This is a genomic window from Deinococcus apachensis DSM 19763, from assembly GCF_000381345.1.
Lineage (GTDB): Bacteria > Deinococcota > Deinococci > Deinococcales > Deinococcaceae > Deinococcus > Deinococcus apachensis.
Genome location: NZ_KB906418.1, coordinates 1 through 49,342, shown reverse-complemented (window position 1 = coordinate 49,342; position 49,342 = coordinate 1). Strand labels below are relative to the sequence as shown.

At 66.2% G+C, this 49,342-nt stretch carries 53 protein-coding genes and 2 pseudogenes; 28 read left to right on the top strand and 27 right to left on the bottom strand.

What is annotated here, in order from left to right; translation table 11 throughout:
* On the bottom strand, positions 1-732 hold a 732-nt coding region (locus F784_RS0119720), incomplete at its 3' end, for a WecB/TagA/CpsF family glycosyltransferase (RefSeq protein WP_019588446.1).
* A gap of 319 nt (positions 733-1,051) precedes the next feature.
* On the opposite strand from F784_RS0119720, the gene F784_RS0119710 reads away from it, so the two are divergent.
* The 6 genes from F784_RS0119710 (at position 1,052) to F784_RS24920 (ending at position 7,963) form a co-directional block, all read left to right on the top strand.
* Entirely contained in the window at positions 1,052-2,452 is a 1,401-nt protein-coding gene (locus tag F784_RS0119710) for a UDP-glucose dehydrogenase family protein (RefSeq protein ID WP_019588444.1), read from the top strand.
* The gene (locus F784_RS0119705; RefSeq protein ID WP_019588443.1) at positions 2,449-3,387 is read left to right on the top strand and encodes a UDP-glucuronic acid decarboxylase family protein; all 939 of its coding nucleotides are present in this window, start codon (positions 2,449-2,451) and stop codon (positions 3,385-3,387) included. Before F784_RS0119710 ends, F784_RS0119705 begins: the two co-directional genes overlap by 4 nt.
* Positions 3,384-4,631 carry an oligosaccharide flippase family protein gene (locus F784_RS25605; RefSeq protein ID WP_211211919.1) on the top strand — a complete coding sequence of 416 codons (1,248 nt, stop codon included), beginning with the start codon at positions 3,384-3,386 and terminating at the stop codon, positions 4,629-4,631. The genes F784_RS0119705 and F784_RS25605 overlap by 4 nt, the downstream gene beginning before the upstream one ends.
* Positions 4,632-4,970: 339 nt before the next feature.
* Positions 4,971-5,750, top strand: coding sequence for a WecB/TagA/CpsF family glycosyltransferase (locus F784_RS0119700; protein ID WP_026332603.1), 780 nt, complete (start codon positions 4,971-4,973; stop codon positions 5,748-5,750).
* Positions 5,747-7,189: an exopolysaccharide biosynthesis polyprenyl glycosylphosphotransferase gene (locus F784_RS0119695; RefSeq protein ID WP_051087008.1), complete on the top strand. Its 1,443-nt coding sequence runs from the start codon at positions 5,747-5,749 to the stop codon at positions 7,187-7,189. Before F784_RS0119700 ends, F784_RS0119695 begins: the two co-directional genes overlap by 4 nt.
* Positions 7,190-7,204: 15 nt before the next feature.
* Positions 7,205-7,963, top strand: coding sequence for a phosphatase PAP2 family protein (locus F784_RS24920; RefSeq protein WP_157465393.1), 759 nt, complete (start codon positions 7,205-7,207; stop codon positions 7,961-7,963).
* 131 nt (positions 7,964-8,094) lie between these two features.
* Here F784_RS24920 and F784_RS0119685 read toward each other — a convergent pair whose 3' ends face one another.
* The gene (locus tag F784_RS0119685; protein ID WP_019588439.1) at positions 8,095-9,216 is read right to left on the bottom strand and encodes an RNA-guided endonuclease InsQ/TnpB family protein; all 1,122 of its coding nucleotides are present in this window, start codon (positions 9,214-9,216) and stop codon (positions 8,095-8,097) included.
* Positions 9,217-9,582 (bottom strand): IS200/IS605 family transposase, encoded by a 366-nt coding sequence (gene tnpA, locus F784_RS0119680; protein WP_019588438.1) that lies wholly within the window; start codon positions 9,580-9,582, stop codon positions 9,217-9,219. It abuts the gene before it with no gap.
* A 205-nt stretch (positions 9,583-9,787) separates the two neighbouring features.
* On the opposite strand from tnpA, the gene F784_RS0119675 reads away from it, so the two are divergent.
* Both F784_RS0119675 and F784_RS0119670 read left to right on the top strand, forming a co-directional pair.
* Entirely contained in the window at positions 9,788-9,970 is a 183-nt protein-coding gene (locus F784_RS0119675) for a hypothetical protein (protein ID WP_019588437.1), read from the top strand.
* A gap of 195 nt (positions 9,971-10,165) precedes the next feature.
* Entirely contained in the window at positions 10,166-10,357 is a 192-nt protein-coding gene (locus tag F784_RS0119670; protein WP_019588436.1) for a hypothetical protein, read from the top strand.
* A 99-nt stretch (positions 10,358-10,456) separates the two neighbouring features.
* Here the strand turns inward: F784_RS0119670 and F784_RS0119665 are convergent, their stop codons facing one another.
* Both F784_RS0119665 and F784_RS0119660 read right to left on the bottom strand, forming a co-directional pair.
* Positions 10,457-11,770, bottom strand: coding sequence for an O-antigen ligase family protein (locus F784_RS0119665; RefSeq protein WP_019588435.1), 1,314 nt, complete (start codon positions 11,768-11,770; stop codon positions 10,457-10,459).
* Positions 11,767-12,330 carry a tetratricopeptide repeat protein gene (locus tag F784_RS0119660; protein WP_083939297.1) on the bottom strand — a complete coding sequence of 188 codons (564 nt, stop codon included), beginning with the start codon at positions 12,328-12,330 and terminating at the stop codon, positions 11,767-11,769. The genes F784_RS0119665 and F784_RS0119660 overlap by 4 nt, the downstream gene beginning before the upstream one ends.
* 275 nt (positions 12,331-12,605) lie before the next feature.
* Here F784_RS0119660 and F784_RS0119655 point away from each other — a divergent pair, with 275 nt between their 5' ends.
* Positions 12,606-13,262, top strand: coding sequence for a hypothetical protein (locus F784_RS0119655; protein WP_019588433.1), 657 nt, complete (start codon positions 12,606-12,608; stop codon positions 13,260-13,262).
* A gap of 64 nt (positions 13,263-13,326) precedes the next feature.
* Here the strand turns inward: F784_RS0119655 and F784_RS0119650 are convergent, their stop codons facing one another.
* From F784_RS0119650 to F784_RS0119600, 10 genes are all read right to left on the bottom strand, one after another.
* Positions 13,327-13,932 carry a hypothetical protein gene (locus F784_RS0119650; RefSeq protein WP_157465392.1) on the bottom strand — a complete coding sequence of 202 codons (606 nt, stop codon included), beginning with the start codon at positions 13,930-13,932 and terminating at the stop codon, positions 13,327-13,329.
* Between the two features lie 407 nt (positions 13,933-14,339).
* Positions 14,340-14,582, bottom strand: a complete 243-nt coding sequence (locus F784_RS0119640) for a hypothetical protein (protein WP_019588430.1) — start codon at positions 14,580-14,582, stop codon at positions 14,340-14,342.
* On the bottom strand, positions 14,579-15,121 hold the full coding sequence (locus F784_RS0119635) for a hypothetical protein (protein WP_019588429.1): 543 nt from the start codon (positions 15,119-15,121) through the stop codon (positions 14,579-14,581). The genes F784_RS0119640 and F784_RS0119635 overlap by 4 nt, the downstream gene beginning before the upstream one ends.
* A gap of 106 nt (positions 15,122-15,227) precedes the next feature.
* Positions 15,228-15,410 (bottom strand): hypothetical protein, encoded by a 183-nt coding sequence (locus F784_RS0119630; RefSeq protein ID WP_019588428.1) that lies wholly within the window; start codon positions 15,408-15,410, stop codon positions 15,228-15,230.
* Between the two features lie 205 nt (positions 15,411-15,615).
* Positions 15,616-16,170 carry a hypothetical protein gene (locus tag F784_RS0119625; protein WP_019588427.1) on the bottom strand — a complete coding sequence of 185 codons (555 nt, stop codon included), beginning with the start codon at positions 16,168-16,170 and terminating at the stop codon, positions 15,616-15,618.
* Between the two features lie 157 nt (positions 16,171-16,327).
* Positions 16,328-16,564: a hypothetical protein gene (locus F784_RS26435; RefSeq protein ID WP_157465391.1), complete on the bottom strand. Its 237-nt coding sequence runs from the start codon at positions 16,562-16,564 to the stop codon at positions 16,328-16,330.
* Complete coding sequence (locus F784_RS26430; RefSeq protein ID WP_019588425.1) at positions 16,546-16,797, bottom strand: hypothetical protein; 252 nt, start codon at positions 16,795-16,797, stop codon at positions 16,546-16,548. The genes F784_RS26435 and F784_RS26430 overlap by 19 nt, the downstream gene beginning before the upstream one ends.
* Positions 16,794-17,054 (bottom strand): hypothetical protein, encoded by a 261-nt coding sequence (locus tag F784_RS26425; protein WP_019588424.1) that lies wholly within the window; start codon positions 17,052-17,054, stop codon positions 16,794-16,796. The genes F784_RS26430 and F784_RS26425 overlap by 4 nt, the downstream gene beginning before the upstream one ends.
* The gene (locus tag F784_RS0119605) at positions 17,051-17,362 is read right to left on the bottom strand and encodes a hypothetical protein (protein WP_019588423.1); all 312 of its coding nucleotides are present in this window, start codon (positions 17,360-17,362) and stop codon (positions 17,051-17,053) included. The genes F784_RS26425 and F784_RS0119605 overlap by 4 nt, the downstream gene beginning before the upstream one ends.
* Complete coding sequence (locus tag F784_RS0119600) at positions 17,359-18,423, bottom strand: hypothetical protein (protein ID WP_019588422.1); 1,065 nt, start codon at positions 18,421-18,423, stop codon at positions 17,359-17,361. The genes F784_RS0119605 and F784_RS0119600 overlap by 4 nt, the downstream gene beginning before the upstream one ends.
* Before the next feature lie 118 nt (positions 18,424-18,541).
* Between F784_RS0119600 and F784_RS25595 the strand changes: the two genes are divergently transcribed.
* Complete coding sequence (locus tag F784_RS25595) at positions 18,542-18,775, top strand: helix-turn-helix domain-containing protein (RefSeq protein WP_245557960.1); 234 nt, start codon at positions 18,542-18,544, stop codon at positions 18,773-18,775.
* A 30-nt stretch (positions 18,776-18,805) separates the two neighbouring features.
* Here F784_RS25595 and F784_RS26900 read toward each other — a convergent pair whose 3' ends face one another.
* Positions 18,806-19,309, bottom strand: coding sequence for an Lrp/AsnC ligand binding domain-containing protein (locus F784_RS26900; protein WP_019588421.1), 504 nt, complete (start codon positions 19,307-19,309; stop codon positions 18,806-18,808).
* A 1,010-nt stretch (positions 19,310-20,319) separates the two neighbouring features.
* Here F784_RS26900 and F784_RS26420 point away from each other — a divergent pair.
* Entirely contained in the window at positions 20,320-20,817 is a 498-nt protein-coding gene (locus tag F784_RS26420) for a hypothetical protein (RefSeq protein ID WP_157465390.1), read from the top strand.
* A 150-nt stretch (positions 20,818-20,967) separates the two neighbouring features.
* On the opposite strand, the gene F784_RS0119590 is transcribed toward F784_RS26420, so the two are convergent.
* Positions 20,968-21,243: a hypothetical protein gene (locus tag F784_RS0119590; RefSeq protein WP_019588420.1), complete on the bottom strand. Its 276-nt coding sequence runs from the start codon at positions 21,241-21,243 to the stop codon at positions 20,968-20,970.
* A 330-nt stretch (positions 21,244-21,573) separates the two neighbouring features.
* Here F784_RS0119590 and F784_RS23935 point away from each other — a divergent pair, with 330 nt between their 5' ends.
* Positions 21,574-22,449, top strand: a complete 876-nt coding sequence (locus F784_RS23935) for a S1 family peptidase (protein WP_083939294.1) — start codon at positions 21,574-21,576, stop codon at positions 22,447-22,449.
* A 114-nt stretch (positions 22,450-22,563) separates the two neighbouring features.
* Here F784_RS23935 and F784_RS0119580 read toward each other — a convergent pair whose 3' ends face one another.
* The 5 genes from F784_RS0119580 to F784_RS0119550 form a co-directional block, all read right to left on the bottom strand.
* Positions 22,564-22,794, bottom strand: coding sequence for a sugar phosphate nucleotidyltransferase (locus tag F784_RS0119580; protein WP_019588418.1), 231 nt, complete (start codon positions 22,792-22,794; stop codon positions 22,564-22,566).
* The gene (gene rfbB / locus F784_RS0119575; protein ID WP_019588417.1) at positions 22,791-23,825 is read right to left on the bottom strand and encodes a dTDP-glucose 4,6-dehydratase; all 1,035 of its coding nucleotides are present in this window, start codon (positions 23,823-23,825) and stop codon (positions 22,791-22,793) included. The genes F784_RS0119580 and rfbB overlap by 4 nt, the downstream gene beginning before the upstream one ends.
* Positions 23,822-24,052 (bottom strand): hypothetical protein, encoded by a 231-nt coding sequence (locus F784_RS26695; RefSeq protein WP_019588416.1) that lies wholly within the window; start codon positions 24,050-24,052, stop codon positions 23,822-23,824. The genes rfbB and F784_RS26695 overlap by 4 nt, the downstream gene beginning before the upstream one ends.
* A gap of 622 nt (positions 24,053-24,674) precedes the next feature.
* The gene (locus tag F784_RS27665; RefSeq protein ID WP_019588413.1) at positions 24,675-24,800 is read right to left on the bottom strand and encodes a hypothetical protein; all 126 of its coding nucleotides are present in this window, start codon (positions 24,798-24,800) and stop codon (positions 24,675-24,677) included.
* A gap of 20 nt (positions 24,801-24,820) precedes the next feature.
* Complete coding sequence (locus F784_RS0119550; protein WP_019588412.1) at positions 24,821-25,174, bottom strand: hypothetical protein; 354 nt, start codon at positions 25,172-25,174, stop codon at positions 24,821-24,823.
* 80 nt (positions 25,175-25,254) lie between these two features.
* On the opposite strand from F784_RS0119550, the gene F784_RS27660 reads away from it, so the two are divergent.
* Together F784_RS27660 and F784_RS27655 are read left to right on the top strand one after the other, a co-directional pair.
* Positions 25,255-25,377, top strand: coding sequence for a hypothetical protein (locus F784_RS27660; RefSeq protein ID WP_019588411.1), 123 nt, complete (start codon positions 25,255-25,257; stop codon positions 25,375-25,377).
* Positions 25,378-26,029: 652 nt separating this feature from the next.
* Entirely contained in the window at positions 26,030-26,158 is a 129-nt protein-coding gene (locus F784_RS27655; RefSeq protein WP_019588409.1) for a hypothetical protein, read from the top strand.
* A 14-nt stretch (positions 26,159-26,172) separates the two neighbouring features.
* Here the strand turns inward: F784_RS27655 and F784_RS26415 are convergent, their stop codons facing one another.
* On the bottom strand, positions 26,173-26,370 hold the full coding sequence (locus F784_RS26415) for a hypothetical protein (protein WP_157465389.1): 198 nt from the start codon (positions 26,368-26,370) through the stop codon (positions 26,173-26,175).
* 484 nt (positions 26,371-26,854) lie between these two features.
* Positions 26,855-28,081, bottom strand: a complete 1,227-nt coding sequence (locus F784_RS0119530) for an MFS transporter (protein ID WP_019588408.1) — start codon at positions 28,079-28,081, stop codon at positions 26,855-26,857.
* 239 nt (positions 28,082-28,320) lie between these two features.
* Between F784_RS0119530 and F784_RS0119525 the strand changes: the two genes are divergently transcribed.
* The gene (locus tag F784_RS0119525; protein WP_026332602.1) at positions 28,321-29,451 is read left to right on the top strand and encodes an IS630 family transposase; all 1,131 of its coding nucleotides are present in this window, start codon (positions 28,321-28,323) and stop codon (positions 29,449-29,451) included.
* A gap of 155 nt (positions 29,452-29,606) precedes the next feature.
* Here the strand turns inward: F784_RS0119525 and F784_RS23930 are convergent.
* Both F784_RS23930 and F784_RS24915 read right to left on the bottom strand, forming a co-directional pair.
* A pseudogene (locus F784_RS23930) lies at positions 29,607-30,280 on the bottom strand (IS6 family transposase); the annotation flags it as partial.
* Between the two features lie 118 nt (positions 30,281-30,398).
* A complete protein-coding gene (locus tag F784_RS24915) occupies positions 30,399-30,821 on the bottom strand; it encodes a hypothetical protein (protein WP_019588405.1) in 423 nt (140 codons plus the stop codon).
* A 614-nt stretch (positions 30,822-31,435) separates the two neighbouring features.
* On the opposite strand from F784_RS24915, the gene F784_RS0119505 reads away from it, so the two are divergent.
* Positions 31,436-34,570, top strand: coding sequence for a tetratricopeptide repeat protein (locus F784_RS0119505; RefSeq protein WP_019588404.1), 3,135 nt, complete (start codon positions 31,436-31,438; stop codon positions 34,568-34,570).
* Positions 34,571-34,580: 10 nt separating this feature from the next.
* Here F784_RS0119505 and F784_RS0119500 read toward each other — a convergent pair whose 3' ends face one another.
* Positions 34,581-34,829 (bottom strand): hypothetical protein, encoded by a 249-nt coding sequence (locus tag F784_RS0119500; RefSeq protein ID WP_019588403.1) that lies wholly within the window; start codon positions 34,827-34,829, stop codon positions 34,581-34,583.
* 471 nt (positions 34,830-35,300) lie between these two features.
* On the opposite strand from F784_RS0119500, the gene F784_RS0119495 reads away from it, so the two are divergent.
* From F784_RS0119495 to F784_RS23915, 12 genes and pseudogenes are all read left to right on the top strand, one after another.
* Positions 35,301-35,795: an RICIN domain-containing protein gene (locus F784_RS0119495; RefSeq protein ID WP_019588402.1), complete on the top strand. Its 495-nt coding sequence runs from the start codon at positions 35,301-35,303 to the stop codon at positions 35,793-35,795.
* 70 nt (positions 35,796-35,865) lie between these two features.
* Entirely contained in the window at positions 35,866-36,096 is a 231-nt protein-coding gene (locus F784_RS0119490) for a double zinc ribbon domain-containing protein (protein ID WP_019588401.1), read from the top strand.
* 20 nt (positions 36,097-36,116) lie between these two features.
* On the top strand, positions 36,117-37,757 hold the full coding sequence (locus tag F784_RS23920) for a C1 family peptidase (RefSeq protein WP_019588400.1): 1,641 nt from the start codon (positions 36,117-36,119) through the stop codon (positions 37,755-37,757).
* A 57-nt stretch (positions 37,758-37,814) separates the two neighbouring features.
* Positions 37,815-38,267: a hypothetical protein gene (locus F784_RS0119480; protein WP_157465388.1), complete on the top strand. Its 453-nt coding sequence runs from the start codon at positions 37,815-37,817 to the stop codon at positions 38,265-38,267.
* Between the two features lie 40 nt (positions 38,268-38,307).
* On the top strand, positions 38,308-41,178 hold the full coding sequence (locus tag F784_RS0119475) for a S8/S53 family peptidase (protein ID WP_019588398.1): 2,871 nt from the start codon (positions 38,308-38,310) through the stop codon (positions 41,176-41,178).
* Between the two features lie 122 nt (positions 41,179-41,300).
* Complete coding sequence (locus F784_RS0119470) at positions 41,301-42,005, top strand: hypothetical protein (RefSeq protein WP_019588397.1); 705 nt, start codon at positions 41,301-41,303, stop codon at positions 42,003-42,005.
* 258 nt (positions 42,006-42,263) lie between these two features.
* Positions 42,264-45,464 (top strand): ATP-binding protein, encoded by a 3,201-nt coding sequence (locus F784_RS0119465; RefSeq protein ID WP_019588396.1) that lies wholly within the window; start codon positions 42,264-42,266, stop codon positions 45,462-45,464.
* 177 nt (positions 45,465-45,641) lie between these two features.
* Complete coding sequence (locus F784_RS0119460; RefSeq protein WP_019588395.1) at positions 45,642-46,100, top strand: cupin domain-containing protein; 459 nt, start codon at positions 45,642-45,644, stop codon at positions 46,098-46,100.
* Positions 46,101-46,137: 37 nt separating this feature from the next.
* The gene (locus F784_RS0119455) at positions 46,138-47,532 is read left to right on the top strand and encodes an FAD-binding oxidoreductase (RefSeq protein WP_019588394.1); all 1,395 of its coding nucleotides are present in this window, start codon (positions 46,138-46,140) and stop codon (positions 47,530-47,532) included.
* A 172-nt stretch (positions 47,533-47,704) separates the two neighbouring features.
* Positions 47,705-47,791 (top strand): annotated as a pseudogene (locus F784_RS27915) (IS6 family transposase); the annotation flags it as partial.
* A 389-nt stretch (positions 47,792-48,180) separates the two neighbouring features.
* Positions 48,181-48,450, top strand: a complete 270-nt coding sequence (locus F784_RS0119450) for a transposase (RefSeq protein ID WP_019588393.1) — start codon at positions 48,181-48,183, stop codon at positions 48,448-48,450.
* A 23-nt stretch (positions 48,451-48,473) separates the two neighbouring features.
* On the top strand, positions 48,474-49,298 hold the full coding sequence (locus tag F784_RS23915; RefSeq protein WP_169405718.1) for an IS3 family transposase: 825 nt from the start codon (positions 48,474-48,476) through the stop codon (positions 49,296-49,298).
* Positions 49,299-49,342: the final 44 nt, after the last annotated feature.

The following is a 49,342-nucleotide window of genomic DNA, read 5'->3' as shown; positions in this document are numbered from 1 at the left end:
GGGCTCCATCGCCAGCCGGAAGAGCCACTCCAGCCCCAGGCGCTGCATCGCCCCGGGTGCCTGCCGGACCCGCCCCGAGTGGAAGTCGAAGGCCGCGCCCACCCCCAGCATGGTGAGGGGCAGCCGGTCGCGGTGACGGTACATCCACCACTCCTGCTTCGGGCAGCCGATCCCCACGAAAAGGATGCGGGCCCCGGAGGCGAGGATCTGCCGGACGTCCTCGGCGTCCTCCTCGGGCGTCAGCGGGCGGAAGGGCGGGGCAATCGTGCAGGCCACCTGGATGCCGGGGAACTGGCGCTCCAGGAAAGCCCGGAAGTCCCCCAGGCTCTCGGGCGTGCCGCCGTACAACCCGATGGGCACCCCCGCTTTGGCTGCCGCCTCGCAGACATGCAGGGTCAGGGTGGGGCCGTAGACCCGCTCGGCGTCCCGGACCCCCAGCAGCTTCAACCCCCAGACGAGCGGCATCCCGTCGGGCGTGACCAAGTCGGCGGAGTTGGTGACGGCCTGGAAGTTGGGGTCGTCCACTCCCTCCATGACCATGTGGACGTTGGCGGCGTGGACCCGGCGGGGGCCCCCGGCCTGCGCCCAGGTGATCACGTCTGCTGCCGCTTGGGCGTAGCTGGTCGCGTCGATGCGGGTGCCCAGGAGTGGGCGGGAAACGGGCCTCTGGGCGTGATCCGGCAGGGAGGTCGGTGGGGTCTGCGCGGTTACCCCGCCAGAGAAGGTCGGCATGCTTCAGCCTGTTCCAGGGGCCGCTTCAAAAAAGCTAAATCGGCCAACACGCCCCCACCTCTCCCCTTCCCACGCTCGCCCCGCTTCGCGGGAATGTAAGCAAGGCTCAATGCGAACTTTTCGTGAGCCCAGCGTGAAGAGTAACGCTACCTTCTCTGAAGGAACGTTTGGGTTTCTCATGAGCCCCGAGGAGAAGCAATACGATGTTCTACCCCATCATTCTCACCCAGCGCATCCCCCATCGGGGGAACTTGCCCGAACAGCGCAGCCAGCAGGCCAGGCAGCACTCCGGGCACACGCCGGAACAGGAGCGTTTTGCATGAATGAGTGGAAGCCTCAGCAGGTCGCGGTGATCGGCACAGGGTACGTCGGGCTGGGCACGGCGGGGCTGCTCGCCCACCTCGGCCACCAGGTCACCGGCATTGACATCGACCCCAACAAGATTGCCCAGCTTCAGCGGGGCGAGGTCCCCATCTACGAGCCGGGCCTCGACCAGCTCCTGGCGGACGCGGGGCACAACCTGCGCTGGACGACGGACTACGAGAATGTCATTCCGCACGCGGACGTGATCTTCATCTGCGTGGGTACGCCGCCCCTGCCGGATGGCCGCCCCAACCTGACCTACCTGGAGGCCGCCGCACGCAGCATCGCGCAGAACCTCAACGGCAAGGTGCAGGTCATCGTCAACAAGAGCACCGTGCCCATCGGGACGGGGGACTGGGTCACCCGGATCCTAGAGGAGCACGCCGTCGACTACCACATGAACAGGTACTTTGTGGTGTCCAACCCCGAGTTCCTGCGCGAGGGCACGGCGCTGGGAGACAGCCTGTACCCGGACCGCATCGTCCTGGGTGGACATGCGCTTGCCGTGGAGCGGATGCGCGACCTGTACGCGCCCCTGATTCACCAGACCTTCGAGCCGCTCGCGTACGTCGCGCGCCCGCGCGAGTACACCGTGCCCGCCGTGGTGGAGACGACCCTGCCCAGCGCGGAGATGATCAAGTACGCGGCCAACGCCTTCCTCGCCCTCAAGATCAGCTTTGCCAACGAGGTCGCGGGCCTGTGCGAGCGTGTGGGCGCCAACATCGACGAGGTCGCCACCGGGATCGGCTTCGACCAGCGCATCGGGCACCGCTTCCTGGCGGCGGGAGCCGGGTGGGGCGGCAGTTGCTTCGGCAAGGACACCAGCGCCCTGATCAGCACTGGCAGCGAGTACGGCTACGACATGCCCATCCTGCGCGCCGCGATCAACGTCAACCAGCGCCAGCGCGGCGTAGTCCTGGAGAAGCTCCAGAAGCACGCCAGGCTGCTCAAGGGCAAGCGGGTGGCGGTGCTGGGCATGGCCTTCAAGCCGAACACCGACGACCTGCGTGACGCCCCGGCCCACGACTTCATCGCCCGGCTGAACCAGCTCGGCGCGACCGTTGTTGCCCACGACCCCATCGCCATGGACCGGGCTCGCCGGGAGTGGGGCCACCTGCGGTACATCGAGGCGCCCACCGCCCTGGACGCGCTGAAGGGTGCGGACGCCCTCATCATCGCCACCGAGTGGGCCGAGTACCGCAGTCTGGACTGGAATACAGCGGTGCAGACCATGCGGCGGCCCTTGGTGATTGACGCGCGCAATGTGATCAGCGAACCCCTGGACGTCCCTGCCACCATCGAACAGATCGGCAAGGAACTGCCGGAGAAGACGCCCGCCCTGGAGGGCACTGCGTGAACATCCTTATTACCGGGAGCGCCGGTTTCATCGGCAGCCATCTCGTCGAGCGCTTTCTGAACGAGGGCCACACCGTCGTCGGCGTGGACAACTACATCAGCGGGCAGAAGCGCAACACCGAGATGTTCCTTGGGCACCCGAACTTCCGCTTCATCCGCGCGGATGTCAGCTCCGGCATCCCATACGAAGGCCAGCCCCTCGACTGGGTGCTGCACTTCGCCAGTCCCGCCAGCCCACCGCACTACCAGCAGTTCCCCATCGAGACCCTAATGGTCGGCGCGCAGGGCACCCACCACGCGCTGGAACTCGCGCACCGGCACGGCGCCCGCTTCATGCTGGCGAGCACCAGCGAGGTCTACGGGGACCCGCTGGTGCACCCCCAGCCCGAGAGCTACTGGGGGCACGTGAACCCCAACGGCCCGCGCTCCTGCTACGACGAGGCGAAGCGCTACGCCGAAGCCCTGACGATGACGTACCACCGCCACAAGGGCGTGGACACCCGCATCATCCGCATCTTCAACACGTACGGTCCCCGGATGCGCGCCGACGATGGCCGGGTGGTGACGAATTTCGTCAACCAGGCGCTGGAGGGCAAGCCCCTCACCGTGTACGGCGGGCAGCAGACGCGCTCGTTCCAGTACGTGGACGATCTGGTCGAAGGCATCGTGCGACTGATGGGAGTGACGTATCACCAGCCAGTGAACCTGGGGAACCCGGACGAGTACACCATTCTGGACTTCGCCAGGATTATCCGTGACAGGACCAACCCCGCCTTGGAGATTACGTTCCAATCTATGCCCCAGGATGACCCACAACAAAGAAGGCCGGACATTACCGTTGCCCGTAATCTGTTGAGTTGGACACCTGCCGTTCCCTTGCAAGAAGGATTGCAGCGCATGGTGGCCGCCAGCCTACATCCCACTCCCCCATTGTGAAACAACGTTCTCTCCTGCAAAACGCCTTTTGGATGCTCGGCGGTCTTGGGGCGCGGTCGCTCGTGCAATTTGTGTATTTTATCCTAATTGCGCGAGCTTTAGGCAGTCACGGGTACGGTGCGTTCATTGCCGCGAGTGCCCTCATCAACGTTGCCGCTCCATTTTCAACCTGGGGAAGCGGTAATATTCTTGTAAAATATGTAGCTCGCAATCGAGACCAATTCTCGACCTACTGGGGATCAGCAATTGCTACCACCCTTCTCAGTGCAGGCGTGTTGATTGTTCTTGTGACGGCCGCGTCCCATCTCGCGCTGCCACCCACGACGCCCATCCTGCTCGTGCTGCTCGTTGCCGTATCAGACCTTCTGTTCGCGCGCTTTCTTGATCTCGCCGGGCAGGCGTTCCAAGCGGTCGAACGCTTGGAGCGTACAGCAGCCATGCAGCTTTTGCTCAGCCTCTCGCGATTGGGTGGGGCAGCACTCCTATTTACTATACCCTTCCCAAAAACGGCCCTGACTTGGGCAGGCCTGTATCTGGCAAGCACAGCTATTAGCGCTCTCATCGCGCTTGCATGGGTTTGGCGTGACGTTGGCTGGGGACCTCTTGACCCACGCCCTACGCTACGCGAGTACCGCGAGGGAGGCGCCTTTGCTGTCAGTCTTAGCGCGCAGACAATATACAATGACATTGACAAGACTATGCTCGCCCGCTTGGTAAGTTCTGATGCCGCAGGCATTTACGCCGCCGCATACCGAATAATCGATGTGGCGTTCACACCTGTCCGGTCCTTGCTATACGCTGCCTACGCGAAGTTTTTCCAAACAGGCGAAGGCGGTATACGTGACAGCGCAGCGTTTGCAATCAAACTTATACCCTGGGGTGTTGTCTACGGATTGGTGGCAGCCACTGTCTTATACGCCGTAGCACCTCTACTCCCCTTGCTGTTCGGCTCCAACTTTACGGAGACAGTAGACGTGGTGCGCTGGCTGTCCCCACTCGTGCTACTTAAAACACTGTATTACTTCGCCGCAGATACCTTAACAGGAGCAGGGCGGCAAAGTGTGCGCGCCGCCGTACAAGTTGGAGTGGCAGTTCTAAACATTCTTCTAAACTTATGGCTTCTACCTTCGTATGGGTATGTGGGCGCCATATGGTCCAGCCTCGCAAGCGATTTTATATTAATGTTAACGCTTTGGGCCATAGTGGTAAAGAGCAACAGGAAATTGAAGCATGTCACTGTTTAATAGCAATTTTAATGTATTGAGTAATCTTCCCATCGCGTAAGTAAGATACATCTCAAACATCACTACCTCCTGGGCCCCACAATCACATTGTGGCGACAAGGCGAAATAATCTTCGCAATAGATGGCGTGAAACGTTTTACAGGCATTGGCATATCCATCTACGTGTTAGATTTAGATGATACCAAGTACATGTATATGTCTTCGCAATAGTTTACTTTTTGTGTGAGCGGCGGCCGTAGATAAGATGCAATGCCTGTCAACATGTTTCCACCAAACACAGGTGGAGAACAAAGATGCAGACAATCAGACACACAGTTGGACAAGTATCGGAGGTACGCAATGCAACAAATTAAAGTTCTTGGTGTATCCGTAAACACGATGCGCATATCGGATTTGCATAGCGTGATTACAAAGACCGTGTTAAATAACAGCAATACCATCATTGCTAATCATAACTTGCATAGTATCGCCCTTTTTCATCGAGACGAGGAATTGAGGAGATTCTACGCCTCCGTTGAATACATACACATTGACGGTATGTCCCTCGTCAAGTGGGGACAGTTACTCGGAGGTTCACTGCGCGAGGATCATCGCGTGACATACGTGGACTGGATTCACCCTCTTATGCGCTTCGCGGCGGAGAACGGCTGGCGAGTGTATTGCGTGGGCGGAAAACCAGGCGTGGGTGAGAAGGCCGCAGAGGTGCTGAGGGAGGAAATTCCCGAGCTCCAAATCTGGACACACCACGGGTACTTCGACACGACGACAGACAGCGTCGAGAACAAGCAAGTGGTGGAGGAAATCAATACGGTCGCGCCGCACATCCTGCTTGTCGGTATGGGCATGCCGCGCCAGGAGAAGTGGATCAAGGCGAACCGTGCCGCCCTCAAGGTTCATGTCGTGCTGCCTGCGGGCGCCTGCATGGATTACGTAGCAGGCGCTGTCCCCACCCCGCCCCGCTGGATGGGCCGCATGGGGCTGGAGTGGCTTTACCGTCTGTACAGCGAGCCCAAGCGCCTGGCGGGCCGCTACCTCGTAGAACCCTGGACGCTCGTGCCACTCATGGCCCGTGACTTGTGGCAGGCGAAGGTTGTTCGCCGGAATGGTGTGGCGCCGTGAGCGCAGTAGCTCCTGCTCGCCCGTTCCAGGCGGTTGATGCCGAATCATCCTCCTGGTACTGGCGCCGCCGCTTCCTGAACGGCCTTGTCATGCTGCTGGGTGATCTGGGGGCGCTCGCTCTGGCGATGGCCTTCGCGTCCTGGGCGCGCGGTAGCGTGCTGCACCTGCCGCTGCACCCTCACTGGGATGCCTTCGTGCTGCTCCTGTGGCCGCTGGGAGCGCTCGCTCGGGGCCTGCTGCCCAGTTGGGGCCTGGGAATGCCCGAGGAGATGCGCCTTACGACGAACCTGCTGGGCACGCTGTTCATCGCCCGCGCGCTCGCCGTGGCCCTCGTGGAGGAACGCTCATGGCAGGACGTGGCGGTCACCGCGCTGGAATTCGGGGTGGCGGCGGTGCTGGTGCTGCTCGCGCGTTCCCTGGCGAAGTGGGCGTTGCTGCGGGTGCGTCTGTGGGGCCTGCCGACGGTGGTGTACGGCGGAGCGAGCATGGGCCGTCCTGTGGTGGAGGCGCTCGTCGAGAACCCGGGGTTCGGCTACCTGCCGGTGGGCGTGTTCGACGATGACGCGGCGTTTGCGGGGACAGAGGTGTGTGGCGTGCCCGTGTTGGGGGGAACACACAGCACCTCGCGGGGGGCTCCCCTGGCGGTCGTGGCGCTCCCGGACCTGCCGCGCGCCGACCTCCTGGCGCTCCACGAGCAACTGCTGCGGTCCCACCGCCGCGTGCTGCTCGTGCCCGACCTGTTCGGTGTGCAGTCCCTGTGGGCCCAGACGCGGGACCTGGGGGGCGTGCTGGGCCTGGAACTCACGCGCAACCTGCACAACTCCGTGGCACGGTTCACCAAACGCGCGGTCGACCTGATCGCCGTGGTGTTGTCCGGCCTGGTCTGGGTCCCCGCCTGCCTGCTGCTGGGCCTCCTGATCTGGCTGGAGGACCGCGCCCATCCCCTCTTCCTTCAGGAACGGGTGGGGGAAAACGGGCGGATGTTCCGCACCTGGAAGTTCCGCACCATGCTTCCCAACGCCGAGGAGGTCCTGAAGCGCAGGCTCGCGGAGGACCCAGCCCTGCGGGCAGAGTGGGAGGCGAACTTCAAGCTGAAGAAAGACCCCCGCATCACGCGCGTGGGGGCATTCCTGCGCAAGACGAGTCTGGACGAGCTGCCGCAGCTCGTGAACGTGCTGCGCGGCGAGATGAGCCTGGTGGGGCCGCGCCCGCTGCCGCGTTACCACGAGCAGCAGTTGCCGGAGAGTGTGCGGGCCCTGCGGCTGGAAGCGCGCCCGGGCATGACCGGCCTGTGGCAGGTCTCGGGCCGCTCGGACGCCGGGAACGCGGGCATGGAGCGCTGGGACGCGTACTACGTGCGCAACTGGAGCATCTGGCTGGACTTCGTGATCCTGGTCCGCACAGTCCGTGTGGTGCTGCTGGGTTCGGGCGCGTACTGAGGGGTTGAGACGGACTTGCCTTCTCGGTGGCCCGAGGCGGCCGTGATTCGCGCCGCGCTCGGAATCGTCCTGCCCTTGCTGGTGTTCCTGGGCCTGGTGCTCTGGATCGGCACCCCCGGCGGCGTGGCGTGGGACCGGACCATGCTGATGCGTGTTCAGGCTCACCAGACGCCAGTGCTGAATGTCGTCATGGCCGTGCTGACCAATTTAGGCAGCGCTCCTGTCGTGACCGGCACTGGCCTCCTGCTGGGGGGCGAACTACTCCGCTTCCGGCAGGTCGGCGAGGGGATGCTGGTCTTGGGAGGCGTGGGGGGTGCCGGGGTGATGGGCGTGCTGCTCAAACACGTGTTTCAACGGCCCGAGGTGAATCTGGGCGGGCTCTCCGCGGGGCAGCTCCCTCCCCTGGTCGAGTCGCCCGCCCTGCCCTCCCTGCGGCTGCTCTTCCGGGTGGTATACACCTTTCCCAGCAACCACACGGTGGGCATCACCGCCCTCTGGCTGGTGGCCGTCCTGCTGACCTGGTCCTCGCCCTGGCGCTGGCCGGTCGCGGGGCTGGCCCTGCTGCTCGTATCCCTGGTGGGCGTGTCGCGTGTCTACCTCGGGGCGCACTACCCCACGGATGTGCTGGCGGGCTGGGCGCTCGGGACTGCCTGGGTCGTGGCCTTCGCCCAAGCCATGCGCTCTTCTGCAGTTCAGCGCCTCTACCGGAAGATCAAGGGGCTGATCTTCCGGCGTGAAGGAGGGCCGCAGGCGAAAGATCGCCGCTGGGGCTAGGGGCCCGGAACACTGGCTGGGCCGTCCACTTCTCCTTTAACAAGGCAGCTGAAGCGGTGGCTCGCACTACGACAGCTCAAAGAGCGCGTTGTGGAAAATGTGACCTACCAACGGATAAATCCGTTAGCTTCTCAGGCAACGCTTGCGTTCACTACCGCTACGTTGATGCCTGAAGGGGCGGCCCGCCCCAGGATGTTCCGCGCTGCGTTCAGGTCAGCATTGTCCACATGACCGCAGGCGACACATCGAAAGCGTGACTGACTCACCCGGTTCTCCCGGCAGGTGTGCCCGCAGGCGTTGCACCGCTGAGAGGTATGCCGGGGGGCTACGCGCATCACTTTCCGTGCGGCCCATTCTGCCTTCTGGGAAAGGAGAGAGAAGAATTGACCCCAGCCCACATCGTGAATGCTGCGGGCCAAGTTGCCCCGCCCCATCCCGCCGACGTTGAGGTCCTCGTGAGCAATCAAGTCGTTCTCTCGGACGAGCTTGAGAGCGGTCTTGTGGTGGAAGTCCAACCGCTGACGGCTGATCTTGCGGTGCAGCTTGGCGGCCCTGGAGACGGCCTTCCGCCTGCGGTTGCTGCGCTTGTTCCGCCTGCGGGCCACCGCACGCTGAGCGACCCGCAGCTGTTTCATGGCGGTCTGGAAATGCCGGGGGTTCTCCACGAACTCCCCATCGGAAGTGATGCAGAAGTAGGTGGTCCCCACGTCCACCCCCACCGAGCTTCCCGTTGCGGGAAGCGGCTGAGCTTCCACCTCACACACGTAGGACACGTACCACTCGCTGCAGTCCCGCGTGATGGTGGCCGTCTTGACTTTGCCCTCCATCGGGCGGTGCAGCCGGATTCGGACGTTGCCGATTTTCGAGAAGTAGGCGGACTTCTCCGAGACGCTGAACCCCGACTGCGGGTAGGTGATGGAGTCGTACCTGTCGCATCCCTTGAAGCGCGGGTAGCCGGGCGCCTGCCCTGCCCTTAAGCGCCGGAAGAAGCCCTGAAACGCCTTGTCCAGCCGCTTGAGAACGTCCTGAAGCACCTGGGAGTAGATCCCCTTGTACTCCGGCAGCGCGGCCTTGATTTCCGTCAGGTACTTCATCTGGTCGTACCCAGTCACGGTCTTCCCGGCCTTGCGGTAGGTGTCCCGGCGTTCCTGAAGGGCGCAGTTGTACAGGTTGCGGCACAGCCTCAGTTGCTCGTACAGCACAGCTTCCTGTGCCTTCGTGGGGTAGAGCCTGTACCTGAACGCCTTCAACATTCAGTCCCTCGTCTTCTGCTCTGCGATGTACCGCTCAATGACTTCGGCGCTGACGTTGCCCGCTGTGCTGACCCAGTAGGAGCGCGTCCACAGGGACGGCATGGAGCGCAATTCGGGGAACTCCTCTCGCAGAACGCGGGAGGTGTAGCCCTTTAGCGCGTGCATGACCTGTGTGGGCGACACATCCGGGTCGGTGCCGAGGAACAGGTGAACGTGGTCGGGCATGATTTCCAGCGCCACGATTTCCCAGCCCCGTTCGGCGGCCTTTTCGGTCAGCAGATCTCTCAACCGCGTGGCGACGTTGCCCACCACCACCTTCCTACGGCGCTTGGGGCAGAACACGAAGTGGTATCGCAGGAGCGACACGGAGGTGTTCTAGTGTAGATACGGCGTCGTCACTTCCACAATGTAGCATGGGTGAAAGACGAGGCGGCGGCGCTTCTGCCTTAACCGTCAACATCAGCCGATTGCCCTTCGGGCAGTTGGGCTATCCACCCCTTTAGAGGTGGACTTCCCGCCCAGACCCTCTTCTGTAAGAGAATTGTTAACCTCGCCTTCGTAAACTTCCCATATGCTTAACAACAACTCCCTGACCAGCTTTGAGCGGTCCGTGCTGGCGACCATCGCCGCCCTCGGGGGCCGCTCGCTGCACGAGCGAGTTCAGCACTCCATGAAGCAGCAGCAGGAGCGCCGCGCGGAGCGGGAGAAGACCCGGGAGTTCGAGCGGGAGTTGCGCCGCTGGACCCAGGGCTAAACACAGAACAGAAAGAAGGCGCCTTCCCCGGAATGGCGCTTTTACCTTTTGCTGGATCAGTCGAGGGTCCGAAGGAAACCCAGTTCACGTCAAGTTACCGGTCACCTGATCTGGGGTTCATCCAATCAGACTGGATTCCCGACTGCCCCGTCAGCTTTTAACTTTCTTGCAGCGCTCCCGGGATCAAGCTTGGGCATGGTGACCCTCATCCTCGGTGTGCTGACGGTGGTGTGCCTGGCGTTCAGCGTCGTGCATTTCCTGAGGGCCGAGTGGTATCGGCAACAGATGGCGCGGCAGCAAGAAGAGTTTGCGTTGGCGCTGAAGGCCCTGCGGCGGGGGCGGGGGCAGCCAGGCTCGGAGAGCCCCGAGCCTTACCCCGTCGCCTGACAGCTCAGTGCAGAAGCCGTTATCCGCAGGCGGAGGGCTATCCCGGCTGGCTCCAGGGGGAGGTTCATCGTCCCCTTCCCCCCGTTGCCGTCCAGCGTGTCAGGCACGCACGAGTTCCGCAGGGGGTTGAGGGGCCTCCCCTTCTAATTCTGGTTCCTCCTTCCCCGCTGCCTGGCGCGGCAGGGCAGGCAGACCGCTCAGCGCGAGGGCCGCGAGCATGGTTCCCGGGATGGCGGTCAGGTGGCTGTCGTAAAGCCCCGTGCACAGGAAGGTGGCCAGCATCGCGGGCCAGGCCAGTGCGGCAAGGCCGCGGGGGCGGCGGGCGACACTGAACAGCAGCATCAGGAGGAACAGCGCCAGACCGACCGTGCCCAGTTCGGCGAGCAGTTGAAGGTAATCGCTATGCGCGTAGTTCACGAAGACGCGGTCCGCTCCCCCGGTGACCTCTGCCACGGGCCGACGATACTCAAAGAACTGCGACGGAAACTGGGCGACGCCGGTCCCTGTCACGGGGTGATCGCGCCACATCTCCAGCGGGAATCGGTGGATGGCCCGCCGCGTGTCGAGGAAGCCTTCCAGGTTCTGGCTGTGAATGCCGAGCTCCGCCTTGTGCTGCGCGAAGAGGGCCTGTCCCTGCGGTGTGGCAAGCAGATACAGCCCACTTCCCCCAGCCGCCAGCGCGAGGAGGGTCAGGACAGCTCCCAGCCAGGCCCGTTTCGTCCAGGCCCAGACGACGACGGGAATGAGGGCGGCCAGCATCACGGCGGGGATGCTGCTCCCATCCGTCTTCAGGTTGACGTACTGGATACCCACCGCGAGCGCCAGGAGAGGCAGGGTGAGCCAGCCCGGTCGGGTGCATAGCAAGACAGTGCTCACCAGGGCGGCGGGCACGATCAGGTAGCCGCTGAAGTGGCTGGGGTGAAAGTAAGGGCCGGTGAGGTACTTCTCCGGCGTCCCAGGCAGGGCGAGGTAACCAGGAAGCGTGATGCCGCGTTCCTGAAGCAGGGCCACGGTCACGGAGGCGGCGGCCGCGAGCAGCGACACGGTCAGGACCGCGCTCTGGCTGCGCCGGGTCCGGGCGAGCAGGTGCAGGCTCAGGGCCGTTCCGAGGACGGCGGTCCAAACGCCCGCCCAGCGCCAGGCTTCCCACTGGTACGCCGCCCAGCCCGTGCTCGCCCACACCCAGGCGAGGAAGGCGAGCGCAGCCCCCACCCACCAGGGATGGGTCACACGAACCTGTCCCCGCATGCCCAGCGCGAGCAGGGTGAGGGCGAAGGTCAGGCAGCCCAGGATGGTCAGGCCACTCATGCCCCATCCGAAGGTGCTCCCCTGCGCGAGCGGGCCCCACAGCAGGGTCAGGCAGGCGAGGGCGAGGGCGAGCCCTTCGAGGGCCGTGGCCAGGCGGGGCCTCACGACGCGCCGCCCAGACGCTTCAGCGCCTTCTCGCACTCCCACACCTGGTCGATGGCGCGGCACCGCGTGTAGGCTTCCCGCGCGGGTGAGCTCTCGTGCAGCGCCTCCAGATACCGGGCGCGTTCCAGCCAGTACCCGGCGTTGTTCGGGTCGAGCCGCAGGGCCGGGTCCAGGAGGTTCAGCGCGCGGGCGTACTGCTCCTTGAAGGCGTACATGCGGGCGTGCTCGTAGTGCGGCACGGGCGAGTGGGGGCTGAGCGCCGCCGCGCGCTCAAAGGCGGCGTCCGCCTCGCGGCGAAGGACGTCCGTCTCCCGGAAGGCCCACAGGCCCCGCAGGCTCTCGGCGAGGCCGAGTTGCACCCGGGCGTCGTCCGGGCTGAGGCGGGCGGCCTGCCGCCTCAGTGCGAGCGCCTCGTCGAAGAGGGAGAGGTTTTGGCGGGCGTCCGCCTGCCGGACCAGCTGTTCGGCGCGGAGGTCCGTGAGGGCCCGTCCTACTGGAACGCCGAGGGGCAACAGGAGGGGCACGGCGAGGAACCAGGGGAACGGTAAGGATTGAGTCATAGGTAGGGGGGTGTGATGAAGCCGGGTGATGAATGCCCCGTCAGTGTAGTGACACTGAACGGCGGGGAGAGAGAAATTTTTGACGGAGAAAGATGAGGATTTCCGCGACGATGGGTGAGAGGCTGAAAAAAAGTAGCCCGCTTTTCTTCATTCAGCTTTATGCCTCACCCGTCCGTCCCGCTTCCTGCACGCTCCGTCCCAGCCGCGAATCCAGCTGACGCTGCGGAAGTCCCGCCCTGCCCAGTGGGCCCACTTTCTTGATGAGGAGAAGACAGATGAAAAAAACGTTTCTGCTGGGAGGCCTTCTGCTGGGCCTGACCGCGTGTGGCGGGGGAACGACCACACCCGACACGAGCTACCCGTACAACCCGAACGCGAGCGTGACGCAATCGACTGACGCCCGCACGCCCTACCGCGGCGACTGGGTGTTCGTAGCCATTCTGGCTGACAACACCAAGCGATACGGCGTGGCCGCCATCACCGACAAGTACTCGGACAACAGCGTGAAGAACGCCGGGGGCGGGTTTATGGCCTGGTGCCTCCGGAGCGACTGCACGCAAGACGACGAGCAGGGCACGGGCCTGATCGGTTCAGTGAGCGTTCAAACGGGTGCGGCGCTCGCCATCGGGATGGTGCCGGAAAAGGCCAGCGCGACCCGCTTCGTCATGACCGACACCGATGGACGCGTTGAGACCAAGGACGGGAAGGCGATGATTATGGGCGAGGGCACCTGGACCAACACGGCGGGTGGGGATCAGGCGGCCAACTTCGTGTTCGTGCAGGTGAACACGCAGTCGGACCTCGCTAGCCAAGCGGTCAAGCAGCAGGCCCTCCTGAACGCGCAGGCGCTGCTGACCGAGCGCTCGCTGGCCCCGCTTAAGACCTCTCTCCCTGAAGTGCGCGCCGCGCTGACCGAGCGCCTGCTCAAGTAACGGCAGGGATCAGAAAGGGAGGGGGCGCCATCAGCGCCCCCTCCCCTCTCGGTTTGCTGAACCGTTAGTTGCCGCCACCCCGTGGCGTGATGGGGGCCCCAGCGTTGTTTGCCGCCTCGTTTGCAAGGGCCAAGGTGGTCGGATCGCTCAGCAGCGTGTTGAGGCTCTGCTGGTCGTTCACGGCAAGCTTGGGATTTTGCTTGATCAGACCAGCAACCGAACCCTCAAGGAGGGTTTTGCCCGTCGCCGACTCCAGAGCCGCCCGGGTGATGAGGGAACTGGGAGCGAGGGTATTGCCGTACTTCAGCAGTCCCGCGAAGACGCTGGGCGACACGCGCAGCTTCTCCATAATCTGGCGGTAGGTAGAGGTGCCTGCCTTGAGGCCTTGCAGCCGGGCAACGGTGAGGGGAGGCTGAACGCCCCGGGCATTCCCAATGGCGATCAGGGCGCTGTAGCCCGTCACCTGGGAGGATTGGGCTGCAGCCGTGACGGCCAGAAGACCCGTGGCGACGGCAACCAGGAAGAACTTCTTCATCGCGTTTCCTTTCAGGAAGTCGGCTTCATGGCCTTCAGCCTCACCGCTTCGACCCTGCCCTTCCTGAAGGGTGTACAGGACAGGTTGGTCGCCATGATACCAGCGGCATTCACCTAATTCTTCAAAAGTTTTCACAAAACGGCGAAGGGCTGAGCTCTTCGTACGCGCGGGCGACCGACGCAAGACCGATCTACAAGTCAGACATCACCGATGGCTCCGCCTACACATGTCTCGACTGCGACGCTCCCATTCATACCGTCACGATTCTCTATGCGGATGGGGCCGCCGTTCAGCCCGGTGACGCCTCTATGGACGGCACGATGGCGGGAGTGCCGTTGCGCCTGTAGCCCAACATGCACCCCGGTCCGGCCGGTGAGCGCATGGCCCCCAGGTACGTCGCGCACCCCTCCCCGTCCTCCAGCGCTCAGCCGCGTCCGGCGTCCCGGCCAGGCGCCGCATCGCCAGCACTCCCCGCAGCGGGCCCACCGCCAGCACCGTGAACGCCAGCGGCCAGGCCCGGGCTCTGGAGGTGGGGGGCGAAGTCACTGTGCCGCCCGGGCCATGCCGACGCCCAGCCACCGTGCGGAGCAGTCGGTGCGGTTCGTACCGCTGGACTCGCTCAGGCCGTTGAACTCGTCGTCACGCGCCCCCGGCGCGCACGTACCGTCGAACTTCGACTCACCGAAACCGAGGCGGCGTTCGTACGCCGCGATGGCCTTGCCGAGGTCGACGAAGACCCGGTTGACGCCCCGCCGCTGCGCCGGACTGAGCCGCTGGCCCCTCAATCGGAGTTCTCGGCGATGATCCACAGCCGCCAGCGGTTGACCATCCCCAGGGCCAGGATGACGGGGTTGTCCACCTCCAGCAGGTCGTCGAGCCGCTCCGGCAGCCTGTCCGCGGTCAGGTGCCGGAGGTGCCGGGGCGTCACGTCCACCGGGTAGATCGCCTCCCGGAAATCCCGGTAGCTCAGGTTGCAGTCCACGCCGACCCGTTCGCGCAGCGCCTCCCGGTACTGCACCAGGTCGTCGATGGTGGTGCCCCACCCGCTGAGGTTGCTGTCCGCGAACAGGTCGGCGAGTTGCCGCAGACCGGCCTCCCGTTCGGGGCGGGGGGTCAGCTCGGTGGCCAGCAGCTCGACCTGCGCGCAGTGCAGGCCACCGGCCTGGTGCCGGACGTGATGCCAGGTCCGGGAGGGGTGCAGGCGGATGCCGCGGGTGAGCCATTCCGGCTCGATTCCCAGGAGGAGCCGGGGCCGCTGTTCGAGGTCGGGGAAGAGGTCCTGGCTGGAGATGACGGGCAGGCTCAGGTGAGGGGCATCCGTCATGGCAACCTCGGCGGCCTTCCGAACGGCCCAATCCGCGCGTCTTCCTTCTGGTCCAGGGTAGCGAGGGCGGGAGCGGCGCCGAGGCGCCGGAGGGCCAGGCGCGGCCTCACCGCGGCCGGGGCTTCCGGGGACGGTCGGGCAGGGGGATTCCGGCCTGGAGATGTTCGGGGGTGGCGAGGTCGATCAGCCACTCGCTGCGCGCCAGGGTGTCCAGGCGGCGGCGCTCCAGCTCCGGGTCGCGCAGCTCGGGGCGGAGAATCAGGAGCGCGTCGGGCTCGGTGATCTGCATGGGGCCTCCTCATGACATGGGAACTCGGCCGGATCAGGCCCGCGCCGGGTACCTGCCGCTGTGGTTCCCTGTGGTTCCACCCGTGGGTTCAGGGTGAGGGTGCCCCCGTGCTCGGCCCGGTCCAACTGCAGCCCACGCCCACCCTGGGTCTCCAACCTGACCTGGCCCCACCCGTGGGAGCACCTCATCGGGGTCCGGCGGAAGGTCACCCGGTGACCTCCTGCACCTCCAGCGTCCGCTCGCCGTCCTGGGCGTCGAGGGTGGACGCGCGCACCTCCAGGCCCGAGCGGCCCTGCCCGAGCACCAGCAGGGGTCGGTGGCGGTCCACCAGTCGGAGAGCGTGCGCCTGGCGCAGCAGGCGCGCCTCCTCCCGCGGACCGGCCACGCTGGCGGGAAAGGCCAGCCACTGCCCCACCCAGTCGAGGTCCGGGAAGACCACCGCCCGCAGCGCGTCGGTCCAGCCCAGGACGTACTCGGCGTGCATGGCGAACGGCTGCCCCGGGTCGTAGTCCGACCAGCGAATGTAGCCCGCCATGGCGGCACAGACGACCTGGAGCCTCTCGCCCCCCGCCTCCCAGTGGCCGAACAGCGGGCCGCTGCGGTACGCCGGGGACACCCCCTGCTGGTCGCGGAAGAAGGCCGCCGCGCCCCCACTCGGGGAGACGCCGCGGGTCGGCAGGGGGCCGGGGTGGTCCCCGGGTTCCCGCAAGGTGTCCACCTTCAGGAAACGGCAGTGGGCACGGGCAAAGTCGAATTCCATGGCGTCCTCCTGAGGACAACGGGGGCTGGGTACGGTGGGAGCAGATGGGGGCGACCCGCCGGGGAGGCTGAGGGCGGTGGAGGTGGCCGCAGGCGCGGTCGTCCCGAACGGCGCTCCTACGGACCAGGCTGCCCCCCGGCTGACGGGCGGGCGGGACTCAGACGAGGCAGGGGAGTTCGTCTCCCTCCTCATCCCCGGACCAGGCGCGGATCACGACCTGCTCGCGGGTGCGGCTCAGCACGAACAGCGGGCGCATCTCATCCACCAGCCCCCGGTCACACGCCGCCCTCAGGCAGGCCTCCTGGTTCATGTGGGCTCCGCCTGACCACACCCAGTCCACCTCGGCCCCCTGACTCAGCGCGTCCACCGCGCCCATCACGTAGGACGCCACCATCTCCAGGGGTCTTTGACCTGCCAGAGATAGCCCCCGGCGATGAGGTGGGTCACCCGCACCTCCCCCGCCTCCCGTCGGCCCAGGGCTGGACCCCCGGTCGCCAGCCCCGGCAGGCTGAGCAGGCCCGTGGCCTGCCGTTTGGCCTCCCGTTCGAGCATCACCCTCATCGCCGGGACCGGGGCGGGACGGGCCACCACCAGGCCCAGCAGGCGGCAGTGCAGATCGGTGATCATGCGCTCTCCCCGGCGTGCCCGGCCCGCACCGCCAGGGTCGCCCCGGCCGCAGGGCTCCGGTCCGGGGAGCCCCAGCAGGTCGGGGCGGGCCACCTTTCGGACCGGCGGGTGTCGGGGGACGTCCGGCGGGGCCTCAGGCCCTCCAAGACGTGACCCGGCGCGTCCTGCCCGGTCATCCTCCCGCCCACATCCTGAAGGATCACCGGCAGGCGATTTAGGTCCAGCCGGGGGCTGACCCCCACGCTGGGCGGCGTCATCCGCGCCCCCCGGCCATCTCGGCCTCCTCGCACAGGGCAATCAGGCGCAGGGCAATTAGGACCGCCGTCGCGCAGCCGCTCAACTGCCAGTCGATGACGCCGCCCAGCGGCCGCTGGGCCGGGTGGTACAGCTCATAGTCGATGTCGCTGACCAGAAAGGGGGACGCGCCCTCCTGAATTTCCCAGTCGACCTGCTCGTCGGTGATGACCTCGGCGCTGCGGGCGAGAAGGGTCGGCAGGACCTCGGGGCGGACGAGGTGCCGCCGGTAGACCCCGGGGCTGACGGTCAGGGTGGCCCGGGGACTCATGCCTGCACCTCCAGGGGGCGGATCGAGCGGACGTCATCCGAGCCGATCAGGATGCGGGCCGAGCCGTTCTCCGCGTCGTAGAGGTCGATGTAGCGGTCGGTGATGGCCTCGACGGCGTAGCGCTCCCGGCGGTAGGTCACCAACTGCCCGACGCCGTACTCGGCCAGCGTCGCCGTGGACGCAGAGCCGGTGGGCGCCGCAGCCTGGGACCGCGCCCGCCACGCCTCGGCGCGCCCGAGGACCTTGGGCAGCAGCGTGTCGATCCCAAAGCGCTTCGCGGTCCAGAAGCTGTCCTGGGCGACTTCACGGGTGGCGTCGGCCAGCAGCGCGAGGGCGGCCTCCAGGTCGCCGCCACAGTCGGACAGCAGGGTGTCCAGGGCCTTGCGGCGGGGGGTGCTCAGACCGCTGGCCTCGGGCAGGGCTCCCCGGTGCCGGTTCCAGATGCCCAGCAGCCGGGCGAGCGTCTCCGTGCTGTCCGGTGGAGTGCGGCACACGTCGTCCTGGCCCGGTGTGGGGAGGTGTTTCTTTTCAACCTTCTCTTTCTCTCTAAAGGAAGGGGGCGGGGTCTGCGGGACGACCGGCGACGGGGTTTCCCGGTCACTGGAGACAGTGGACACCCCGGTCAGGGGAGCGCGGAGAGCGGTGGGATCTCCTTCCCTGTTCTGCCCGGTTCTGGTCTCCTGCCCGCCTTCCACGGGGGGCTGGAGGGTCGCCAGGCGTTCCCGGATGCCTTCCGGATTCACCCTGAAGAAGTTGCGGGCCGGAAGCCCCTTGCGCCTGACCTCGACTACCCCGGCGCAGACGCGCAGGCAGCGGCGAATCTGCTCCGGGGAGAGGTTCAGGACCCTCCGCCAGGCCTCGTGCGAGTGCTCGAACCAGCCCTCGGCGTCGGCGGCGTGCTCACTGAGGTAGCAGCACTGGGCGAGGAAGGCCCCCGCCGTGCAGTCCCCCAGCAGCGTGATGAACGGTGTCGGCACCGCGACCACGGGCTGCTGGCCGAGGGTCTCCCTCACCAGCGACACCGCCAGTCCCGTCCGCCCGACAGTGGTGTAGGATGTCATCTGATCCTCCAACAGGTTGGATTCCCGAAGGGGAAGGTTTCCTAGGCCTTCTCCCCCCTTCGGTGCGGCAAAGGTAACACATTCTGTTACCACAGGTCAAGTTTCTTAGCTTCTTGAAATGGACAGCAGTGATAACTTGGCGGGAATGAACGAGGATGTCCGCGCATTTGTCAAGCAGGTCATGCTTGAGAAGGACATTTCTCAGGGGGAACTTGCTCGCAGGACTGGTCTGGCGCGGCCAGCAGTCACCAGGCTGTTAAATGGTACGGTTGGCAAAATCCCCGAAAACTGGCAGCGCATCCTTGACGAACTTGGGGTGGAGATCATTGCCGTCAAGAAATCTGACCGGTGAAGGCGACTTCCGGCGGCGCCTTCACCCCGTCTAACTCAGAACTTGCACCTGGATAGGTAGTGAAAAAGCTCTTCCAGACGCGAGAAAGAGGGTGTGTGCGACCTCAAGCTCCGCGGGGAGCGCGCGTCCATTCTGGCGGACGCGCTCCTCGCTCGACGACGCCCTTCTTCCCAGGGGAGGCAGGAACTCCCGGCGGGCGTCCTCGCCTGGAGGTGGGGCGCAGCGTCCTGTCAGCCCCCTACGGGCTAGCCCTGGATTCGCGCGCGGCGCCCAACGGCAGGTCGGGCCGTCCTTGAATTCCTCCAGCACGATGCAGGTCCGTACGCGCTCGATCACGTCCTGCACGAGGGCCAAGGTTTGGAGAAGGTCGCGCCGCTCCGTGGGGTCGCGCACGGCGATCTTGGGGATGGCATCGCTCATGGCCGTCACGGCGTAGCATCCCAGCACCTGCGGGAGGCCCGCCACGGCGCGCTTGAGCTCCCCCAGGTTCTCCGGGCGCGGGTTCGACCGGAAGTTGACGAGCAGGACACCCACGAGGTCGAAGCCGAGTTTCCTGCGGCCGAGCAGCGCGACGGTACGCCGAATGTAGCCCCGCTACCGCGGCCGCTAGAGGCGTTGGTGCACCCCGACCGCCGAGAGGCCGACGGTCTGACCGGGGGCGGCGTGGCCCACCTGCGCGTCGTGTTGCAGGGCGGCGAGGCGTTACCGGGCGATGTGGTCCACCCGTCCGGATCGACATGCTGCGGCGAAGGGTGTCAAACGGGTGGCCTGTCCGGGTGAATGGCATTCACCCGACTTGCGCGCGGGAGAAATCATCCGTAACGTGGGGCTCACATCCTGTCGAAGCAGAGACCGTCCTTTCAGGCGCCCGGCCCAGGAGGAAGGCTTGACCGTTCATTCCGCTTCAGGACTCTCCGCATCCCCCCCTCCACCGCCCCTGCTCGAAACGCGCGGGCTGTCGAAGGCCTTTCGCGGCCTCGTCGCGTTGCGGGACCACGCCCTCACCGTGCGGGGGGGCGGCCGCCCACCGCATCCTGCGGGACAACGCCGGGGAGCTGTACAGTGCCCGCCCCACGGTCAAGAACACCGACGAGGACACCAAAAGGAATCACCCGTGACGAGCGCCGAAGACCCGAACGTCCGCATGATCCTGGTGGACGGCCGCGCCCAGGTGTGAACCACACGAGGACCGAGGGTCTCAAACCAAGCCCGGAATCAATAACTCGCTCATATAACAGCCTCTAGACGTCGTCCCGAAGGGACGCAACTCTGCTATACCGATCTAGCTCGTTTTGTATGTGACACTTTGTACAAGTGAACATCAGTAAAGAATTTAAAAAGGCCACCCTCATCCAAGAAGGTGTGAGAGGCGGAAAGTATTAAGGGTACCACAATAACCCGGGGAACTGATCGGTACAGTCTCGTTACAGGAGATGGAGGTCTGCTTGGCTCCTCATGCACCTGAACGGACAAGTATGACGGATGAAGAACGCTTCCCATCCGTTGCATCAGCTTACATGGAATGAACTCCCAGGAGGAGTGTCATGAGCAGGTCCCACTGGGTCGCAGGGCTCGGCTTAGCCGTCGTTCTCTCTGCTTGTCAGCAAGCGTCTGTACCTTCGATGGCAGTGAACCCGACGAACGGAGGGTTGACCGCCCAACATAAACAGTTCTGCGTCCGCACGCAAGGCTACTATAAAAACCACTCTTTCTCGCTCGCCAACGTACCCTTCTTCAATACGGGCTACACCTATCAGTCTTTCCTGTCCGTCGCACCGCGTGGTGATGCCTATATTATTCTGGCACACCAGTATATTGCCGCTCGCGCGAACGGGCTGGATGCCAGCGCGAATGAAACGACAGACATCCCTGAGGTTCGGGATGCGTTCCTGAAGGCGGATGCATATTTCAAAGGTACGTTAACGGCGACACGGGAACAGTTGTTGGCCTGGGCGACGATTCTCGACAGGTTCAATAATGGTTATTACGCGGCATATACATTACCCAGCGGTCAGGTACTCTATTACCCACACTGTGATTAAGTATTGATTCCGGGCTTGATTTGAGACGCGACCCTGGGTTGAGGACCCCTGCTGACCGGAAACACGGGGGCGAGAAGTGCAATGGGCGTCGCGAACCTGAGTCGTTATCAGTAATCTACTTGCACGCCCTTCCAGTCCGGCCCGCCTCCTCTAAGGGCGGGCCTCTTTCCTGGTGAGCGAGTCCGGGCTCAGGAACTCGTTGTCTAACCAGGACGCCGCGCTCTCCGGGTCGCTCCTCTGCCAAACCAACCGCTCCTGCCACAGGCGCAGTACGGCCACTTTCTTCTCCGGGTGGCCGCCCAGGTATTCGACCAGGGCGGCTCGCTCAGCGGGAGTGAGGCTGGACGGCACACCCCCCTGAACCTCCTGATAGGCGTCACTGAGCAGGTTCACCATCAGGACAGTGGTGAGGTCGGTGGGCGGCATATGGGAGAGTAGAGTGCGTCCCCTTACTCTACGATCACTTTTGCATTGTGCTCCACCCGCCGTCCTACCTTAACCTCAGCTTTAAGAACTTCACAGACTTGCCGCACCCCTCCTCCTACACTCAATGCACGCCAAGGCAAGGGATCGACGAGCTGCGGCGCATTGCCCTCCCTTCCATTTCCAGCTTTATTCCGGCCCGCCTCCTCTGAGCGCGGGCCTTCTCTCTGCGGGCTTGCAGACCGCCCCTTGAGCATGTGAAAGTGGGCGTACGGGCACAGCACAGTGAAACGGAGCAGAAAGCTGGAACGCTGCTGCCCGGAGAGGAGCACGATGCAAAGGAACAGACGACCGGCATGGGTAGTAGGTTCAATCTCGGCTCTGGCACTCTCCGCCTGCGGATCAGTTCAACAGCAGGCCCCACAAGCACTCCTCCAACCCCAGATCACCTGGGGTCAACGTGATGCGGGCGAACACCCCTACGTGGGGACCCTCCTGTTCGTTCAAAATGGCGTCGGCTACTACAGTTGCACGGGTACCCTCCTCTCGCCGACGGTGATGCTCACCGCCGGACACTGCGTGGAGGAGGGCGGCAACAAGAACGACGTGACCTACGTCAGTTTCGCTGAGGACCCGTTAGCGACCCGTGCCCAGTACTCCAGCACGGCCGTGTGGCTCGCGGCGGAGTGGATCAAGGCTGCCGACGTCATCCCACACCCCCAGTACGACGACTACTCGGCGTTCCCAAACACTTACGACATCGGCTTGGTTATCCTGAGTCGTCCCGTCAGCATGAGCACCTACGGCAAGTTGCCTCCACTGCGCTATTTCGACACGACGCCGCAGGCCCAGCTCAAGGCGCAACTGTTCGAGCCGGTGGGCTACGGGGCGCAGGCCTGGAAGCCTGAAACGAGCAATAAACCTATTCCGGACGAGTACGCCCGCTACAAGGGGCTCCAGCGCTTCATTGAGGTGAACAGCAGGAACACCGGAACCCAGAGCGTCAAGCTCACCAACAACCCCGGTGCGGGCAATGGTGGGGGCGGCCAATGTTACGGCGACTCGGGTGGGCCGATCTTTTTCAACAACACCAACGTGATCGCCGCCATCACTTCCTTCGGCATCACGGCCAACTGCAAGGGCAACGACTTCTCGTTCCGACTGGATACCTCCCTGGCGCAAAACTTCGTCAATCCCTACCTGCGGTAGGACCTGTAGTGGGGGGCGGGACAATCCGGCCGTCTCCCCACGCTAAGCTCTGTGCCTTCCCCACAACCTGGCGCCCCGCTCAACGATAACCGAGCGGGGCTTTTCTTTGGCCGGTCACCCTGCCGGGTTCCCCTCGCCCGGCCCCACAAACCCCGCATCCAGCTGGCAGGTGGCATCGTCCGGGTCCCCGCCCAGCATCAGGGTGGTGAGCGGGTAGTCGATCATCGGCTTGTCGGAGGTCGGGAGAAGTTGCTTGGACACCGCCAGGGTCGCGGGGTGCGGGCGGGTGCTGGAGCTCCCCGCCAGGATGATGCCCCGCCGGGAGGTGGTGGGCGCCGCGTTCATGACGGCTGCCCCGTCGGGGCGCTCGCCAGCCGCCGCACGTACTGCCGCTCGTAATACTCGCGAAAGGCGCCCGAGCGGATCGGCTCCCACCACCAGCGGTTCCCGGCGTACCAGCGCGCCGCCTCGGCCACCGCCTCCCTGGGATCGTACCTCGGCTCCCACCCCAGAGCCCGTACTTTGTCCACGTTCATCGAGTACCGCCGGTCGTGGCCCGGGCGGTCGGTGACATGCCGCACCAGGCCGCGGTCCCCCCCCAGTGTGTCCAGCACGATGTCCACCATCTCCAGGTTCGTCATCTCGCGGCCGGTACCCACGTTGTAGACCTGCCCGATCTCGCCCCGCAGAAGCACGGCCTCGATCCCGGTGCAGTGGTCATGGACGTGCGCGTAGTCGCGCATCTGCCTGCCGTCGCCGTACACCGGGAGAGGTTCGCCCAGAATCGCGTTCGTGCTGAACAGGGGCACGGCTTTTTCTGGGTACTGGTAGGGCCCCACGTTGTTCGCGCCGCGCGTGATCGTCACGGGCAGACCGTAGGTGATGTAGTAGGCCTGCACAAGCTGATCCGCCGCCGCCTTGCTCGCCGCATAGGGGCTGCGCGCGGCGAGCGGGTCCGTCTCGACGCTCTGGTGGCCGTCGGGGATATGCCCGTAGACCTCGTCGGTGCTGACGTGGTGGAGCCGAATCCCCAATTCCCGCGCCACCTCCAACAGCACATGCGTGCCGCGGACGTTGGTGTCGGTGAAGACGAGCGGGCCGAGAATGCTCTGGTCCACATGAGTCTCGGCCGCGAAGTTGACGATCAGGTCGACGTTCCTCTCGCGGCATACCCGGCGCACCAACGCCTGGTCACCGATGTCCCCCTCGACCAGCGAGAGGCGTGGGTCGCCCCACAGGTCATGCAGATTTTCCCGCCGTCCCGCGTAGGTCAGCTTGTCCAGCACGGTGACGTGGCTCGCGTGCCTGTCCAGCCAGTACCGCACGAAGTTGCTGCCGATAAAGCCGCAGCCGCCCGTCACGATGATGTTCCTCATCCGGTTCCTTCCCCGACCCCGATTCCAGCCAGCCCCATGACCGCCCGTTCCGGGTTCTCGCCGTGCTGAAAGGCGGAGTACGCCGTCTCCATGATCGCCTGAAATTCGGCCCGGAACCGCTCGGGCCGGAAGCGCTCGGCGTTGCGCCGAATCTGCTGGGCGTCGAAGGGCCCGCGCGCCTCGAAGAGGTCCACCGCGCGGTTCACGCTTTCCACGTGCTGCAGCACCGCGGCTTTCTGCTTGGGATGGCAACCCAGGTAATCCGCACGAGGGCCGCCCGCTCCGCGGGGGCCGGGCCGGACGGAGGACCTCCACGCCCCTCCTGGTAGGCGTCGTCGAGGAGATCCACGATCTCGGCGGGGGTGAGATCGGCTGGGCACATGCGGCGAGGGGAGCGCGGTGCCCCAGACGAAAATGCAGCGGAACAAGGGCGCCCCGCATGCCAGCATCCCTGCATGGGCCATGAACAGGAAGTCCGGGTGCTCCTCAGCCAGAGTGAGTTGGCCTTGGTGAGCGCCGTCGCGCAGCAGACAGGGATGGAGCGTCCGCCTTTCTCCGCCACGCCGCCCTGACCCTTGCGGGGGACATCCGGCTACAGCGTTACACCAAGTACGAGCTGAACAGCATCGATCGGGAGGCGCCAGCCCGGGCCACGTCTGGGAGGAGCACGAACTGCGCGAGCAAAGGCTGCCGCTCTACTGGAGCGAGGCCTGGGTGCGTGCCCGGCTCGCGGAGGGCAAATCCACGAAGCAACTGGCGATTCTCAGCGGCTCCCATGAGCGCAGCGTGCAGAACCATGTGCGAACCTTGCACGGTATTAGGGCGTTCCGCACCCTGACAGAGGCGGAGTCAGTCGGCGAAGGCGCAGTAGGACTCGGTCAGCAAGGGGGCATTGGGCCGGTGGTAGCCGGTCAGGGCCCGGCCAGCATGGACGGCGATCAGGACCACGCGGATGCCGGGATGGGTGGGGAGCATCGCCGGACCTCCGCGGGGTGCTAGTGAGTGCCGTCCCACCACTCCCAGCGCCAGGTGGCGGGCGTCCACAGCTCGCCGGGGGGAATGGTGGAGCTGCTGGCGGTGACATTCCAGGCGCCGACCGTGGAGCGGACGGGCTGGTAGGGGGCGCCGTTGCGCCGGAGATTGAGGGTGCTCGACTTGCGGACCCGGGCATATCCGCCGGGCGGGCAGCCGGGGGCGACGCGGATGACGGGAGGATAGGCGGAGGGGAGGACGTTGTCGACGATGACCTCGATACGGCAGTGGGCGGGGCCCGTCACTTGCGCGATCGCAGCAACGGGCAGGACACCGAGCAGGGCCAGCGTGAGGGCGGCCCAGAGAGGTTGGAGCATGAGTCTCCTTTCTCCCGGCGCAAGAAGCCCGCCCAGAGCCGGGAGGCTGGGCGGGTGGGGTGTGCTAGGTTTTGCGGCCTGTGCCGAGACGGAAGAAGCGTCAGCGGTTCGCGCTCGGGTGGGTCAGCGTCTTCCTGCGGATCGCGCTGCTCGTCCTGCTGGTGCTGTGGGGACTTATCCTCTGGCAGTGGCTGGGGCAGTAACGGGCGTCAGTGCATCAACCGCACGAGCATCAGGGTGACAAGAAGGATTCCGAGGGCCATGGGGGTCATCCAGAAGGCGTCATGTCGCTGGACATGCCAGAAGAAGCGCGGGATCGACTTTTTCATGCGCAGAGGTGGCTCCCCTCTCCGACGTCCTTCTAGACCCCCGCCGGAGGTACCAGCCCAACATCGGCCGATGCTGCGTGTATGGGAAGAGGGGGCTGCCTGATAACACGGGTCTAATCTCTCGGGGAAAAGCTGTGCTGGGAGGCTGGGTAGCGGCTAATGCTGGCTTTCGGAAGTACACGTAAGGGCAGCACAATGGGCCAAGGGAAGTTGCTATGGCCCTCCCTCCTGCTGTGCTTCGCCGTCGGCGTGGCACTCATCGTGTTTCCCCTCGTCTACCCTCTGGGAGTTAATAACCCACGCCACCTGCGGCACGGCCACGTACGCCACGACGAACAGGTTGTCAAGGAAGACGGTGACCGCGCAGTACGAGCTGTGAGCGGGGGAAGGACGAGTGTGGGACGCAGGAGGCTGCTTCCCCCGCACAAAGCCCCCGTGCGGGGCGGGGGCAGATTGCGGGCTAGGCGATTTCGTCTGAGGTCAGAGCTTTTGCGTTTCTTTTGCGAGCACTCCCGCATGCTGGGACATGCCGCTCCTACTCAACCTGCTGCTCATCGAGTCCGTCATCGGGATCGCGCTGGCCTTGGTTGTGGGCACAACAGGCTTACGCCTGCATCTGCTTGACCGGGGCGACGGGCGCAACACCGCCGCATAAGGCGTGGAGCCCGGCTACCGGGGTGACTGATGCCGAGTTTCCGGACGCGCCCGATGCCGCCGCTCGGGGTGGCGCTTTTCGCGTTGCTCCCAGGCCCGTTCCCGCGCTGTGCGGTGATCCTGTCCAGTCACCCAGAACCAGGCGAGGTGCAGCAGGAATCCGAGGGCGATCAGTACACCTCCACCCAGAAGGCTGAGCAGGATGGTCAACATGTTTCAGGGTACGCCGCTGGAGTGAGAAAGCACACATAGGTAACCTGGCGCCGGACGACGCTGTGTGGGGTCAACCTGAGGCTGCCTGCCGTCGGAACACCTTTCCCAAGGCCCCGCACGTCGGATGACTCCTTCGCACGCCTGGGGAGGGGCATCTAGGTACTACAGAGTCCATTACTGGTATTCCTCTCCGTCCCTTTCAGGTCGCAACATCCCTGAAGGGAGAGGCTTGCGCGGTTCAATTGGTCAGCAGGGCTTCGATGGTCTCGAACCGATTCATCCGTTGGCAGGTCACCCCACGCCCACCGTCACGATTCTCTCCGCGAATAGGGCTACCGCCGCACCCTTGGCGCCACCCGGTTCCGGCCCGCCCATCTGTGTTGCTTGAAGTGCTGCAACGACCTGTGGCCTGACAACCACTTGGGCCCGGCCGGTGGGCGCATGGCCCGCGGGTACGTCACGCGCCTGCCCTGTCATCCAGCGCTCAGCCCCGCCCGTCCGCGAGCCGGGCGGCTTCCAGCGTCCCGGCCAGACGCCGCATCGCCAGCACCCCCAGCAGCGGGCCCACCGCCAGCACCGTGAACGCCAGCGGCCATCCCCCGGCCCGCACGAGCACCGGCACCAACGCGATGCTGCCCGCCGTCAGGGTGAAACCCAGGGCCAGCTGCGCGGTCAGCGCCGTGCCCACATAAGCGGGGTCGGCAATTTCACTCACGATGGTGGAGAACTGCGCCGAGTCCGCGATGATCCAGAAGCCCCACAGCAGGCTGAGCCCCAGCACCACGGGGGGCGCGGCGCCAGCCAGCACGGCGAGCGCCAGCGCGCAGCCCCCCGAGAGTCCCATGGCAAGCGCCGTGAGCCGGGTCCGCCCCCAGCGGTCCCCCAGCACCCCCCCCACGTAACAGCCCAACGCCCCCACCCCGACCACGGCGAAGGTCGCGAAGGCCGCTCCACGCCCCGGGTCGGGCTGGCCCCTGGCCGAGAGCACCCCGCCGAAGAAGGTGGCGAACCAGGCCCACATCGCGTACAGCTCCCACATGTGTCCCAGGTAGCCCAGGGTGGCGAGGCCCACGCCCGGATCCGTCAGAACCCGCCAGGCCTGCCCGGGCCGTAAGGCGGCGGCCGGGAAGCGGTACGGACCCTCTCCCACCCGCGAGGCGATCAGTCCACCGAACGCCGCGAGCCCACTGGTGATCACGATCACCACCCGCCAGTTCGCCCCGCCCAGCCCATTGACGAGATGCGGCAGCGCGGAGCCGAGCGTCAGTGCCCCCACCATCACCCCGAGGGCCACGCCGCGCCCGGTGCGGAACCACGCCGACATGGCCTTGAGGGCGGGCGGGTACACCAGGGCCAGCGCCGCGCCGGTCAGGGCCCGCAGGAGCGCGGCCACCCCTGGCCCCCCGGCCACGAGCAGCCCCAGGTTCGCTCCGGCAGCGAGCAGCGAGCCCAAGAGAATCAGTCGCCGGGGGGGGACTCGGTCGGCGAGGTTCAGGGCCGCGCTGAGTACCGCGCCCACCACGAAACCCAGTTGCACGGCGAGGGTGAGCCAGGCGGCGGCCCCCTCGCTCAACAGCCAGGCGGCGCGCAGTTGCGGCAGCACCGCCGCGGCCGAGAACCAGGGCGCCATCGCCAGCACGACCGCCGCCGCCAGCCAGGTGAGCGCTGTCCAGCGGCCGGACGCCGGGTCTCCGGGAACGGCTCGGGTCACACCGTGCAGGATAGCGGTCCTCCGCGTCGGTTGGACGTGCTGGCCGGGGCGGTCGAGGGAAGGCGCAGGCTTCCCCTGGTCTTCCGCCCGCTGGGGAGGCGCGACACCAGCCGGTGGAGCGCCTGGGCACTAGTGCTTTGTCCCAGTGAAGACCGCGATTTCCGCGCTCAGCGGCGCTTCAGGAGCAAGGGAACGGTCAGCCCAAAGGGGTGTACTCGTACTGGCTAGGCTCGCGGGCCATGTCCAGTCACGTTCACATCTCTCTGAGCCCACAAGACCACCTCGAACTAACCAACCTCACCACCAAGGGCAGTGCAAAGGCCAGGACGATCACCCGGGCACAAATCCTGCTGCTGGCCGACCGCTCGCAGGGCGAGCGGCGCACCCACAAGTCGATTGCCCAAGGGCTTAGGTGCACGACCAACCGAGTGGGCACCGTTGTCCGGCGCTACGCCCAGGAGGGGCTCCACAGCGCTTTGTACGAGCGCCCCCGTACGGGCGCTCCGCCCAAAATCGATGGAGTCACAGAGGCGCAACTGGTCGTTCTCGCATGCAGCGAACCACCTGAAGGCCGCAAGCGGTGGACGATTCGCTTGCTCGCCGACCAACTTGTCGAACTCGGCCACCTCGATTCAGTCGGTCGGATGACCGTACAGCGCGCCCTCAAGCACAACCAAATCAAGCCGTGGCGGGTGAAGTCATGGTGTGTCGCCAAGCCCAGCGCAAAGTTCGTGGCGAAGATGGAAGACGTCCTGAACGTCTACGCGCGGCCCTACGATCCGCGCTTTCCGGTGGTGTGCCTTGACGAGGCCAGCAAGGAACTGCACGGCACCCCGAGGAAAGGTATGCCAGTCGCACCTGGGCAAGCGGCGCGCGAAGACTACGAGTACACCCGCAACGGGACGGCCAATATCTTCCTCGCCGTCGAACCTTTGGCGGGAAAGCGCAGCGTGCGTGTGACCGACCAACGAGCGAACGTAGACTTTGCCAAGGAGTTGCGTCGCTTGGTTGAAGTGGAGTACCGGCACGCCGAAAAGGTTGTGCTGGTGACGGACAACTTGAGCACACACAGCGTGAACGCGTTGTATGAGACGTTCGAGCCGGAAGTCGCCCGCCGCGTCGCGCGGCGGGTGGAGTGGCATGACACGCCCGAGCACGCCTCGTGGCTCAACATCGCGGAAATCGAACTGGCTGCGCTGGCAACTCAATGCTTGATTCGGCGAATCGGCAGCAGGGACGATCTGGAGCGGCAAGTCACAGCGTGGCAGGACTCGCGGAATCGGCAGCGGTCGAGGGTGGTGTGGCACTTTCGGACGGAGGACGCTCGCATCAAGTTGCGACGGCTCTACCCCACGTTCCACGCGCCCTGAAGCGCCGCTGAGCGCGGAAATCGCGGTCATCACTGGGACAAAGCACTAGTGGGTCAGTTGGGTTGTGTTGCCTTCACTGGGTTGGAGGTAGGCGAAGCCCAGGGGTGGCCTGAAAATGAGACCACCCCTGCCGTTATCTGCTGCCAGGTCTGGAAGGCCTGGTTCTGGTGGCTTGGTCTGGGAGAGGCGGGAACCGTGGTGCGGGGGTGCTGGTCAAGGTGGGCCATTCGGGCAGGGAGATTCAGGAATGCTTGAGTCCGCTTCGGTCGCCCGAATCCGAGCTGACTTCGTTGCTGACGCCGTGTGGGACGGTGAGACTGCTCAACCAGGTTGTTGCAGCGAGCGGTCGAAGCGACCTTCTGGTGCTCCACTCTATGGAGCACCGGAAGCTCCCGAATCGCCGCACCGGAGCTCTTCAGCTGGTCGGTCTGAAGGACCTCTGGTACAGCGTATTCCCCCAGTCAACGCACGAAGAACGACTTCGCCGCCTCGGTGTCACGATGGATCTGCAGAACAACATCCAGGACAGCGCCGTGCTCGTCCACGACTCGCCACAGCCAGTGGGGCACCCCACCCACCTTCACCCGCCTCTCGTCCACAAGCCACCGGGAGGGGACGTCGGGGTTCCCGGTGGCGCAGCTCCTCGGTGAAGAGGGGCGCAAATTGGATGCTCCATTCCCGCACCCTCATCGTGACTGACGTGAATCCCGAGTTCGTGCAGGAGTTCCTGAACATTTCGGTCACTCGGTGGGAAGCGGTGAGAAAGCCAGATCGCGTACCCGATCATGCTCATGGGCAATCGGTGGCGGTCTGGCTTCCGACCAGTCACTGGCCGCTACCTTACCTGTTTACCTGACACAACCCTCCAGCTGTTTTCACTGCTGATCACCAATTTCTTCGCGTCACAGCGGAAAAAGATAAGTCGCCGCACCCTTGGCATACAGACCCTAGGGCGACTTGCACTTCACGGTGCTCGGCACGGGGCGGATGTACCGCCTCAACAGCGTCTCGTTGTCCACGCCGCGGTCCCCGGACTTCCGAATCAGCCGCCCCTGGGCATCAAACGCGCCGCGGAGGTTCAGGAGCAGTCCGGCGAAACCGCTCCATTGCACCTGAATTCCGGTGAGCTTCCCGACACGGTCGTAACTCTGCTGCACACTGAGGCTGTTGTCGGGGTAACGCTGGCCGTACCGCAGCGCCCGCACCTGCCCCAACCTGTCCAGCAGCAACGTGGTGTCGCCCACGAGACACACACGCAGCGGCGACGCCGCTTGCGTGGCGGGGAGGCGGGGGACGGAAGGCAGGCGCTGGGGTTGCGCGCCCGCCAGGCTAACCAAACCGACCAGAAGCGTGATGCCCGCCTGTCTCATCCACCGCCCTACGAGAAGACCATCGCGAACGTTCCCGCTGCTGGCACGACGTTCGCCCTTTGGAGGCATACCTGTTCACCTCCCCAGCCGACCCTCGGCCAGGTGCGCTGTGCCTAGAAAACATAGGCTGGACCTGTTCCACGAGTGGGGCGCCTGACGAGCGCCAGCCCCCACGCTGGGAGCGGTCGGTTCTGGCAAGAGACTGTTGCGCCTGACCTTGAGGGTTTCGAGCCGGCCAGAATTTAACGCACGATCTTGCAGGACCCTCCTTGCCAGCAGGCTTGTCGGCTCGAGGGGGAGTGACGAGCCGAGCTTCCCACGACTCGACTCAACACACAAACTGGCCAGAACCCCTGCGCCTGAGTGGAGGTGTGCGGACGCTCATCTTCGGGTGCGGATGGATCTCGAGTGCGACCTGACCGCGCTGCTGCGGCAACTGGGCGCGGGGAGTTCCGGGGAGGCGCACCCCACCTGAACCCGGGGAAAAAGCGCACACTGAAGCCTGAAGGCCCCAGCGTGCCCCTCGCCCCGCTCCGCACTGCACGAGCGATCACCTGCACCGCCTCTGACCCCGGCCCCTCCCGGCCACCGACCCCTGGAGGCCACGACATCCGATGCCCCAGAACCCTGCCGAGCTGGCCCTTCGCCTGCGTGCCCTGACGGCGCGGCGGGCGGGGCTGGCCTTGGGCCTGTGGGGGGAGGCCGGGATCGGCAAGACGCACGCAGCCCGGGCTCTGTTGCGAGAGGCACCGTGCCGCAGCCTGAGCTTGCACGCGGCCCTGTCTCTGGCCGACCTGACACGCGCGCTGCCGCGCGGGACGAGGCTGGCGACCTGGGCGGGGCGGATGCTCGACCGCCTCCAGGCAGGTGAGGAGCTGGAGGGTGCAGGCACACTGGATGCCCTAGGGGTGAACCTGGCGGCGCTCGCGCCCTTCGTGCTGCACCTGGAGGATCTGCACGAGGCGGACCCAGGGGGCCAGGGCAGGATCGCCGCGCTGGCGGCCCTGGTGCGCCGCACCCGTGGAGTCGGGCTGCTGATCACCAGCCGCGCCCCACCGCCACAGGAGTTCGAGGCGCTGCGGCTGCGGCCGCTGGACCGAGCCCACTCGGACGCGCTGCTGGAGGCCGAGGCTGGAGCGCCGCTGCCCGGGGAAGGGCTGGCGTGGCTGTTCGCGCACGCGGCGGGCAATCCACTGTTCACCCTGGAGTATTTCCGACTGCTGGCGCGGCAGGGCCACCTCTGGAACGACGGCCGCCGCTGGCACTGGCGCGCCCCGCCCGGTGACCCCATGCCGGTGATGGTGGAGGCGCTGATCGAGCGGGGGCTGCTGGACGTAAGCGGCCGGTCCCCGCTCGCCGAGGTGCTTGGCGGCAAGGCGCTGCTCCCGGTCGGCGTAGACGGCGGCCTGCTTGCCACAATGACCGGTCTGACGCCTGAGGAACTGGCCGAGGCGGAACGCGAATTGGAGCGGCAGGCCATCTTCTCGGGAGGCGAGTTCGTCCACCCGCTTTACCGCGAGGCGGCGCTCAGGACGCTGCTCCCCGAACGGCGCCGCCGCCTGGCCCGCCGGGCCCTGACTGTGCTGGAAGACGACCTGCCCGCCGCCAGCCGCTTCGTGGAGGCGGCGGAGCTGGACCCAGCGAGCGCGCAGGACTGGCTGCTGAGGGCAGCGGCCCAGCGCCGCGCGGCAGGCGACGGCGTGGGGGCGGCCCGGCTGCTGGGCCGCAGCCTGCCCTACGCGGACCCGGACTTGGCCGCCCGGCGTGCCCTGGAGGCGGCGCACGGGCTGAAAGAGGTGGATGTGCCGGAGGCGATCCGCTTGGCGGAGCGGGCCGTGCAGGCACCCGAGCAGCGCAGCGAGTCCCTCTGGCTGCTGTCCGAATTGCTGGCGGCCCAGGGCCAGGGCAGCCTCGCCGAGCAGCGGCTGACGCAGTTGCCCCTGGCCGAGCGCGAGGGACCCGTCTTCGTGGCCCGCGTGCTGAGGCTACGCGCCCAGGATAACGGGCGCCTCCTGGAGCTGCTGGATGAGCACCCTGACGCCCTCGCCCACGCCGACCCGGGCACCGCCTGCCAGGTGGGCCGCTCGCTGGCCTACTGCGGCCGGGCCACCGAGGCCGAGGCGGTGGCCCGGCACCTGCTCGCCCGGCCGGGCGACGATCCCGGGGCGCGGGTGATGGGCCTCAAGGTGCTGTCGGTGGTGGCCCAGGTCCGAGCCGACTTCACCGCGATGGAGCGGCTGGAGCGCGAGGTGCTGGAGCTGGTGCGGCCCAGCGGCAACCTGCGCCTGATCGACGCGGCACTGTTCAACCGGGCGATGGCCCTGGGCACACTCGGGCGTTACCCGGAGCAGACCGCCTGCCTGGAAGAGGCGCTCGGAGTCTGCCAGGAACTGGGCGACCCGACCGCCTCGGCCATCGCGCAGGTCGCGTTCGGCACGGCGCTAAGCGAGGCAGGCGAATACCAGCGCGCCGAGACGTTGCTCCAGGAAGCCCGGTCCTTTCTGGAGAGCCTGGACGTGACCGGCTATTTGGTGGACTGCGAGTGTGCCCTTAGCGCGCTCTATCAGGCCTGGCAGCCCCCCCACGGCCGGGTGCTGGCGACCCGTTACGCCCGGGCCGCCCTGTCTCACGCCCGCGAGTTCAACGATCCGCGCTCGCTGGCCGAGAGTCTGCCGGTCGCCGCGCTGGCCGAGTCCTGGGCCGGTCAGCCCGCGTCTGCGCTGGTGCTGGCCGATCAGGCCGCCGCGCTTGCCAAACACTTGGACATGTCCCAAATGAGCCAGGCAGCCCAGGCGGCCCGTGGCGCCGCCCTGATCGCCCTCAGCCGCCCCCAGGAAGGGTTAGAAGCCCTCCGACTGGCTGAGCGGTTAGCCAGGGACATGGGCGATCTGCTCGCCACGCACCGCGTAGGGCTGGAACTCGACCGGTTGCGCGGCGACCTGGCGGCAGCCCGCGAGCGACTGGCGTGGTTTGAACAGTGGGGACTGGGGGCGGGTGCCGATCTGGCCCGGCGATTGTTCCCGGAGTTGAACCCGCTGCCCCGGCCCGAACGGCAGTCAGCAGAACCGGAGCCGTCCATCCAGAGCCAGCCAGGCGAGCGTGGTCTCCGCCTGGAAGCCCTCGGCGCCCTGCGCTGCGGCGTTTCAGGCCAGCTTGAGCCGGTACGGGGCCGCAGGCGCCGCGAGCTGCTGGCCTGCTTGCTGGAAGGCCGCCTGCGGGGCCGCCCGGATGTGCCACGGATGGAGCTGACGGACGCGCTGTACCCGCAGGCGGGGGAAGATCAGGCAGCGGCAGCGCTCAAGGAGCTGGTGCATCAGACCCGCGCGGCTTTAGGAGCACGCGTGATCCAGACCACCGCAGGCGGCTACGCCCTGGGCGACCTGACCACCGACGCCGAGGCCTTCCTGACGACCGGCGACACCGCCCTGTGGCGCGGCCCTTACCTGGCGGGTGAGGCGCTCCTTTCCGACGGCCTGATCACTGACACGCTGTACGGGGCACTGACCCTCCGCGCACAGGCCCTCGGCGCAGATCAGTCCACTGAGGCCGCCCGGGTAGGCCGCCTGCTGTGTAAGGCCAATCCTTACGACCTCGCAGCCCTGGCATTGACCCTGCGCGCCCTGCGGGCCGCCGGCAATCATCGCAGCCTGGCCCGCTTCTACCACTCGGCCCGTCAGGAACTGCTGGAGGTGGGAGAGCATCTGCCGGAGGAGTGGGGGGTCTTTCTGGAAGGGCACGCTACGGCCTGAGCTCAGACCTTCAGAACCGGAACCGCAGCAGCAGGACAAAGGCCAACACGCCCAGACCTGTCCGCAGTGGGTGCAGTAGGTACCCCCGCCGCCGGACCTCTTCCCCCTCGGGCGAGAGGCGGAACGTATCATGGCCGTGAAGCCACGGCACCATAATCCGCACGTCGGCCAGCACCAGGGCGAAGGCGGCCAGGGCCAGCCGTGCCCGCCCACGGGACGACCCGTCGCCGAAGCTGAAGGAGAGCGCAAAGGCGCGCAAAGAGGCTCAGGCGGCACACCATCGACGCCAGCTGCGGCAGCATCACTCGCCGGAACAGCGCGTCGCGCGGCTGGCCCATCTGAAGGGAGGCGCCGAGACCCACCTCCGCAGGGACGGGCCCTCCAGCATTCCCGACATTGAGGCGCGCCAGCACGACACCGATCATTCACAAAGCGTTTATGGCTCCCCCTTCAGGCGGACGACAGGGCTTTGATCAGAATTTCGGTGTGACCCGGTGCGGCTTCACCGTACACCTGCGCCGAACCTGCGGGACCGAACCCGGGCGGCGTAACTCCCCCTTTTTCTGACCGCCGTGTAACCGGGGTCGGCGCACCCTGTAGGCACGAGGAGGGCCGAGGCATCGGCATCCCACAGCAGGAAAGGTCGGCCCCGCGTTCACCCCTGTCCCTCCGGAAAGACGACCGTCCCTTCTCTCTCCGCCGCAGTGTCCTCAGGGACAGGGGAAGAATCATGTTCGCAAAGACGTTGCTGTACTGCGCCGCTGGGTTGCTCATCTCCAGTGCGGCAGCCCAGTCCCCACGCTACTACCGCCTGCAACTCAAATCGGACGGACAGTACCTGGACGCCGATCACTGCGCCTCGCCCGTCACCCTCAACCCCGGTTCCAGCTACGCGGGCGGCGCCTGCCAGCTCTGGCGGCTGGTCCCCGCTGGGGGCGGCTACTACCGGCTGCAATTGAAGTCCAATAGGCAGTACCTGGACGCGGCCTACTGCTCGTCCCCCATCGGCCTGAATCCCGGCTCCACGTATGCGGGCGGCGCCTGCCAGCTCTGGAAGTTCGTACCGAACGGCGACGGGTACTACCGGCTGCAACTCAAGGTCAACCACCAGTATCTGGACGCGGTGAACTGCACGGCCACGCTGGGCCTGAATCCCAGCTCAACCTACGCGGACGGGGCCTGCCAACTGTGGCGGCTGGTGCCTGAATCGGTGCGGATCGACTGAGCCCTCAGGACGATGGGCGCCGTGAACCGCCGCCCGTACACCGACCCCCTGTCAAGGGCGAGGAAGCCGCATGGACGACCCTCTCACCACGTCACCGGCCCTGACCTACCGGCTCTGTCCCCACTGCGCCCGCGCTGTGCCCGGCCATTCCGCCGAGTTCTATTGCGCCAACGACGGCACGCGGTTGCTGGAGGTCTGCCCGCAGTGCGGCGCCCCCATCACCTCGCCCTACGCCCGCTTCTGCGTGCGCTGCGGCGCGAACCTGACGTGGCCGCCCGGCTCCCCGCCCTCTCAGCGTTGACCAGAACAAAGGAGCACACCATGTCCAGGCTGCATCCCCTCCTGATCCTGCTCACCCTCGGCCTCGCCGCCTGCGGTTCGTCCGGTGGCGGCAATCCTCCTCCGGGCGACGACCCGGCCCAGACCGCCTTCTTCAAGAGTCAACCCGAGTTCGGCGCGGCCGCACCTTCCGGCAGCGAGACGGTCACGCCCGCGCAATTCATGGAGGCGGTGAGAAGCGGCGGCACCGTCATCACGGCCCAGACCCTCGCCGACGAAAAGGCCGCCCAGGAGCGGCAGGACGCCCAGGACGACGCGGACGCCCGAAACTATATCCAGCAGTACCCGGAGTTCAGCGCCATCCTCCAGCCCCCGGCGGCGGACGCCATCAATGCCGACGGCGACCGGATGGTGACCGTGCCCACGGCGGGCGGCGACAAGACGATCACCCTGATGGGCAATGCCTTCGGAAAGGCCGTCCTGGCGACGCACGCCCGCACCTTTCCCAGCCAGGCCAACCAGTACCGGCTGTACAGCCAGCTCTACGCCGATCTGGACATCACCCTGCACAAGCTGAACAACACGGTTCAGCAGTTCGGCCTGCCCGCGCCGGACGAGGTCAAGAATTACAGCGCCGACCGGCTGCTGGTCCTGAACAAAAAGGCCAGCGACGTGATCCGCGAGTACGGGGCCGAGATTTACAACCTCAGCTTCTACCTCGACCCGGCCAACCTGGAGGAGGGCGCCAAAGACCAGCTCGACCGCACCCAGAAGGGGGCCTGTGAGGCACCTGCCGCCGGGGGCATCTACAAGAACTTCGACTGGCCGCTGAAAGCCCTGACGACCACGGTGAAGGACCAGGGCCAGCGCGGCACCTGCTGGGCCTTCGCTACCGTCGCCGCCCTAGAGGCCGAGATCGCCCGGCGCGACCACCGGCAGGTCAACCTCTCCGAGCAGGCGTATATCGGGCACCGCTTCATGGACTGGGCGCCGCGCGCCTTCGGGGAGGGCGGCGATCCCATCGGTATCGCGCAGAAGGCCAGCGCCGCGAACTACACCTTCGCCTACGAATCCCAGTGGCAGTACAACAAGAGCCTGAGCCGCGTGGTCCCCGCGAACACCCAGACCTACACGCACTCCTGCGACGGCTACCGGGACGTCACCCTGAACTACGGCGCGTGCTCGAACACCACCGACCAGGGCAACTGGTATGTTGCGTCGTTCGGCGGCAAGCTCTACCTGATGCGGAGCCTGCCGAACACCGGCGCGGGCAGCGGCTACCGCATGGGGTCCCCCACGGATTTCTGGAACCAGAGCGACAAGGACATGAGTATGGTCATCCTGCTGCTGCGCTCGGTGATGGGGCACGCCACCACGCTGACGCTGGACATGCGTTACGTGGCGCCCGACGCGAACGGCTACGCGCCCCTGAAGAGCATGAACAGGCTGCCGAACGGCATGGCGGACTTCCAACTGACCCATGTGATGACCGTCACCGGCTTCATCTCCAGCCAGAACCTCCAGAAGAAGCTGCCGGGGGCGCCCGTCGCCGACGATTACGGGTACTTCATCGTCAAGAACTCCTGGGGCGACTGCTGGGGCGATCAGGGCTACGTGTACCTGCCCTGGACCTGGGTTAAGACCTTCACCGGCCAGGCCAGCACCGGGATTCTGCCGCAGTGAGCGTGGCTCGGGGAGGGCGAATGCCATACCGCCCTCCCCGCAGCCGAGGGAGACTCTATGTCCGCTCCACCTTTGTCCTGCTGGCTGACCGCCCTGCTGTGCGCCTCGGGCAGCGTTGCCATCGCCCAGCAGGCCCCCTCCGAACCCGCGTCCCGCTCCACGCTGCTGGGGCTGCCCCTTCCCGATGCGCCGCGCCGCCTCACCGGTAGCTCCAACTATGCGGCCGAGACCGCCCAGATGAACAAGGGCGCCCTCACCTGGGAGCTGGGAAAGTGCAGCCGCTACGAACTGCTGTACTGGACAACCGCACTCAAGGTTCAGCCGCCCGTGGTCCTCGCCCGGTTCAAGGCGGCGGCCCAGACGGCAGGCTGGAAACGGACCATGGTCGTGGACTTCCTACGGCTGGGTGGGCTGGAGGCGTTCGTGCTCAGCAAGGGCGGCAGGCGCGTGCTCGCCTCAGTGGTCCTGGGCCGTGGCCCCAATCTCTCCCTGTGCGAGCTGATCCGCTAGGCCCACGCCCGCTTTCTCCCTTTCCAGAGAGGTGAGCCCCATGAAACAGCTTGCTCTGCTCCCCCTGACTGCCCTGTTGCTGGCCGCGTGCTCCAACTCACCCGGCCCGGCTGGGGGCGCCAGGCCTACCATTACCCGCTTTACCGTCTCGCCCACCACACGCGGCGCACCCGGTCCGGTCACCCTCACCTGGGAGACCCGGGGGGCCAGCAGCGTGGAGATCGACGGGGGCGTGGGGAACGTCACCCCGCTGGACGCAGGCCAGCGCGAGGTCACGTTGAAGGCAACCACCACCTATACTTTGACGGCCAGGAACGCGGCGGGCAGCGCCACCGCCCAGGCTACCGCCAGCGTGAACGCCACGCCGTTCAGTTACCGCATCGACCCCGGTGTCAAGCCCTTCGAGGGTACAGTAACCGGCTGGGACGGCCCCCGTCCGGTCGCGGCGGTGCGCGACGCGGCAGGACTTACGAGCTCCTTTGTCGCCAATGAGGTGATCGTGCTGCCGGGGAGCCAGGCCGAACTGGACGCTTTTGTGGCGCGTACTGGGGCCAGGGTGCTGGACAGCTATGCTCAGGGCACCGAACGAACGGCGCTGCTGCGGGTAGACCCCTCCGGTGTCAACCTGGACGGCTTCACGGCCGACGCCAACGCCCTGGGTGCGCCGGGGGAGAACGTGTTCTCCAGCGAACAGGGAGCGCGGCTGCTGGCCCTGGTCGCGCGCGAGACGGTCGGCGGCCTGAAGGTGAGCGCCAACTTCCTCGATCAGCCCCAGGGGGTGCTGCTGAAAACCCAGGAGGGCGGCGCCGTCTCAGGGACCACTGACGCCTTCACTCGCCCGGAATACAGCAGTACGGTCAGCAAGCCGCAGGTCGTCCAGGCCTGGCAGTTCGTGGCCGCCCACGGCCTGACCGGCGTGAGCCGCCGGGTGCGGGTGGGGATCATCGACGGCGGCTTCTGGCTGAACCCGGACGGGACCAGCATGAAGGACGCCAACGGACAGGGCGATTTCCCGGCGCTACCCATCCAGGCCAACTTCGTGGGGGAGGGGAACGCTTCCGGCCTCAACCCGGCCAGTTGCGGCCAGGGCAACGCCTGCGCCTACCACGGCAACGGCAGCGCCAGCGTGGCGGTCGGGACCCTCAACAACGGCGCCTTCGCTGCCGGAACGGGTGGGCAGGTGGCCGATCCCCTGCTACAGCGCAGCGACCTGAGCGTCTACTCCGTGAAGCACGCGGTCGATTGGGCCAACGGTCAGCACGCGGACGTGATCAACATGAGCTTCGGCGGGTCTTGCAACTGGTTCTGCCGCCGGGGCAAGGACTGGGCAGGGTACTACGATGCTTTCGACCGGGCGCACGACGCAGGCATCTTCCTGGTGGCCTCAGCGGGCAACGGCGGCGATGATCAGCTCGGGGACGACGTCGACGACGAGAATTACGAGCCCTGCGTCATCAGCGGCGTGTTCTGTGTGGGCGCGCTGGGCGGCGGCAGCCAGGTGTACACCAACGGCGCCAAGGCGTACTCCAACTACGGTGGGCCGGTCAACCTGTGGGCCCCCACCGACATCGTGGCGATGCCTGACGGAGGCTCGGCGGGCAACTTCGTGATTCACAACGGCACCAGCGCCGCCGCGCCTTACGTCGCTGGGGTCGCCGCGATGATGAAGGCGATGAACCCCGCGCTGAATTACGACCAGATGCGCGACATCCTGCAGGGCACCGCTTGGACCGACTCGCCCGACCCGCGCGTGACGCGTTATCTGAACGCGTTCGAGGCGGTCAGGAAGGCCGCCGACTTCCAGTTGCCCCCCGACCGCTTCGAGCCGAACAATGTGCCCGTGAAGGCGACCCTACTACGGGCCGGGCGCTTCGAGGACCTGAACCTCGACTCGGTGCCGGGTGACATCGACTTCTACGACTTCCAGACGGGCGGCCCGACCCTGGCGACGCTGGACCTGACCGTGCCGAACGGCTTCGGCAAGTTTTCGCTGGCCGGTCTGGGCTTGAGCAAGGAGAAGGGCTGCGGGGACGCATCGCTGGTCTCGACGAGCGCCGATAAGAAGCAGGTCGTGTACCGGCTGCCGAGCGGAACCTTCAACTTCGCCCTGGCGGGCAGTGGCCCCATGCCCTACGACCTGAACCTGGGCCTTCAGACGGCTGCCATCGCGCGTGACCGTTATGAAGGGATCTCCGGCAACGACACTCCCGCCCAGGCGAGCTACGTGGGCCCCAGCGCGGACGGCGGGTACTTGGACGCCACCCTGCACAGCGCCACCGACGTGGACTACTACAAGTTCTACAGCCGGGGCAACACGACGAACCTCGCCTTTAGCCTGGTCAGCAAGGCCAAGGTGCTGGGCGCCGACGGGCCGCTCACCCTGCGGGCCTACGACAGCGCCGGGACCCTGCTGCGGACCGTCACCTCCTCGGACGACTGCGGCACCTTGGCCGACCTGGCCCTGCCCGCCGGTTTCATCACCGTGCAGGTCAGCGGTGCGGCGCCGGGTGCGTATGCCATGTGGTTCGGCTCGTACACCGAGCAGAATCCTGTGTCCAGCGTGAAGCAACTGATCTACCTGATCATGCACCCGGAGGTGCCCGTCGAACTGGGACTGCGCGAACCCACCCAGGCCTTTGTGCTCAACAAGGTGAGCGACTATGCCATGTCTGGCCTGAACCTGCACGGCGCGGGGCTTCATCTGACCCTGTACAGCGCGGTGGGCGAGAAGCTGGCGGAAGGCCAGGCGCATGACTTCCGTGACGGCCCCGGCGAGGTGCTCAACCTCCAGCGCACCCTGCCCGACCAGCAGACCATCGTGCAGATCGACCGGGTGGCCGAGACGCCGGGCGACCTTCCGGGGGAGCTGGCGGTGGTGCGCGCCACCCTCGAACTGCTCGCGGGCCCCTGAACCCGCGTCTGCATTCTGTGTCCGGCACACTGGGCCTCTGCGGAATGCAGGCTTTGACGGCCTGGCCTCCCTCGCCTACCCTGCCGACCGCCCTTACCCCCTGAGAAGTCCCGGGAGACCCTATGAGAAAGACCCACCTGCTCGTCCCTGCCCTGCTCGGCAGCTTCGCCCTCGCGGCAGGCCTCAATTACAGCGTGGTCGTGAACGGGCAGGTGGCCCCCGACCAGGCCATCGTGGTCGGCGGCAAGACTTACGTGCCGCTCTCGGTCCTGAAGCTGCTGGGGGTCAGTTCGAGCCTGAAGGGCAGCACCCTCACGCTGGGGGCACAGAAGGCTCCAGCGACCGCACCCGGTGGGGCCAGCCAGAGAGCCTCACTGGAGGGTTGCATCGGCGAGACGCTGTTCAACGGTATCTGGCGCTTGACTGTCAGGAAGGTCGAGGCCATCGGGCCTGATGTCGGGCTCGGGCCCGGCTGGGGTGTTACCGCCGAACTCAGGAACGGCACGACGACCAAGACGAACCTGCACGACACGGGGCTGGAGAACATCGACCTCTCGCTGCCGGACGGCAATACCCTGACCTTCGAGGAACATGCGGCCGAGGAGGGGTTCATCTACAAGGAGCTGGCTCAGGCGGGCGGCGTGACCTACCAGTTGCGCTTCCACATTCAGGATGCCCGGGCACTCGCCAGCAGCGTGCCACGTCCCGCCAAGCTGACGGTTCAGCTCAACCCGGCACGTCTGACAGCGGGCTACCTGATCGCGGGCAAGGTCGCCTACACCACGCCCACCCCCAGCTTCCGCGTGCGGCTGGACTGCCAGAAGTGAGTTATTCACGGACGGCGCCAACTTCACTCCAGGCTTGGCAGTGTTCCTTCCAGGGATACCTCGACGGCAGGCAACATGCTCCTGTCCAGGCGACTGTGAGGGCTGAACCGGTGGGAGAGCCGAGCGGCGCGGGCAAGGACGGCTGCTGGGAAGCGGGAGGCGGCCCCTGACCGGAGAAGCGCCGTTCATCGGGACGTTTTCGGCCGCAGGGGTCTAGAATGGACGAGCCAAGCTCAGGCAGCCGGGAGAACAGGACCTATGCCGGAACTCGAGGTCCAGCTTTTCGGGGCGTTGCAGGTCACCCACCACGGACAGCCCGTGACGACCCTGCATTCGCCCCGCCAGCAGGCCCTGCTCGCCTGGCTGTTGCTTCACCCGGGCGTGCCCCAGCCGCGCAAACACATTGCCTTTGCAATCTGGCCCGACTCGGACGAGGGGCAGGCCCTGACCAACCTGCGCCGTGAGCTGCATCACCTGCGGCGGGGACTGCCCGACGCGGGGCTCTACCTGGAGGTCACCCCGGGCACTCTACGCTGGCGGCACGACGCGCCCTACCGCCTCGACGTGACGCAGTTCGAGCAGGCGGCAGGCCACATGTGGGACACCCGTGATGTTCCCCCATACGCCGACCTGGAGCGTGCGATGGGCCTTTATCAGGGGGACCTGCTTTACGCCGTGGAGGACAGCTGGCTCGAACCCCTCCGGCAGGCCCTTCACCAGCGGGCAGTCGAGATTCTGGAGCAACTCGTCGTGTGGCTCGAGCAGGCTGGCGGCCAGGCGCGGGCGCTCCGTTACGCGGAGCAGCTCGTGACGCTCGAACCACTTCGTGAAAGCGCGTATGCCGGACTGATGCGCTTGCAACTTGGTGCAGGTGACCACGCGGCGGCGCGTCACACCTATGACCGCTGCGCGAGCGTTCTGAAGGTGGAGTTGGGTGCCCTCCCGGGGGAGGTGGTGAGGGCCGTCTACCGGCAGTTGCAGGAACAGGCCGATGACAGGCCGCCCGCTACTCGCGGGGAATGGCCACTGATCGGTCGCCGCAGCGAATGGCAGCGCCTGCTGCACGTCTGGCGTGAAGTCCGGTCCGGAACCTCACGGGTCCTGCTGATCAGGGGGGAGGCGGGGATCGGCAAGACTCGGCTCGCAGAGGCCCTGCTCACCCTCGCGGACACGGAGGGCGCCCGAACCGCCAGGACACGCTCCTACGCCGCTGAGGGCCGGCTCGCCTACGAGCCCATTCGGGACTGGTTGCGCTGCCCCGCGCTCCGGGCACACCTGCCGCTGCTAGGCCCGCCTTGGCAGGTAGAACTGGTGAGGTTGCTCCCGGAACTTTCACCGCACCAGGACCTGCCCGGGCCGGAGCCGCTCAGCGAGGGCTGGCAAAGGCAGCGCTTCTTCGAAGCCCTCGCGCGGACGTTCCTGACGGTTGACGCGCCGCTCCTGCTGCTGCTCGACGACTTGCAATGGTGCGACCGGGACACGCTGGAATGGCTCCACTTCCTGCTGCGCTTCGCGCCCCGCGCCCCGCTGCTGTTGGTCTGCACCCTGCGCCGTGAAGAACAGGACGCCAACCCCGCATTGCCCGCGTTCCTGCGCGACTTTCAGCAACGCGGACTGCTGGACTGCATTGACCTCGGCGCACTGTCGCTGGCGGAGACCGGGGCACTGGCCGCCGCGGTCCTCGCAGGGGACTTGCCTCCCCAGGTACAGACGCAGCTCTTCAAGGCCACCGAGGGGCAGCCCCTCTTCATCGTCGAGGCCGTTCGCGCGGGCCTCGCAGCCAGCAACCAGGAGAGCGCCGTGGCCTTCCCACCTTCTCCCAGAGTGCAGGCCATCATCGCCGCACGCCTCGACCAGCTCTCGGCTGGCGCGCGCAGCGTCGCGCAACTCGCTGCCACCATCGGGCGGGCCTTTGACGTGGAGGTGCTTCGTGGGGCCAGTGACCTCGCGGAGGAACCGCTGACCGCAGCCCTCGACGAGCTGTGGCAGCGCGCGATCATCCGTGAGCAGCCCGGTTCCAGTGAGAGCTATGACTTCACCCACGACCGGCTGCGTGAAGGAGCGTATGACGAACTCAGTCCGGCACGCTGCCGGCTGCTGCACCGCCGCGTGGCGCAGGCGCTGGAGTTGCGGCATGCGGTGGACCCGGGCGGCGTGGCCGCACAACTCGCCGCACACCACGAGCGGGCCGGGCAGGACGAGACAGCCGTCCATTTCTCCCTCCTCGCGGCGGAACGGGCCAACAGCGTCTCTGCCAGCCAGCAGGCCATCCACCAGGCGACGCAAGTCCTGCGGCTTCTGGAACGCTTCCCGGCTGGCGAACACCGGGATCACTCCGAGCTTACTGCGCACAACAGCATGGCCGCCGCGCTCACCGCCCTGAAAGGCTTCACCCCCCCCGAGCTGGAAAGGACCCTGAACCGCGCGCTTCAGCTCGCCGAGAAACTGGGTGACGAAACGGCCATCATCCGTAGCCTCTGGGGCCTGTACGCGTTGCATATCGTCCGTGGCAATATCCGCCTGGCCCGAACGCTGGCCGAGCAGGCGCTGCAACTCGCCGGGGAGGACACCGGACTCCTGACGGACAGCCACCAGGCGCTCGGCGGCGTGGACCTGACCGAGGGGCATCTGGCTGCCGCAAGCGGGCATTTCGCGGTCACTAACCGGCTGTATTACCAGCACCGGCACCGCCGGGTGCTCTTTGGGGCAGACGTGGGCGTCTTCAGCCTCGCCTGGGGCGCGCATGGCCTGTGGCTCCAGGGAAAGGTCGAGGAGGCGCGGGAGCAGGTCGCGCTAGCCGCCGCGATAGCCGCAGAACTCGGGCATCCCTTTACCCAGATGCAGGCCAGCGCCTACCGCAGCATCTCCCACCAACTCGAAGGGGACCTGGACGCCTGCCGGGCCAGTGCAGAGATGACGGTGGCAGGCTGCGAGCGGTACGACATCGCCTACTACCACGAGTGGGGCGTCATCGTGGGCGGCTGGAGCCTCGCCCAGCAGGGCGGAGTTGCTGAGGGCCTGGCGTGCATCAAGCTCGGTCTGGAGACGTTGCAGCGACAGGACGCCGCGCTGCGCCTGCCGTACTATCTCGCGCTGCTGGCGGAAACCCAGTTACTGCTCGGCCAGCCCGAGGCCGCGCGGGCTGCCCTCGACGGGGCGCAGTCCGTGGCTCGCCAGAACAACGACCTGTGGTACCTGCCGGAACTCTACCGAATGCGCGGCCTGCTGAACCCGGCTCAGGCTGAGCCCTCCTTCCACCGGGCGCTCGCCCTCGCCCGGGAGCAGGGCAGTCTCTCCCTGGAACTGCGGGCGGCCACCAGCCTCGCCGCCCGCCTGCAGGGGGAGGGCCGCAGCATTGAAGCGGAGGCTTTACTGGAGCCTGTGCAGGCCGCGTTTCCCGCTGCGCTCGTCACGCACGACCTGAACTTGGCGCGCGCCCTGCTCCAGACCCTGCCCTGACCGCTGCTCTTGACCGGGACCCGTGCGGGGCACGAACGCCGGCTGGCCCGCCGGAACGCTCCCCCGAACGTTCGCGGAACGCCAGGACTTCTACGCTTCGTTCACGGAAGCCTGGAACGGAGGCCTTCCGTGTCGCCGTCCCCCGCCCGCCTCACCCCCATTCGAGGAGTTGATGCCATGACCTCCCGCCGCCTGATGCTGTTCACCCTCTGCTCCGCTCTCGTTCCCGCCGGGCTCGCGGCCAGTAACCAGACGGGCGTGAACGCCGACACGTTGAAGTGGAGCGCCGCCCCGCCCTTCCTGCCGACCGGCGCGCAGCTCGTCGTCCTCGACGGCGATCCCGGCAAGGCCGTCCGGGTCACGTTGAGGCTCAAGTTCCCCGCGGGCTACCAGATTCCCGCCCACTGGCACCCCACGCAGGAGGACGTCACGGTCCTCGCTGGCGGCCTGAACGTCGGGATGGGAGACCGCCTCGACAAGGGGGCGAGCACCTTGCTCAAGCCCGGCGGCTTCACTGCGTTGCCCGCCCGCATGAACCACTTCGTCTGGACCACAGAAGAGACCGTCGTGCAGGTCCACCTCCAGGGCCCCTTCCAGATCACCTATGCCGACCCGGCAACCGATCCCCGCCGGTGAATCGGCGCCCCTTCCCAGAGTAACAAGAGGAGTGACCATGACCACCCTCCATTACAGTCCAGCCGAACTCGACCTCGGTCCCCTGCGGGCGTCCGTGCGCGGGGAACTCATCCGCCCCGGGGACCCGGGGTACGAAGGGGCGCGGGCCCTGTTCAACGGCATGATCGACAGACACCCGGCCCTGATCGTCCGCTGCACCGACGTGGCAGACGTGGTGGCGGCCCTGCGCTTCGGCGTGGAGAGCGGCCTGCGGGTGGCCGTGCGGGGGGGCGGTCATAATGGGGGAGGCCTGGGTGGTGTGGACGGCGGCCTCGTCATCGACCTCGGGGGGATGAACGGGGTGCGGGTGGACCCCGGGCGGCGGACCGTGCGGGTCGAGGGCGGTGCAATCTGGGGCCAGGTCGACCACACCACGCACGCCTTTGGCTTGGCCGTGCCGTCGGGCATCATCTCGACGACCGGGGTGGGTGGCCTCACCCTAGGGGGTGGGCTGGGGTACCTGACCCGCAAGTACGGTTTCACCATCGACAACCTGCTCGAAGCGGACGTGATCCTGGCCGATGGCCGCCTGGTCACCGCAAGTGAGGGACAGAACAGTGACCTCTTCTGGGGCCTGCGGGGGGGTGGCGGCAACTTCGGCATCGTCACCTCGTTCCTGTTCCAGGCGCACCCGGTGAGCACCGTCGTCGGTGGTCCAACCCTGTGGCCACTCGAACAGGCTCCACAGGTGCTGCGCTGGTACCAGGAGTTCATCCGAAACGCCCCGGACAGCCTCAACGGCTTTTTCGCATTCCTGACGGTGCCTCCGGGGCCACCCTTCCCGGCGGAACTACACCTCCAGAAGATGTGCGGCGTGGTGTGGTGTTACACCGGCCCACTGGATCAGGTGGACGAGGTGTTCGAGCCCATTGCGGCCTTCGGTCCGCCCGCGCTTCATGGCGTTCAGCCCATGCCGTTCCCAGCGCTGCAATCGGCCTTCGACGGGCTGTACACTTCCGGCACGCAGCAGTACTGGCGCGCGGATTTCTTCGGGGACCTCGACGATGAGGCCATAGAGGCGCTGTGCCAGCAGGGCCAGAACCTGCCGACGATGCTGTCAACCATTCACCTGTACTCCGTCGGCGGCGCGGCCCACCGGGTCAGCCGCGACGCCACGGCTTGGAGTTACCGTGACGCGGACTTCGCTGCCGTCTACTACGGCGTCGACCCCGATCCGGTCAACAGTGGGTCCATCAAGGACTGGGCCGTTCGCACCTGGGAGAGGCTGCATCCCCATTCGCTGGGTGGGGCGTACGTCAACTTCATGATGGACGAGGGCCAGGACCGTGTCCGGGCGACCTATAGGGACAACTATGAGCGATTGGCACGGGTCAAGGCCAGGTACGACCCGCGCAATGTCTTCAACGTCAACCAGAACATCAGGGTGAAGTGACGGTGAGCCGGGTGCTCGGCCTGTGAGGTGCACCTCTTGTTCAGAGGTACACCTCACAGGGAGCCAGCACCATCATGACCAGTTGGAGGACGCTCTATGGTCTTGGGAGTTGGACAGCCGGTCTCCCGGCCTGCACCGCCCCGCCTTGATGCAGTAGCCCCGGCTCCGCGTTATTGGTCACGAGACCCTCCGGCAGTGGAACATCAAGTTCGCTCCCCTGCTCACCGAGGAACTGCGCCACCGCGACGAGGTCTGCGTGCCGCTCCGGAACCCTGCCATGACTGATCACGATGACTTTTCTGAGTCGCAAGAGCAAACCATGCTGCAATAGGCTATACCGCTGTTCAGTGAAGCCCCGTCCCCTACTCCTGCTGAACTCGCAGGGCTGTATTCAGGAGGTCTATACCGTAGCGTGCGAGTTGCTCGCCGCACCTGTCTGACTGCGCCATGAACTGCAGGGCCCTACACAATCATCGCTCGTCTTCCCACTCTCAGGACATCCAGGAGTGACGGGCAGCAGCGCCACTCCCAGGACGGTCATTGGTCTGCCCCCTAAAAACTGGGCAAAGCTGACTGGAGACTATCGGCTCGCTCCCCTGCGGGGATAAGGGCCTTTCCCTGACCCCTGCGAGAAAGCGAGGATGACCCATGAAGCACAAGCGGTTCAGTGAGGAACAGATCATCAAGCTGCTCCAGGACGCCAAAAAGGGCGAAAAGCCAATCGAGGAGCTTTGCCGGGAGGCCGGGTGCAGCACGGCCTCCTTCTACACCTGGAAGGCGAAGTACGGCGATGCCACCGTGGACGAAGCCCGGCGGCTTCGTCAGCTCGAACGTGAAAACGAGCGCCTTCTGAAGCTGGTGGGGCAACAGCGCCTGGAGCTGGAGGGGATGAAGGTGCTGCTTGGAAAAAAGCGCTGACGGCCCCCGAGCGCCGGGAGGCCGTGCAGTTCCTGGTCCGCATCAATGTCCGACAGCAGCGGGCGTGCGAGTTGGTCGGTCTGCCTCGTTCTTCGTTGTCCTACCGACCCCACCCGAGGCATGACGGTGAACTGATCGGGCGGATCAAAGCCCTTTCCCGTGAGCATCCCCGCTGGGGATGCCGTCGCGTCCACGCTACATTGCGCCGGGAAGGGGTGCAGGTCAACCGCAAGACCGTGCACCGCCTCTGGAAGAGTGAGGGCCTCGCTCTGCCTCCACGGCGCAAGACCAGAAAAATTCGCACTGGGCGGCCTGTTCCTCTGCGCGCCGAGCAGCCGAACCAGGTGTGGACTTACGATTTCGTCTTCGACGAGACGCTAGGAGGCCACGCCCTGAAAATCTTGACCCTGACCGACGAGTTCACCCGACAATCGCTGGTGTTGCGTTGTGGGACAGCTTTCACGTCGGTGGACGTGAAAGCCGTCCTGGTCGAGGTGATGCGGGAACGGGGTGTTCCCGCCTTCATCCGCAGCGACAACGGCCCCGAGTTCATCGCCCACGACCTCAAGGTTTGGCTGGCGGTGCAGGAGGTGGGTACTCGGTACATCGACCCCGGCAAACCCTGGCAAAACGGCGTGGCCGAGAGCTTCCACGCCCGTTTGCGGGACGAGCTGCTGAACCTGGAGGTCTTTCACTCGGCCCGACACGCCCAGGTGCTGCTCGATGGTTGGCGCAGCTTCTACAACAGCGCCAGGCCGCATTCCTCCCTGGCCTATCTCACCCCGGACGAGTTCGCCCAGCGCTGGGCTTTGCTCACTGCCCCGCCCGCCGTCGTACACTCCCCCTGAGTCGAGTCTCCAGTCAGCTTCGTCTACAAAACTGGGCCAGTCCA

What these genes read in the sequence shown, in the direction of transcription:
- F784_RS0119635 (WP_019588429.1), bottom strand. Translation starts at nt 15,121, where the DNA reads ATGACGGATGCCCCTCACCTGAGCCTGCCCGTCATCTCCAGCCAGGAC.
- F784_RS27655 (WP_019588409.1), top strand. Translation starts at nt 26,030, where the DNA reads ATGCCGCTCCTACTCAACCTGCTGCTCATCGAGTCCGTCATCGGGATC.
- F784_RS0119670 (WP_019588436.1), top strand. Translation starts at nt 10,166, where the DNA reads ATGGTGACCCTCATCCTCGGTGTGCTGACGGTGGTGTGCCTGGCGTTC.
- F784_RS0119495 (WP_019588402.1), top strand. Translation starts at nt 35,301, where the DNA reads ATGTTCGCAAAGACGTTGCTGTACTGCGCCGCTGGGTTGCTCATCTCC.
- F784_RS0119525 (WP_026332602.1), top strand. Translation starts at nt 28,321, where the DNA reads ATGTCCAGTCACGTTCACATCTCTCTGAGCCCACAAGACCACCTCGAA.
- F784_RS0119685 (WP_019588439.1), bottom strand. Translation starts at nt 9,216, where the DNA reads ATGTTGAAGGCGTTCAGGTACAGGCTCTACCCCACGAAGGCACAGGAA.
- F784_RS0119475 (WP_019588398.1), top strand. Translation starts at nt 38,308, where the DNA reads ATGAAACAGCTTGCTCTGCTCCCCCTGACTGCCCTGTTGCTGGCCGCG.
- F784_RS0119655 (WP_019588433.1), top strand. Translation starts at nt 12,606, where the DNA reads ATGAAAAAAACGTTTCTGCTGGGAGGCCTTCTGCTGGGCCTGACCGCG.
- F784_RS27665 (WP_019588413.1), bottom strand. Translation starts at nt 24,800, where the DNA reads ATGCTCCCCACCCATCCCGGCATCCGCGTGGTCCTGATCGCCGTCCAT.
- F784_RS0119455 (WP_019588394.1), top strand. Translation starts at nt 46,138, where the DNA reads ATGACCACCCTCCATTACAGTCCAGCCGAACTCGACCTCGGTCCCCTG.
- F784_RS23935 (WP_083939294.1), top strand. Translation starts at nt 21,574, where the DNA reads ATGCAAAGGAACAGACGACCGGCATGGGTAGTAGGTTCAATCTCGGCT.
- F784_RS26425 (WP_019588424.1), bottom strand. Translation starts at nt 17,054, where the DNA reads ATGACGCCGCCCAGCGTGGGGGTCAGCCCCCGGCTGGACCTAAATCGC.
- F784_RS0119625 (WP_019588427.1), bottom strand. Translation starts at nt 16,170, where the DNA reads ATGGAATTCGACTTTGCCCGTGCCCACTGCCGTTTCCTGAAGGTGGAC.
- F784_RS26420 (WP_157465390.1), top strand. Translation starts at nt 20,320, where the DNA reads ATGAGCAGGTCCCACTGGGTCGCAGGGCTCGGCTTAGCCGTCGTTCTC.
- F784_RS0119550 (WP_019588412.1), bottom strand. Translation starts at nt 25,174, where the DNA reads ATGCTCCAACCTCTCTGGGCCGCCCTCACGCTGGCCCTGCTCGGTGTC.
- F784_RS25595 (WP_245557960.1), top strand. Translation starts at nt 18,542, where the DNA reads ATGGACAGCAGTGATAACTTGGCGGGAATGAACGAGGATGTCCGCGCA.
- rfbB (WP_019588417.1), bottom strand. Translation starts at nt 23,825, where the DNA reads ATGAGGAACATCATCGTGACGGGCGGCTGCGGCTTTATCGGCAGCAAC.
- F784_RS0119660 (WP_083939297.1), bottom strand. Translation starts at nt 12,330, where the DNA reads ATGACTCAATCCTTACCGTTCCCCTGGTTCCTCGCCGTGCCCCTCCTG.
- F784_RS0119675 (WP_019588437.1), top strand. Translation starts at nt 9,788, where the DNA reads ATGCTTAACAACAACTCCCTGACCAGCTTTGAGCGGTCCGTGCTGGCG.
- F784_RS0119480 (WP_157465388.1), top strand. Translation starts at nt 37,815, where the DNA reads ATGTCCGCTCCACCTTTGTCCTGCTGGCTGACCGCCCTGCTGTGCGCC.
- F784_RS0119450 (WP_019588393.1), top strand. Translation starts at nt 48,181, where the DNA reads ATGAAGCACAAGCGGTTCAGTGAGGAACAGATCATCAAGCTGCTCCAG.
- F784_RS0119710 (WP_019588444.1), top strand. Translation starts at nt 1,052, where the DNA reads ATGAATGAGTGGAAGCCTCAGCAGGTCGCGGTGATCGGCACAGGGTAC.
- F784_RS26435 (WP_157465391.1), bottom strand. Translation starts at nt 16,564, where the DNA reads ATGGTGGCGTCCTACGTGATGGGCGCGGTGGACGCGCTGAGTCAGGGG.
- F784_RS26430 (WP_019588425.1), bottom strand. Translation starts at nt 16,797, where the DNA reads ATGATCACCGATCTGCACTGCCGCCTGCTGGGCCTGGTGGTGGCCCGT.
- F784_RS0119465 (WP_019588396.1), top strand. Translation starts at nt 42,264, where the DNA reads ATGCCGGAACTCGAGGTCCAGCTTTTCGGGGCGTTGCAGGTCACCCAC.
- F784_RS0119505 (WP_019588404.1), top strand. Translation starts at nt 31,436, where the DNA reads ATGCCCCAGAACCCTGCCGAGCTGGCCCTTCGCCTGCGTGCCCTGACG.
- F784_RS24915 (WP_019588405.1), bottom strand. Translation starts at nt 30,821, where the DNA reads ATGAGACAGGCGGGCATCACGCTTCTGGTCGGTTTGGTTAGCCTGGCG.
- F784_RS26415 (WP_157465389.1), bottom strand. Translation starts at nt 26,370, where the DNA reads ATGTTGACCATCCTGCTCAGCCTTCTGGGTGGAGGTGTACTGATCGCC.
- F784_RS0119580 (WP_019588418.1), bottom strand. Translation starts at nt 22,794, where the DNA reads ATGAACGCGGCGCCCACCACCTCCCGGCGGGGCATCATCCTGGCGGGG.
- F784_RS23920 (WP_019588400.1), top strand. Translation starts at nt 36,117, where the DNA reads ATGTCCAGGCTGCATCCCCTCCTGATCCTGCTCACCCTCGGCCTCGCC.
- F784_RS0119460 (WP_019588395.1), top strand. Translation starts at nt 45,642, where the DNA reads ATGACCTCCCGCCGCCTGATGCTGTTCACCCTCTGCTCCGCTCTCGTT.
- F784_RS0119630 (WP_019588428.1), bottom strand. Translation starts at nt 15,410, where the DNA reads ATGCAGATCACCGAGCCCGACGCGCTCCTGATTCTCCGCCCCGAGCTG.
- F784_RS0119700 (WP_026332603.1), top strand. Translation starts at nt 4,971, where the DNA reads ATGCAACAAATTAAAGTTCTTGGTGTATCCGTAAACACGATGCGCATA.
- F784_RS0119590 (WP_019588420.1), bottom strand. Translation starts at nt 21,243, where the DNA reads ATGCCGCCCACCGACCTCACCACTGTCCTGATGGTGAACCTGCTCAGT.
- F784_RS0119490 (WP_019588401.1), top strand. Translation starts at nt 35,866, where the DNA reads ATGGACGACCCTCTCACCACGTCACCGGCCCTGACCTACCGGCTCTGT.
- F784_RS0119605 (WP_019588423.1), bottom strand. Translation starts at nt 17,362, where the DNA reads ATGAGTCCCCGGGCCACCCTGACCGTCAGCCCCGGGGTCTACCGGCGG.
- F784_RS0119600 (WP_019588422.1), bottom strand. Translation starts at nt 18,423, where the DNA reads ATGACATCCTACACCACTGTCGGGCGGACGGGACTGGCGGTGTCGCTG.
- F784_RS0119470 (WP_019588397.1), top strand. Translation starts at nt 41,301, where the DNA reads ATGAGAAAGACCCACCTGCTCGTCCCTGCCCTGCTCGGCAGCTTCGCC.